This window comes from Bowmanella yangjiangensis (genome assembly GCF_018531185.1).
Classification (GTDB): domain Bacteria; phylum Pseudomonadota; class Gammaproteobacteria; order Enterobacterales; family Alteromonadaceae; genus Bowmanella; species Bowmanella yangjiangensis.
The window spans coordinates 574,387-632,057 of record NZ_JAHDJU010000001.1 but is presented as its reverse complement, the minus strand read 5'-3'; the positions used below and the strand labels follow the sequence as shown (position 1 = coordinate 632,057).

Here is a 57,671-nt window from a genome sequence, read left to right as displayed (position 1 = left end):
CGAATAATCTGGCCTCCCCACTGGAAAAGGGTAACAGGCCGGTCAGCATCTTCATGGTGGTGGTTTTACCGCAGCCATTGGAGCCGAGAAAACCAAAGATCTCTCCTCGCTCGATACGAAATGACACCTTATCCACTGCCACGAAATCGCCGAAGCGACGCGTGAGCTCCTTAGCTTCAATAGCTGGCGGACCATCAAAATTCCCGGGCGGGGTAACCTCAACGGCCTGGTGATGCTGGCGTTTACTGTCCGGCAACAGGGCAATAAAGGCTTGCTCAAGATCCTGACTGGCGGTTTTCGCCAGCAACTGCGCCGGACTGCCGGTGGCAATCACCTGGCCATCATCCATGGCCATCAGCCAGTCAAAGCGCTGCGCTTCTTCCATATAGGCGGTGGCGACCAGCACACTCATAGTTGGTCTGGCCGCACGAATTTCATCGATAAGTTGCCAGAACTGACGTCGGGAAAGCGGGTCCACGCCGGTGGTGGGCTCATCCAGCACCAACAAGTCCGGATCGTGGATAAGCGCACAGCACAGCCCGAGTTTTTGTTTCATACCGCCAGACAGTTTACCGGCAGGACGATCCAGAAACGGGGCCAAGCCGGTCGCCTCGGTCAGTCGGTTAATGCGCTGTTCGCTGGCCTTGTGGCTTAAACCGAAAAGCTGGGCAAAAAAACGCAGATTTTCCTGCACGCTCAGGGTGGGATAAAGATTTTTACCCAATCCCTGCGGCATATAGGCAATACGAGGTAAAAGCTGACGGCGGGCGCGTGAAGTGGCCATATCTTCGCCAAGCACCTGCAACCTTCCCTGTTGCAAGCGTTTCACGCCACAAATCAGCGCCAGCAGGGTGGATTTACCCACCCCATCAGGGCCGATGATTCCCACCATACAGCCTGCTGGAATGGACAGACTGAGAGGTGTCAGTGCAGGCTGCTCGCCATAGCGATGCGCGACGTTCTCCAGGTAAACCACGTCACTCGAAGAGGTTAGCTGGCTCATGGCAAGTTAACGTTGAGGCTGTCTGGCCATTGGATATCCGCCGACTCACGCACATAGGCCATACCGCGCACACCGGTTTTGACCTTCTCCTGATATTTCTTCAACAGCGCCGGATCAATAGCCAGTTTAACCCTGAACATTAAGCTGTCACGGGCATCGCGGGTTTCCACTGACTTAGGAGTAAACTGCGCATCGGCAGCAATAAAGCTGACCTTGGCCGGCACCACGTAATGGGGAATGGGATCCAGGATCAGGCGCGCTTCATCATTGATACCCAGCTTACCTACCACATCTGCTGGCAGAAACACCGTCATATACACATCAGAGAGATCAAGCAAGGTCACTACCCGGCCACCGGCCGCCAGTACTTCTCCGGCCTGCGCCAGTTTATACTGAACCCGGCCACTGCCCGGCGCGTGAATTTGCGTGTCATCCAGCAGACTCTGCAGCTCCTGTTGGGCGGCTTTCGCCTCATTGACACTGGCCTGCAACCGCTCAGTACTGGCATTGGCCAGCCTCAATGCCGCGGAGGCTGAGTCAAACTGGGCGCGGGCCTGATCCAGCTTATCTTGTGACAATAACTTTTTTGCCACCAGGGCCTGAATGCGTGCCAGCTCCGATTCAGTCAGGGTCAGTTGGCTCTGGCGCTGCTCGGCACCCGCTTTTGCCTCTTCCACGGCCAACAACGCCTGCTCGACCTTAGACTGCACTTCGGCCTGCTTGGCGACAAGCTGCTGGTTATCAATGCGAGCCAACAGATCACCGCTTTGTACCATTTGGCCCTCTTGTACCAACACTTCCTCTACCCGTCCAGCCACCTTGCTGGCCACATCTATCTGAGTGGCTTCCAGGCGGCCGTTGGTCGTCACTATACCTTGTGGCAAATCTGGCTGATTCCACCACCACAGTCCGGCGGCAACGGAGACGATTGCGATAGCAAACAGAGCGATGTGTTTTTTACTTGCCATGGATAACCCTATCCTTGTGTTTCTTCAGGTACAAAGGAGCAATTGAAGTGTCACTCTATCAGGTTTTTGCTGACAGGTTGTTGACATCAAACAAGGTTTTTAAAAGCGGCAAAAATGCGATACAGCAGCCGGAAGAATACCGGCTGCTAAATATGAGTAGATGCGAAGTTATCTGAGGCCCAGTTCAATATCACGGACAATATTATTACCGGTGAAGATGGGATGATCCTCAACCTCGGGCTCCAGAGCAAAAAATTTACGGTCTTCTTCTGCCAGGCCCTGATATCCGCCAATAACCTGATAAATCCAGACTTCGGGATCAAAATCCAGCCCTTGCTTGGTCAGGTATTGCAGGGCTGTCAACCGCTGGCCTGTATCAATAACCTCACAGAAGTAGGCTTCCACCGCCTGGTGAATGGCTTTGTCGTCCAGTTCCACCTGGCCCTGATTTTCAACCTCAATACTCTGTGCAGCACGCTGTTCATCGATGGGTTTGTCTGCACGGTGCAGGGCTTTAATGCGACCCACCAACAGCAGCAAGTCCTGTTCGTGATCAACCCGATTTACATCCACTGCCGCCGGTTGTAACAAGGGCTTGGCCAGATTAAATAAGGCTGGCACCTGACTGTGGTTAGCATAATTCGCCGGAGCAAAGTCAGGCTGCTGCTCCATATGCAGTAAAAAGCCCTTAAGCAGCCGGGTTTTGCCACGAAATTCACGGAAACGCCCCAGTAACTCCAACAAACGAGACTGCGCGATACTCAGTTCCTGGGTACAGCGCGCAAAGCTTTGCTGCAAAGCCACCACCAACAAATGGCGCAGTTCACGTATGCTGCCAGCCACTTCAGACAGTTCGTCGAAGCGAAACATCTCCAGTTGGCTGAGTAATTCGGACACCTGACTTTGCGCCAGCTCGTTTTCCCGTATCTTGGCATCAATGGAGGCCACATAGCCAAACTCGTTATTGATCCGGCTGAACAGGGCTCGCACGCTATTGCCCAGAGATTCGGTCAGGGCATAAACATGCTCGGACAAGTCGTTCATATGTGCCTGAGCTTCGGCATAACGATGGTGAGCCAGGGCTTCCTTATAGTGCTGCGCCAAGGTTTTCAGGCTGGCCAGAGTCGACCCTATGTTGGTGTCTATCTGCCGATTGCGCTCATCCTGTAAGCTACCTTCCAGTAACGTACGGACAGCTTTCTTTAACCTAAGCGGGCCACCAGCCTCCGGGCGCCATAAAATCCCCAGCTTTTTGAGGTTATCCACCGCGCCGGGGCTGGCATCGCCTTCATGTAGGGTGCCACTTAAGTACACCTGCATGATCAGATCAGCATTGCGCGACAAGGCGTTAAGCAGTTTTACCCCGGCCTGATGCAGGTTCTGGTTCACAGCAGGCTCCCCTGAGCAATGGCAGACTCAGCCTGCTCTGCCAGTGACAACGCTTCGGTTTCATCGATAAAGCGCAGCACTTCGTACAGATAATCTATTTTGCCGGTAGCAATATAAATCTGCTTGTCAGGGTTAGGTCTGAGCAGGTAACCCAATTCCGTTAAACGCTTGAACACCAGGTTAAGCTGACCAACCACCTCGGTACTGTTGGAATTAAACAACCGGTAACGCGCAATTTTAGCCAGTTGCTCTTTATAGGCTGGCGTGTCTTCGATAGTGGTTTGCAGTTCATTAGAACGAATGGTGCTGCCCTGCGTTACAGGAACGTCCGAGCCACTGCTTTGCTGCACTAACAACAACCATTCCACCAAGGGCAGTAAGCCTGCGGCAATTTCCTGGAACTGACTGGATAAGACTTTTCGCTCACCATCACCCAAAGTGCGGTAAGCAGCAAAATAGACCTGCCCATCGGCAGCCGATGACAAGCTGCGATTCAGCGTGCCTAGGTACTGGTCCACCGCCTCAAAATTGGCACTTTGCTTCAGATAACGCCAGCCGTCTTCATCACTGATTTCGCAGATAAAATCGCCAGACAGCAAACGTTCTAAAATACGACCTTGTTCACTGATCATGCGCTTTTCTCCTGCTCTTGATTACGTTGACGCAAGCGCTCACTAATGGCGCTGACCTTGGGCTGTACCACTTGCAGTTTGCGGCTTGCTTTATCGATAAGGTAGCGGTTATCAAACAAGGTCAAGACTTCGGACTCCGGATTCGGGAACGCGCCAACAACAGAGATATTGTTGTTCTGACAGGCATCGAAAATCTTCTTCACGTTGCTTTGGTGCAAGGTACCCAACTCGTCAATCGGCCAGTGGATCACCGCATCCGCCTTACCACGCAACAAGCGGGTAAAGGCTAGTAGAAACTTACACAAAATCAGGTAAGCCATACCATGGCTGGACGACTCGTTAAGCTGACGGTCGGTACGAATCACCAGGTCGCTCTTGCCTTCCCTCAGCTGCAATTCAATATCCAGCAGCTTACCAATGCCACCGGCCAGTGCCGCGCGACCAAGAATGTCCATCACCCGGCGCATACTCATGGCATAGTCATCGGGCGGTAGATCAGCGGCACCATCTTCCAACCATTCCTGATACAAACGATTAAACTGAGTTAGCTCAGGCCAGAACTCCAGCTCGCTGATGCGGGAACGAATACGCACGGCCGAGTCTGAAACGCCATCCAGGAACAGCTCTTCTTCCACTTCCTGACTAATACGACGGCTTTGGGTGACGATACGCTTGTCGATATCTTCCAGTACCTTGTAGTACTGACTGAGGTCGGCACCAAAGGTACGGCCCAAATCCCGCAACCCTTGCAGTTTTTGCGGGATCAATACATTAAGTAACTGATCCAAATGACTGACCAGACGGCGATGCTCCACAGTGCGTACGCCCTGGGCATTGACTACCGCACATTCTTCTCTGGAGCGCTCCCAGGTTTCGGCCAAGCCGGTACCGGCCTGACTGGCGATCAGAGAATCAAAATGCTCTACATAGGCCTTGATGTCGCTGAGCAGTTTGTCACGGCCTTGTAGCAATTGCTGACCTTCACCCAAACGCTGGCCGATACTAGCTTTATCCGCCGCCACCTCGGCTTTAGGCAGGCTTAGGCGGTTTAACTGCGCATGCAGATTCTTAACATCCAGCTCCTGCTCACGGGCATTTTTCAGTAACTGCTCCATCTGGGTTTGCAGTTCTTTTAACTGAATACGCTGCTCTTTGTAGGCCCCTTCCTGCTTGGCCAGTTCACGTTCCGATTCCGCCAGCACCTTACGGGCGCGAGCCAGGCCTTGCTGCCAGGTGACCTTGTGCTGCAGATACACAGTGGCATGCCAGTGCTCGTAATCTTTCACTAGCCCACGGCTTTTCTCGGTTTTCAGAATGTCGGCTTTGAGGGTCTCAATCTGCTTACGCAACGCGGCGATTTCGTCCACATCCACGCCACGTTTGGCCAATTCATTTTGCAGCCACAGCTGTGCCTGCTTCTTGTCATTGGAGGCTTGCTGACGGCTGTGTTGAATATGCTGCTCAACCTGCGTGATCTGACTACGTAAATCGTCTGTCACCTGCTGCCAATGGAACTGCAGCTCGGTTTCGGCGTCACGCTGCTGGTCACGGATTTCAGCCAGAGCTTGCTGTTGCTGGCCTTCGACCTGCTGCTGACGCTTTTCATTGTCCTTCAGACGGTCTTTGTTCTGCTGCTTACGTTCCGCCAGGGCCGCACGATACTCCTGCAGTAGCTGCTCTTTATCCTGTTGCAAACGCTTACGGTTGGCTTCCAGGGTACGCTGTTCGCTGTCAGCCTGGGCTTGTTTCAGTTCCTGATTACGCACCGCTTCAGATGCCTGTGCCAGCTTCTGCTCGGCCAGGTTCTGTTGTTCCACTGCTTCAGCCAGTAAACGCTGTGCCTCATCGAGCTGCGCCTGCAATTGCTGTTCACTGTGGGCATACTCAGGGGTATCCAGCAGGGATAAGTCCAGCTTCAGCCCAAACAGGCTGTCTTGGGCGTCACTGAATTGCGGTTTTAAATCCTGGCGGGATAACAGCTCGGCATTGATGACTTTACCCAGTGATTGCGGCCAATCCGGTAATTCGCGACGCACAAATTCCAGCAAACTGCCCTGGCCCGGATAAAGCAGCGCTTCAATCTTGTCAACCTGCTGCTGGGCCTTGGCAAACTGCTTGCGGGCCTGTTCCAGCTCATTGGCTGCCTGACCGCGTGACTTATTGGCCTGGCTCAGCTCCTGATTTAGGCGACGCTGTTTGTCACGCCCGCTGTCTTCCAGTTCGGCAGCTTCCTGAATGCTCTCTTCCAGCAGCACCACCTGGCTTTGCTCAAACTCGTTAAAACCGGCATTGCGCAGGGCCGCAGACAACTCTGCATGCTGTACTTTCAGCTCCTGCAAGCGCAGTTGATAGTCCTGCTGGGCAGTGCTCAGCTGCTGCTGGTAGTCCTGGCGCAGCTCAGCCAATTTGCGCTGTTCGTCGGTACGGGCATCGGCCAGTTTCTCTTTCAGTTCCTGCTGCTTCTCACCATAAAGCTCCTGCTCCTGGCTAAGCTTTTCGCTGATGCCAGCTAACTGTTTGTTATAGCTGGACTCCACATCCTGATGCTGATCGGTCAACAAGCTGTAGCGAGCCTGTGCACCATCTAACTGGCTTTGCCACTGCGTTAGTTGGTTGAGGTTCTTCTGCAGGCTTTCAATGTCTTTATCCTGCCAATCCAGGTACTCCTTTTCGACCCTTTCCAGATCGCTTTCATAGGTACGGACTTCGGCTTTGGCTTCGGAGAGTTGCTGATTCAGACCGTCACGGGTGATAGCCCAGTCGCTTTCCTGCTTACGCAGAGTCAATATGGTTTCTTCCAGCTTGCCATCATGCTGCACTATGCTGGCCGCCAATTGGGTCAGGTCCACTGAGAATTGTTGGCGCAGCTGTGCCAGGCGCAACTCACTTTGGCTTAACTCATGATTAGCCTGTTCCAAGCGGCTAAACTGCGGACGAATGGCGTCAAATTCCTTGATCAGGTGACACTCGCGGATCCAATCTTCCACCTTGTTGCGGCTCAGACCCGAGCTTGGCGGCTGTACGCCGTCCTCTTCCAAAATGGCGGCGATCATGGCCTTGATGGTTTCCATCTTGCCTTCACGGGAATGCACAGCTTTGGCCAATTTTTCAATATGACGCAGGCTCTGTTGCGCTTCACACAGCGCGAAAATGCGTGCATAACCCAGCAGTTCACGGCCATTGCTGGACGAGTTCATCACGCCACGATCATTCTGCAACACGGCACGAAAATCTTTAGTATTAAGCTGTTTGCTGACGGTAAAGCCGTTTCGCGCCAATGCCCTTGCTTGCTCAACAGCCGGCAGACTGGTGTGCTTACCGCTTTTGTTCTGGTACAGGTAGTCATCCAGATCAAAGCCCTTGGCAATGAAGCGATAATTGACACCATTACCTGTGGAAGTCAGTACTAACTGGCAAAGCTCTTCTTCACCACTGCGATATTCATAAATAATAAAGCTCGACTCGCGGGGTAAATACCAACGTTCGAAGCTATCACGAGTGGCTGGTACCACGCGGCTGGGATATTCGCCGTAAAAAACCGGAATCAAGCGCTGTAAGGTGGTTTTACCCGAGGCATTGGTGCCGCATATGTTGGTGTGACCATCTAGTTTTAATTCAACCACCCCTGGCAGGTGGGTATCAATCAGTATCAGGCGGACTAATCCAGGCATAAAGTTCCTTGTACACGGATGGCGTATCCATCCGGAGGCAGGCCGCATGGCCCATGGACTACAAACACAAACGGCTATTCTATACCAAGGCCGCGGGGGAATTCACTATAGTGTGTCACCTTGATAGATGAGCAGAATGAATGATACTGACATAGACGCTTTGTTGTTTCGCAAGGGATTACAGGCCATATGCATATCAGTCTTCTGTCTACACCAGCCCTGTTTGCCGCCTCTATCGCCATGATTCTTATGGTATCTTTACTGGTTCTGGCTTCCGGCTTGTATGAGCGCAGTCACCAGGCGTATGCCACCTTCTTTTTTCTATGCTTGGTGGTGTCGCTTTATCAATGGGCCACCTTTGAATATCACCAGCTTCAAGATCAGATTTCTTCCATCTACTGGCTGAAGCTGCAAACCGCTTGCTATATCGCCATACTGCCAGCGGCATATTTCTGCTTTGCGGTCTGGACCCGCCAGCAAAATAAAAAAATATGGCTACAACTGCTGCTGGGATGGTCGCTGGTTTTAGCCATATTGAACGTTATTCTGCCTTATGGCCTCAAGTTCAGTCGAATTGAACAGGTTGTCACCTGGCCTGGAGATGCTGGTTATACGCTGCAAAACTTTGTTGGCCCGCTACATTGGGCAGGAATACTTTTGCATTTGACCGGGCTGATCCTGATCTTGTGGCTGCTGTGGCGCTGCTGGGTATTACTGAACCAGGGCAAAAGGTTAATGGCCATAGGCATTAGCATCTTTGTGATACTGCTTTTTATCACCTGGCTGATTGCCGCTGGTATTCAAACCGGTCGCATCAATTCAGTACAAGTGGTCGGCTTTACCTTTAACTACTTTTTGATTCTGGTGTGCATTGATGTCGCTAAGCAATTACATCGCCAGCGAGAGAAACTTCAGTTGGCACTAACCACTAGCGAACGAGTTGCCGGAGCCCTGCAAGGGCTGATGCGCGGCATGGTGTATCAGGATGGCAGTAGCTTTTACGCCAATCAGGTTGAGCAATTACAACGGCTCTACCAGGCTGATATTTGCTTTATCGGGCAATTTGAAACAAATACAGAGAGGGCTACACAAGTACGAGTGTTAGCCATGCAAAAAGACGGTAAGCCTGTCGAGGGATTTGTATATCCGCTTAGCGGCTCACCTTGTCAGGGACTTGAAAAAAAAGAGAGCTGCACTTACTACCGCAATGTACAGCACACGTTTCCTGAGGATTCAATGTTGGCCCAGGAACATATTCAGGCTTACCTGGGGATGTCGGTTAAAGATGTCAACGGTAATCCTATTGGTGTAATAGTGCTGCTGTTTCGCCACGATGTAGAGGCCATTAGTGAATTTGAACAGACTCTGATGCTGTTTGCCGAACGCACCGCCGCAGAAATACAACGCGAACATGCAGAGCAGCGGCTAAAACGTGCGGCCTACACTGATAGTCTGACCAATTTGCCGAACCGTAAGGCACTGTGGGATTGGCTGACCAACCAACCCGCAGATACCTGGCAACGCTACCCAACTTTCCAATTACTGCTGATCGATATCGACGGCTTTAAAGAGATCAATAAACTTCACGGCCAGGCAATTGGCGATCGGGTATTACAGGAGGTAGCCAAACGCCTTAACGCCTATGCTAATGAAGGGGACATGCTAGCTCGTTATGGCAGTAACAGCTTTGCCTTTATCAAACAAGGCATTCCAACCGCCGACAACCCTATGATTAAGCTGCATGGCGAGACCATCGCGAGCCTGATCCGAACCCCCATTGAGCTTGCTGGCAGACAGCTTAAACTGGTTGCAAGCATAGGATCAGCGCAAGCGTGCCAGGCCAATAATCAGGAGGAATTGTTACACTTTGTCGAATCCGCCCTAAAACAAGCCAAAGAAGAAGGTAACGGCGGCATAAGGCGCTTTGACCCGGCCTTGCAGAGTCTGCTTGATGAACGCTTGTTATTAGAAAAAGAGCTGGCCGATTCAATTAAAAAAGGCGAGTTTTTCCTGTTATTTCAACCACAAACCACCTCCACTGGTGCACTGCTGGGCGCAGAGGTACTGATCCGCTGGGCGCACCCAGTAAAAGGCATGATTCGCCCCGACTTGTTTATCAGCGTGGCCGAAGAAACTGGCTTAATCCGCCTTTTGGGTCAGTGGCTATTTGATGCTGTGTTTCGGCAGATCCAGACCTGGCGAAGACTAGGTATTAGCTATCCCAAACATCTGGCCATCAATGTATCGCCATTGCAATTCCTTGATCCTGACTTTGTGGAAAACCTGCAAAAACAGATGCTGTACTACGATATCAACCCAGCAGAAATCGTGATTGAACTGGTGGAAACCGGTTTACTCAACGATAAAACCGGCACACTGCAGAAACTCCACAAGCTTCGTGAACTGGGTTTCAAACTTGCACTGGATGACTTTGGTACAGGTTACTCATCACTGTCCTATCTTAAAGATTTGCCACTGGATATTTTAAAAATCGATAAGTCTTTTGTGGATGATCTCCAAACAGACAGTACTCATAAGCTGGTCAGCGCTATTGTTGATATCAGCCATCATCTCGGCTTGGAAATCGTCTGTGAGGGTGTCGAGCAGCAATGGCAGGTTGAACATCTGCGTGACATGGGATGCAGACGCTTTCAAGGCTACCATTTTGCCCGTCCATTGGCCGCAGATAAACTTATACAGTGGCAATTTGCCGACGAATCATCCAACGCCTGACACCAGCTTTGCTTTAAAAGCGCCAGGCATAGGAAAGATTGATAAAATCCATACCTGGATTCTTGTCATTCAGCCCCCCATTAGAATAATGCATGTAGCGCAGGGACAGCGATTCTTTGTCTTCCAGTTGAAGCACCAATCCCAGACGATCTTCAAATTGGTAGTGGGAACCTATGTCTTTGTTGGCAAAACGGGTGTCATCCACCAAAGAAAAACCTATGCCAAATTCCCATTTCAATGGGTAGCCATACAAGGTGGTAAATTGTTTGCTGATCACTGGTGAAAGCGCCAACACCAAATTGTTTTCGTCGAAACTGTCGGCGCTAAACTCCCAAATGTTCAAACTCAGCTCAAAGTAAATATCTACTTCTCCGAGCCAGTCGATGCTGGTCAACTGTCCATAGTAAGGACGATAAGCCAGTCTGACGCCAGTCAGGTCCCCTTCGCCGCGCAACAAATCGATGGCAATGCCCTGGTCTGCCATCAGTCTGGGTGTAAACAGAAAAGCCGCCCCTATTAACAAATTAAATATATATTTCACAGCAAAATACATTCACAAAAAAGATATGTCAGTATTATGGGGATGAGTATTTTCAATTCAAATTAAAAATACATAATCAACACATACATCATATTTATGAATGATTTTAACGAGATCATTGTCCCGGTTTACGAGGGTTAACAAGTCCAGACGAGCGAAAACATTCCCCGTAAACGCGAATTAATATGACAAGATGGTTAGCAAAAGAAATGCGCTGCTTAGTGACCCATCAAGCCAGTTGATCACTAAGCATTTATCAAAAAAGAAGAAAGGGAAAAAAGATATTAGCTGTCTACCCAGCGCGCTTTGACTTCCAGAATGCTGTCTATTTCCTGTTCAAGCAGAGGAACCAGTGCAGGATCAAAATGCTTCCCTTGTTGTTCACGAATATGCGCTAAGGCATCATCAATGGACCAAGCCGCCTTGTAAGGCCTTGCACTGGTAAGAGCATCAAACACATCAGCCAGTGCAACAATTCTGGCTTCGATGGGAATAGCTTCGCCTTTCAAGCCTTTTGGATATCCGCTGCCGTCCCACTTCTCGTGGTGACAGAGTGCCACTGTCCTGGCCATCTGCATTAAGCGGGAGTCACATTCTCCGAGGATTTCCGCACCAATTTCGGGATGGTCCTGCATCACCCGATATTCTTCGGCGGTTAGCTTGCCGGGCTTAAGTAGAATATGGTCTGCAATACCAATCTTGCCGATATCATGCATAGGTGCCGCATGCAGTAACTCTTCGGCGTACTGCTCAGAAAATCCATACGCCAGCGCAATGATCTTGGCGTAGTGACTCATTCTCAGCACATGGTTGCCGGTTTCATTGTCTTTATACTCAGCGGCCCGTCCAAGGCATTGAATTATCCTAAGACGACTCAGCTTAATCTCATCCGCTTTGACCAATGACAGGTGAGTTCTTACTCTGGCTCTCACTACTGCGGGGGTAACAGGTTTTGTAATGTAGTCGACGGCGCCCAAATCAAAACCACGGGTTTCATCCACCTCATCTTTCAACGCCGTAACAAATATCACGGGGATGCTTGCCAGCGCCGTATCAGCTTTTAGTTGCAAGCAGACATCAAACCCCGTCATACCAGGCATCATCACATCCAGTAAGATCAAGTCGGGCTTGTCACGCTTCGCAATGTTTAGGGCTTCCTCGCCTGAACGAGCAAAAATTAAACGGTATTGTTCCTGCAAAACCAGTTTCAATACCTTCAAATTAGCCGGTTCGTCATCCACTATCAGAATGCTGGGTTGGTCTGCCACACTCATTGCTTGTTCCCCTCATTTAAGATGGTCAACGCCTGCTCAAGCAATTGGCTTGCAGCGACAAAATCAAATTCATTAAAGGCCTCTACAATGGCCTCCATTAAAGGACCGGAAGCGCCCCCACAACGCGCAGTTAAGTCATTAAGAGCTTGATCATCAAACTCATTGGCAGCGGCCGCTTTCTGTAGCCGTAGCAGTATGTCCAGACATTCACCACGGTCTGCGACCAGTTGCTGTTCTGCATCAGTGATCTGCATCTCACTCTGCTCACTTAGCCAGTTTTCTAGTGCGTTCATTTGTATCTGCAGGGCTTGAATAACGCTCTCACTCTGCATTAGCTGGCCCTGCCTGGCTTGACGTTCCAACTGCATGGATAAATCTGCCAGGGTCTCAAGCGCCAAATTACCACAGAGTCCTTTTAGCGCATGGACGCGCTCCAGCAGAGCAGCCGTATCAGCGTTCTCGAGCATCTGTTGGAGTTGTTCTGGCAAGCTCGAATAGCGCCCAACGAAACTAAGCAGCTCTTTAATATAAGTGGCTTCCTGCCCCCACAGTTGCAAAGCCTTACTCATGTTAACTAACTTGGCTTCAGCACTGGGTTGCTTATGCTCAATCACGGGCTTTAAATCAAGCTCAAGAACCTTAGCTATCTCAAGGATCAAAGCCGGCATATCCACAGGCTTACTGGCAAAGCCTTGCATGCCAGCGTCCTTGGCAGCCTGCTTGTCCTCATCCAGTACACTGGCCGTTAAGGCAATGATAGGTAATGCTTCGCGGCCAACCTCTGCTTCCCAGGCACGAATTGCCCGACTGGCAGCCAAACCATCCATCTCCGGCATTTGAATATCCATCAATACCAGATCAAAGTTCTGCTGCTTAACCTGCTCCAGAGCCTCAAGTCCATTGCTGACTACCACAACCTGATGTCCGGCATTACCAAGCAACAGCTTCAGCAAATCCTGGTTCTGTTGAATATCGTCGGCCACCAATATGCGCTGACCAGGTAATCTGGCCGCCGTACGTTTATCAACGGCGACAACAGGTTGGCCTTCATTTAGGGGCAGGCTGAAACTAAACGTGCTTCCCACACCTGGAGTACTGTTTGCCCAAATCTGCCCGCCCATCAGTTCCACTAATTGCTTGCTGATGGTTGTACCCAACCCCGTTCCGCCAAAACGCCGACTCATGGAAGCATCCGCCTGGGTGAAGGGTTCAAAGATATGTTTTAAGCGCTCGGCTTCGATTCCCATGCCGGTATCGGTGATACAAAAGCGCACTATCCCTTCCTGCTCAACACCAACATCCAGCCGGACCTGGCCTTGCTCAGTAAACTTAATGGCATTGCCGACCAAATTCGTCAAAACTTGGCGAATTCTGTCAGGCGCCCCTCGATAGAATTCATGTAATTCAGGGGCAAGATGCAGAGTCAGCTCCAAACCCTTTTTGCGCGCTTGTAACCACAAGGTAGACACTACTTGGTCGGTTAACTCCATCATAGAGAAATCCCGCCACTCTAGTTCCAGCTTGCCCTTTTCTAACTTGGCACTGTCAAGAATGTCGTTGAGTAGATGCAACAGTGATCGGGCTGACTGATTGATGGTTTTCAGATGCCGTTGCTGCTCTTGATCAAGCTGACTATTCACCAACACATCGCTAAAGCCAATGATGGCATTCATTGGTGTACGTATCTCATGACTCATGTTCGCCAGAAACGCCGAACGAGCCGCAGCAGCCTGCTCAGCACGCTCCTTGGCCACCAGTAATTCCTGCTCCATCTGTTTTCTGCTGGTAATGTCCATAATGAAACCATCCAGCCAAACCACTTCCCCTTGTTCATTGCGCACCGGGCCGCCATTGTCCAGCATCCAACGCACATTGCCGAAGCGGTCAATAATCCGGTACTCCACGCAAAAATGCTCTTCATAGCTGGACATTTCCAAGAGTCTGTCTCTGTCTTCAGGATGAAATAAATCAGAGAAGTTTCGCTTGGGATTGGGCAGGATGAAGTCCTCGGCAGCAAAGCCCGTCAGTTGCTCTACCGCCTCGCTGATAAATATCATGGCAAAACCAATATCTGCCTGGCAGCGATAAGCAGCACCTGGAATGTTACTGATTAAAGAACGGTATTTGGCTTCATTGTCTTTTAGCGCCTTTTCCATGCGCAGCCGCTGACTGATATCAGTAATAAAGGCGACAAATAAGTTTTCACCCGGCAGCCTGGCATGGCCAATAGCCAATCTCACCGGCAAGGTGACGCCGGATTTGTGCAGCGCCAGCACCTCACGTCCAGTGCCAATAATTTTGGCCTCGCCGGTACGCAAATAGCGCCCCAGATAATCATCGTGCTCATCAGAAAACGGCTGAGGCATTAACATGCTGACATTTTTGCCCTGAATATCGTCAGCCCGCCAACCGAAGATTTTCTCCGCAGCCTGGTTTATACCCAGCACTAAGCCTTTTTCACTTATTGTAACGACACCATCAACCGCTGTATCCATCATGGCTTTTAGACGTGTTTCATTGCGTCTTGCCACCTGACTGATTTGTCTATATTTGAACAGCAAGTTAACGATGACCACCATAGTCGTCATCAAAATAGTGGTAATCGCGATACCGAGCGCCATCACTTCAGAATGGTTAATCTGCTCGCTAAGTTGCATCCCCTCCGGTGGCACAAAACGTGCCGCCGCCATACCGGTATAGTGCATACCGCTGATAGCCAGCCCCATCACGGTACCACTGAACAGATTCAATGCGGTGGGTGAAAGCTGAGCCGCCGTAAAACGTCTGATACCAAAGCGTACCCACAACGATAACCAAGCCAGGGCCACCGCCACAAAGATAGATATCCCGAACAACCAGGGGTCATACTTCAGTGCTGGTGCCATTTGCATGGCTGCCATGCCAACATAATGCATCGTACCTATGCCAGCACCCATTAGTACCGCACCTAATGTGAGCTGCAGCAAGCTGACCTGCTTACGGCTGATGAGTGACAAGGCTACCCAGGATGCTCCCATACTTGGCAGCATGGATAGCAAAGTCAGATTAGTGGCGTAATTTACTTCTGTACATAACTCAAAGGCTAACATGCCGATGAAATGCATAGACCACACCCCAGACCCCAACGCTATGCTGCCAGCAAATAAGAATAGAGCGCTTCGTTGTGTTGTTTGTCTTGCTTGGCCAGCCAGTTGCATAGCCATGGAGGAGGAAAAAATAGAAACCAGAATGGACAGTAGTACTAGCCAGGAATCGTAATTGCCAAACATCAGCAAATTGTCCTGAGGGTAGGTAAAGTAGTGACGTAGCAAGTCCAACAACATGACTTCCCTTAAGTAAGGATATGTCAAATCATACCGTGGCATGAACATCTGGCAAGCAAGATATGTTGCAAAATGAGATAATTAGCCAGGGAAATACTGTTGTTAGGTGGTTAAAGTTTCGACCTTTCGACTATCCTGAGATCAGAAGACTAAAAAGGACCAATTAACTTATGCAAGCCACTGATTACGCTATGGCCGTCACAGACTCATTTGCTTTGCCGGACGCCTGTACGCGTATTAAGGAATTGCTGGAAGATCCCAGTTCAACTGCAACCGATATCGCCAATGTCGTTTCTTTGGACCCTTCATTAAGCAGCAAATTGCTCAAGTTGGCGAACAGCGCGCTGTACAACTTTAATACTGAAATCAGTACCATCAGCCGCGCGGTTAGCGCCATAGGTGCCAAAGCTCTGTATAGCCTGGTCATGACTGAAACAGCACGTAGCGCCTTCAAGCATTTTGAAAACAACGCTATTGACCTGGAACGCTTTTGGCAGCAAAGCGTGTACGCGGGGTTAATCGCAAAACACCTGGCACTTGAAACCGGGCAAAAAGATACCGAGCGTTTCTTTTTACTTGGCTTATTGCATAACTTTGGTGAACTGGCAGTGGCCAATCGTTCCCCCGAGCTGGCGTCTCAATGTGAGCAGTTTGAACAAAAGATACGACCTTGGGATAAGCAAAAGCAATTGTTGGGCTTTACCTATGCAGAATGCAGCGCTCAGATCCTAATGCTGTGGAATCTGCCATCGAACCTCTTTACCCCTATCGCTAATCAGCACAATGAAGCATTGGCGCTCAAGCAAACCGATATTGCCATTGTTTATCTTGCTGTGCGGCTGGCCTTACAATGTGCTCTGCCTAATCAAAAACGTACCGATCACTTGATCAATGCAGAGATTATCGACAGCCTCAGGCTCGGTGAAACAGAGCTGGAAAGTGTCATCCTCAGCAGTAAAGTCGAGTCTTACAAAATATTGATTATTATGAATCCTGAATTGTTTGCCAGCCCTTAAGCTGAGAGGAAATTAGCTTCAATCTCTGCATAGCTTACTGGTTTGGCAAACAAGTAGCCCTGCCCTAAATCGCACCCCATCTTCAACAAGATATCACGCTGACGCTCTGTCTCTATGCCTTCAGCCAATACTCGCATACCTACCGCGTCGGCCATAGCGATCATGGCATTCACCAGACCATAGTTCTTTGGATGTTCAATATCTTTGATAAACACTCTGTCTATCTTTAACAACTGTACCGGCAGGTCTTTCAGATACCCCAATGAAGAATAGCCTGTACCAAAGTCATCGATGGCGATGTTGACACCGTGTCGTTTGAACAGTTGCAAGTTGTCCATGATGACCTGAGAATTGCCCATCGCCACCCCTTCGGTAATCTCAAGCTCAATACAATTCATGGGCAAATCCAACTCGGCTGTCATTCGTTCGACCTGACTGAACAATCCCGGCAAGGAGAAATGCGCAGCGGTAATATTCACCGCAATAGGCTTGACCTCAAAACCGGCGTTCCGCCAAGCGCAAATCTGTCTTAGCACGTTTGACAACACCCAAATGTCTAGTTCGATACCCAGATTTACCTTTTCGGCAATCGCCACAAACACCTGTGGACTGACGGTACCCAGCTCCGGATCATGCCAGCGAATCAGGGCTTCATAACCGTCCAGATTCATGTCCGCCAGATTATATTTAGCCTGCAGCACCACTTCGAACAGATTTAAGTCCAAGGCTCTTCGTATACCTTGCTCAATCTCTAAACGCATGGTGAGTTGCTGATGGATATCCTGATGATAAACCCGCACGGGATGATGGCTGGCTTTGGCCTCAAACATGGCTGACTCGGCCTGGCGAACCAACACGGGCAGATCTGTTGCCCCATCTCCGTAAAAGCTGATGCCTACCACAGCTGACAACACCAGTTTTTCTCCCGCCAGGAAGTAAGGTTCGATAATGCTCTGCAACAGGGTTTCAGCCAGCTGCAAGGCTTGGGCTTTATCCTCCAGAGGCACAACCAGAAGAAAATCGTCGGCGCCAGGGCGGCATATCAAACTGTCAGCAGGCATGCATGATTTAATACGCTGCGCCGCCTCAATCAGCATCAGGTCGCCAACATCCTGGCCATACTTTTCATTAATTAGACGAAAGCGATAGCAGTCGGTGAAAAACACTGCGTAATGCTCAGCGTTACCTAAAGTGCGTGCAAAAGCCCGGTTAAGGCCATCCTTGTTGAAAAAGCCGGTCAAACTATCGTATTCGGCCAGAAACTTGGCGTGCTGCTTGGCCTTCACCTGCTCGGTAATATTGTTACCAATTGCTTGAATCTCGTAGTGAAACTCGGAGCTGGCTGGCAGGGTTCTAAAGGTCCAGTCGATAAAATGGGTACTGCCTTGCTGGTCCAGCACGGCACATGACAGGCTCAAGCTGGCTTCATCCTGTTCCGCCCGCAACCGGTTGAGAATCGACTCCACCTTTTGACGGTCATCCTCATGGATGAACTCCATCAGAGAGATACCCATCACTTCGGATTCTTGGTAACCAAGTTGCTCACAAAAAGCATTGTTGACGAAGCTAAGGCGCAAGCTGCTGCTCAAGCGACAAATAAATTCCCGCTGATATTGGATGATATCTTTGTAGCGTCTTTCGGCGGAACTCAGCTGTTCCAACAGGCCTTTGAATTCGCTGAGGTCATGGCAGATGCCAACAAATAAGCGTCCTTCCGCCGTCTTTGCCTCTCCAACGCTCAAATGCATAGGGAAGATACTTCCATCTTTGCGACGACCAAGCACATCGCGGCCAATGCCGATAACCTTAGCTCGACCGCTTCGGGCGTAATTCTGCAGATATCCGTCATGGGCATGTGCATCTTTGGCAGGCATCAGAACTTTGACGTTCTGCCCCAATACCTCAACCCTGTCATAACCAAACAAGCGCTCGGCAGACGACGAAAAATAGCTGATCAAGCCCTTCTCATTGATGATGATAATGGCATCTACCGCAGCATCCATTATGGCCTGCTGAATAGCGTCAAACTGTGGTTCCGGGTTGGACAAGTGCCCTCCAATTGCTATTTCCGTCAATTCCCGACCTGATCTATCAGGAAAGCCAATAATTATACCCTTACAAAATCCACGGTTTAGAGAGACTTGCGACGGGCTAGGCCATTAGCGCGTCGAGATGTTAGTGGCGGTGCGAATATTGTTCAACCCACCTTTGGTCGCATGCAAGTGCGCCTTTCCCACCACAGACTATACTTTCAATAACCAGCTTAACTGCATAACTAGCGCGGATTGGCCGAGCTGCATTGCAATAAGAGTTGGTTCCAACAGAAAAGGAGTGGGAGATGTTAAGACACTACTATTTAAGTGACGACTTGCGTGACTTGTCAGTGGTAGAGCATGAGATGCTTGCTCTTGGCGTCAGTAAACCTCATTTTCATGTACTTAGTGATAAAGATGCAGAGGTAGAACAGCACCACCTCAATGCCATCGAATCGGTATTTAAACAAGATGTGGTGCATGCCACAGAAACGGGCGCCTTAATAGGTACGCTAGGCGCAGCACTCATATTAGGACTGGCGTACTGGCTGGGTTGGACGAGCACCGCCGCGGGCTGGTTGCCCTTTGTGTTTTTGGCCGTTGTGGTTTTAGGGTTTTGCACTTGGGAAGGTGGACTTATCGGTATTCAGGTACCGAATCGTCGCTTTCGCCGATTCAGACGATTGCTCAAAGCGGGTAAGCATCTGCTGTTTGTCGATCTTGATCCCGAACAGGAACCATTGGTGGGCGCCGTTGTGGCTCAGCATCCCAAGTTAAAATTAGTAGGAATAGGCCATACTGCCCCCAGATGGCTAGTTAAAGGCCAGGAAAAATTCCACCGCTTTATGAAAAGCATGCCTTAGCAACGAAGTGGGAGCCTAAGCTCCCACTTTTAGAGATATTTAGAAGTGCCACTTCAGCAGCAAATTGGCATTGCGTTCATCAACCCCTTGAATGCCGTATTTGTTGTTCCAAAAAACATACTCCATCCCAATATACAGTGGTGATTTCAGCCCCACATATGGCGCCAAATTCCACTTGAGCTGAGATGTCCAATTCATGCTGGCCGCTGTGCCCTGCTCACCAATCGCGGAGCTCCAATCCAGAAAACCATCAAACAACCATTCACTTGAGGCCACTTCAAAGGGCACCGCCCAGGTAATGGTGGTTTGCCAGTTATCCTTCCCGCTGTCGTTATTGCGACGATATAGATCGACATTCAGATAATTGAATCCCGCAGCTTTAAAACCCGCCCCAACCCCGTATAAATAATGGGTAAAATCTTCACCAATCTCGATGGTGGCCGCTGCCGATATGCTCTTAACCCAGCTTGACTGGTCAAACTCAAGCAAGGTGAACTTGGGTGAAAACTCGCCGTAAGTTTCTTTATCGCCATTATCAGAGTGAAGGCGGTCAATAAACATAAACATACCGCCCCAGCTTGTGCCAGTCACATATTCAAAGGTAGCGACCTCGCGGTCTGTATCACCTACTTCGTAATGACTGCCATTTAGGTAGGAGAGACTAAAATCCGACCATAACACATCAGCTTGCGCAGGCAGGGCTAATAAGCCTAGATACATAAGTTTTTTCATTGTCATTACACCTTAAACTGACTAACGATTTGGCGCATATGCTGAGCACGTGCTGTCAACCTGTCAATCTCCTGCAATTGGCTTTCTGCGCTCGAGTGAATATTGTTAGCCATGGTAGCAATAGTTTGTGCCGACTCATTGATATGGTCCACTACCGACGTTTGCTCCTCTGTCGCGGCAGCAACCTGATGGTTGCCGTCACTGATACTGTCAAAGCGATGGCGAATAGCGGTCAACGCTGAAGAAGCCGACTGTGCACTATCGGCCAGCTCCAAACTACTTTGCGCGCCACTTTTTATGGTAGTCAAACTGGCTGAAGCCGCGCTTTGCAGTTGTTCAATCTGGGCACGGATTTCTTTAGTGGAATCCTGTGTACGGCTGGCCAGAGTTCGTACCTCATCTGCAACTACAGCAAAGCCACGCCCTTGTTCACCAGCTCGGGCGGCCTCAATAGCGGCATTCAGGGCTAATAAATTGGTTTGCTCAGAAATACTGCTAATCACATCCACCACCGAGTTGATGGCTTCAGCCTGGCCCGCTAATTCCGTTATTGAGGCTTCACTTTGTTTCATTGCCCCGGCCAGCTCATTCATGGTCGCAGCAAGGCTCAGCATAACTTCGTTGGTATCGTGCGTATCCTTAACCGCCGTGCTGGTATCCGCCGCGGTCTTGTGTGCAACAGAAGATACTTCGCCAATGGTCTGTCCCATCTCGGTAATGGCAGTAGCGACCATTTCTGTTTGTCGGCGCTGATCCTCGGAATACTCCACCGATTGCAGCGAGGTGTTTTTCAGATTGCCAACGCCGCTATTGATTGCAGATTCGGCATCTTTAATCTCTCTGACAAGATCGGAAAACTTTGCCAATATGGCGTTAAAACCCTTGGCAAGGTAGCCCAGTTCATTGTCAGTACTGGCATCCAAACGTTGGGTTAGGTCCCCGCCTGATGCAGACATACTCAGCAGCTTGTCTCCAACCTGACTGATAGCCCCGCTGACCCGGTTGGCGATATACAAAGACAACAGGATAAAAATCACCGCCAGCACCACTGCGGTAATAACAGACAGCTGCACCACCGCATTTACCTTGTCACTGATTTCAGCCTTAGGCAGAACGGTAACCAACTTCCAGCCTACGTCTTTAAGATCAGAGGTGGCAATATATACAGATTCATCAGCGACTTGGCCGTCAAATAAGGTAAAGTCGCCTGAACTTGCTGTAATTTTTCCTGCTACATCAGTGTAGGAAGACAATTGTGCCAGGGATTTGTTGAGCATGGCTTTTTCACGATGCGCCGCCACATTGCCGTCGCCATCCAGTAAAAACATATAGCCATTTTCACCAACCTTATGTTCCTGCACCATGCGGATAATGGCAGACACATCGTAACCCAACCCCGCCACACCCAAAACTTGCCCATCCTTACTCTTGGCAAGCACATTCACGAACACCGTCAGGCTATTGGTGACTTCATCAATATCCATGCTCAATGCGATATCCTGGCTGCCTCTGACAAAGTCAAAAAACCATGAATCGCGGGCGACTTGCTCCGACACCTGTTTGAACAGACCATCCTGGTTGTAGTAGTTGTTACTGGGTTTAGAAACCCAAAAGACCGAGGCGGCGCCATAGTCGCGAATAAAACGCTGCGCATAATTAAGCAAATCCGGGATCTTCGCAGGATCCTCACCATTTAAGATCCATTGCTGTATGTAGTCGTTTTGCGCAATGCTTTGAGAAAATGCGATGGGCGCTTGCAGCTCTGCTTTTATCTGGGCCCGGGCGCGTTCAGTGACATTAGGCAAATGCTCATTTTCAGTGACTTCATAAAACATCCCCGAGAACTGCCGAATATTGATAAATGAGCTAATCAATATGGTTAGAAACAATGCCAATACCATGGCGCCGGCCAGTAGGGTTTTCAGCCTTAAATTATCTAGGTTTATCATTCTGTTACTGCCTAAAACTGATGGTTGCTCCAGCTTAGACGAGAAATTAGGACAAGTCATAGGTTGCCAGGTTAATTGCCTAAACTTCCCCCATAGATATTTTATCCGCCAGTCAAACCGGCGGCACATCCAACTTTAATTTCCCCCTGTCTGCTGCTGAGGCTATGCTTCAAGGGCCAATGGCAATATGCAGATAATCCCTTTACTGCCAATGAATTCAGGCAAACTGACGTTAAGATGGTGACGATAAGGCTGCGCCGTCGACAGACGTTTTATCTATATTATCAAAGGCGGGGTGCACAGATGCTGTTTTCCCTTGCACAAGCCCCAGAAAAACAGGTGTTCATCAAAGGCTGATGATGAGACGTCGTGGGCTTTGTACTACCAAGTTAATGCCCGCGGTCCTTAGGTGCTCCCCTGAATTCCGCGGGCTGAAGGTAAATGCGGCTAGATAACACAATGTATCTGCTGTAACGCAGCAAGCACCCCTAGTTATCAGGCGTACAAGGTATTTTTCTGTAACCCGGTTTTCATCATCATGCGGCGAAACCAACCGACAGATTTGGCAGCAGCACCATCGGTTTTATCAATTCCGCCTTTATTAATGATGGTCAAACAGCTACTAACCAGTTCGTCATCGGATGAGAATTTAATAGGATAACGTTTTGCATACTCCCTTCCCGCAGCTTTCAACTTACCAAAGCTAACATAGCCTTTTTGTAAGGCATTCGTGTCAACATCATTGCCGTCCGGCCCTAGCGCAGTCAGGAAACCGAAATAACTGCCAGTCACGGAACTGCTGATGCAGTGCGAAGCCACAATAGGCAACGTGTCAAGACGGGGAGTAAACCAGGCTAAAAAGGCCTGCTGGCTAAAAATAACATTATCGTTGCTATTAAATTTATTTTTACAGTCAGCAAAAAACGCTGTTAATGCGAAGCGGTCCCGGTAATTTCTGTACTGATCCAGAATATAAGCGATAAAGTTTGCCACGGCTTCTGTCACACTAGTGAATATATTCGAGACGCCACTTGTTACAGTACCCAAAATAGCGCTGGTTAAGCTGTATGCAGATGCAGCAAAGGCTTTCGCAGCATCTTGGGTAAGCTGGCCATGTATTGATTCAATAATAAGTGTAGGAGAGCCGCTGCGTAACACTGTATTTATGTTCTTGGTACTGGTTACTAACCAGGCCTTTTGCACTCCGCTAGCAAAGTTGGTGGCAAACTTTTTTACGTCTCCCAATACAGGCACACCCAGATCACCTAAAGTAGATAGCAAGCCTTTGGCAAAACCGTCCAGATTAATTTCATTGACCGCCTGAAGCCCTGCTTCTTTAAGCCAACTGGGTGCCTTGGCATCAACGTTTTTTAAGGTTTCTTTTAAGGCGCTGTGAACAGTTACCACGGCATCAGGGTTACGTCCCCAATCCTGCCTCTGTGCTTCTTGAATCGACTTGACCACTTTTGCGGCTTCATTGACCCCCTGCAGGCCACTTTGGGCAGCTCCTTGCAGATCTGCCGCGATTTGCAATCGACCAAAATAGAAAAGGATCCCTTTCCTGAAATTGGCCGCGGGGGAAATATCCGCTCCTTTGCTGCGACTGGCTGACGCCATACCGGGTAACTGAATTCTCCCGTATGAGGCATAACCCCCTTGGCCGAAGTTGTACCCGTTTTTTCCGATATTGGCGGTAGGTAAACCCATGCGCGTTCTCCTTGCTAATGACTTCCGTGAGTAAATAAGCCGCTGGAAAACTGCACTGACCTAACGACGGTATGGCTGTGCGTACAACATGCGTAATGGGAACGCGCGCAGAAAGGTAACTATTTGTTTAACACAGAAAGGCAGAGAGTCAAGAAATCCGTATAAATGAGACTATCGCGGGCGCCGGGCCAGTGAGGGGTTATTGCCAAAGTACCCTTTGAAACAGCGCAACCGCTTGCTGATACATCGTCATAGCCAGGGCAGGATCATAACGTTCCCCCTCATCACGCATAAAAGCATGCTGAGCATTCACTTCCGTCCATTGATAATTGATGCCACTAGTCAGTAGCGCCTGATAGATTTTCAAGCGCCCATCAGCCGGCACATGCGGATCCTGACGGCCCCAGATAAAGTGAATTTCACCCTGAATATCCGCCATACGCTCAAACGACTGATTGCCTGGCTTCGCGGGCAAGGTGTTGCTGTGAATATCAGTCGCATACAGGCAAAATGCCGCCTTGATAGCAGGGTTGAGTGCCGCCCGGTAAGCAAGATGCCCACCAATACAAACGCCCATGGCACCGACACTGCCATTGCAGTAAGCTTGCTGACGGACAAAATCTACTAACACTTGAGTGTCGCTATCGTGCGCTTCTAGTGGCTTTGTCCACTTATCCTGATTCCCTTTGTCTTTTCCAGCATCATCGTAAGCCAGCACAGTGCCTATGGGATTCAGCTCATGAAACACTTCAGGCACCAGCACCACAAAGCCATGACCGGCTAACAGGGCAGCTGTGCGGGCAATAGGTGCGGTTTGCTGGAAAATCTCAGAATAAAAGATCACGGCGGGGAAACGACCGGCTTGCTGGGGTCGGTATAGGGTAGTACGCATCAGCCCGGTTGGTGTGGGCAGGTCCTGAGTTTGCTGTTGGATAATCATGGCGTTCCCTTAACTGAAAACGCTCATGGTAGCGATAGCCGTGCGGCCTTTCCAGTACCAAATATCACGCCACAAAGCGAGATTGGCACGGCTAAACAATATGACGAAATTCCAGACCGGTACGCATCACAAAATTGTCGTATAGGCGTTGCTTATGAGAGCCGTCCGGCACCAGTAAATGCGCCAACCTGACCAATCCGTCATTACCCAACTCCGTACGCAAGGGCTCCAGTGCCTGCATCCCAGACTGCGAGTACAATTCTCCCCAACTATTGCTGTATATCACCCTGACCGTATCCACTTCGGGCTTTAACCGGCGACTTTCAAAATTCAGCACCACCAGACAGCTGATTACTTTAGCCGGTGACAACAATGCCTGACGAGGCAATTCGGAGACCCGCAGCGGAGGAAATAGCGCTTCAGCCTTACTAACCAGCTTATACAAATCCTCTTCTGTAACCGGTTCGGTATGGTAGTCCAGTTGAATGCGGGTCTGACTATCCATAATTCTGTTCCAAACCGCCCAGACGACCAGATCAATAGGATTATCGCTGGACTTGAGGTGTTCATTACGAAGTGTGCTGGCCTTAGCCGAAATCTGATCCCCGGCATACATAGACCAATTGCGCTTAAGCATAGTATCGGGATCGGCTTTGATGCTCACAGTACGACAATACAGCTCGTCGTCGAACACGCTGCGTAGATATTCGACTTTATCCGTTTTCTTGGAGTAGAAAGTATCCAGTTTTCGCCCGATAACCGTCATATCTTCCTGACTAACGGTTTGTTTTTGTCCGGCAATACGGCTGGACATACGACGATAACAGTTGATTAAAAAGGCATGCACCTGGCGACTAAGCAGGGACTTCTCACTAAAATTCCAACTGGCAATATTATCAATCTTACGCAGCTTATCTGCACTCCACCCCCACTCCCAAACATATCGACTAATCATCTCGCGCTTAAAACTATGGTGTTTATCGCCGGTTTCCTGGCTGAGCGTACAACCGCACTTTAAATACAGACTTAACTGTAAAAGTTGCACAACCTGCTGGTTATCCTGCTGCTGGTAATGGGCAATGAGTTCGTCAAACATCAGCGCATAAGGATCAACATATTCCTGATGTGCCAAAGGGTTAGCACCGGTATGTACGTACTTTTTAAGTAAGTTACACAATGGCTGCTTGTGCTGAATGTTCTCCAAAAACACTTCTAGCTTGGCCATCTTCAGCACCGACTTAAACGGCGAATCCATGCCTTTGACTATCTGCCAGATAGCAGCACCGAACAACTCTCGAGAGTCCATCTCCTGTAAATTGCCAAAGTCCATAAAGAGTTTGGGATCAGGTGGTTCGCCAGGCTTTAGACTGTTCATCAACTCCTGATACTGCTTGTCATTAACCTTATCGGGCATCAACCACCAAAAAGGTAGCTTACCGGCCACCACCAAGTTGGTGGTATAAAACTCAGCTTTTAAGAACACCGCTTGTGCCGAGCCAGAGCTTTCGCCATCCGCCTCTCCGAAGTCGTTGCGTCTTATTTTGTCGATATCCGATAAAAAGAAATGCACTTCCATGTCATGCTGAGCAGCCCATTGTTCAACAAGTTGCAGTTTTTGTTGCAACAGCTTACGCGCGTTAGGTTTTACCACTTGTGGATCAATACACACCCAGTAATCAAAGTCCGAGTCATCCGACTGCGCAATAGTGCCAACGCTGCCCATCAATACTAAGGAGTCAATCAGTCGCTGTTTTGGCCAAAGCTGGCGAAAATCATCAAATAACGATAGCTGCTGTGGGAACACGCTCTTAAGTGAATTGACCACGGACTCACGCAGGGAATAGTTAGTCAGACCAAAAGCAACATCATCATCGGCAACAAAACCAGGCAAAGCAGGATGATTAACATGCAAAAGAAAGGGCAACACATGGAATATCGGACGCTTGTTTTCGGGCAATAATGCCAGAGCGCGCTCATGTCGGGCTTTGTTGTAGCGTAGAACCCGTAACAGCCGAATGGCTAAGTTTTGTTGTATATTCATCGAAACAGTGAAACAGCTTATGACTCAGAGGCAAAAGACTTTCGGCTACGGCTGACTTCACGAAAGGCTGCAAGTACACCACTCAGACTAGCAGGGTTTTACCCTGCAGCCTACTGAATAATACGCCAGGCAGGATTTTTAGCTCCGGATAAAGGCCTGATGGCAGATTGTCCCCTTCTTTCAAAATCCGCTGACCTATGATCAGCGGATTAAACTGGTTTGCGTCGCTACCAAAGTCACAACAATGCGACCTTACGCCGCGTCCGACTCAGGTATCCCAGCCTCGGCTTGTCGGGCACTTTTATTGCACAGCACACCAAGTAATAGCAGGCCAAGTAACCAAAGCGGCAAGGACCCACCGCCAGAGGTCTCCGGGGCCGGCTCTACAAGGTCAACCACTACCGGTGCCGGGCTTACAGTAACTCTCACTTCACCCAGTGCCTCGCCACCAAAGCCATCGGCTATCTGGTAGCTAATGGTTGCCACACCACTAAAGCCTGCCGTTGGTGTGTAACGCAGTGTGTTATCGCTTAGCAGTTCAACCACGCCGTTGTTGGCTGAGGCCGCCGTGATGCTCAGGCTGTCACCATCAGCATCGCTGTCATTGGCCAGTACATCGATAATAATCGCCTGCGTATCCAGTGTTTCTGCGCTGTCGGCCACGGCCAGTGGTAACGCATTCTGGCTTAGCACCGCAATCACACCAGGGTCTTCTATCACGCCATTGGCGCTACCATCGGCGTCATTCGGGCCACCATCTTCCAGCAGCAGCTGTACGCAGTGATAACCTTCAACTAAGCCCGGCTCGAAGCTGGCGTCTTCCACTTGCGGACACTCACCTGCAGCGTTTAATGGCGCTGAGCTGATGTTGTTACGGCTATCTTCCACGAAGCTAAACCAGCCCTGCTCTGGGGTGTATTTGCGGTACACCGCATCTGCGGGTAATTCCGTGCCTGTCGGTACCGGGATAACCACGCCAACCGATTGACCCGGTTGAATTTGCCCGCTTAGCGTAAAGTCCAGCACCGCTGTCACCTGGCTATAGCGCGTATCGCTGCTATCCGCTGCACTGCTATCATCAGCAACAGCCTCTGCCAGCTCGCTCATTGTGATACCCGCACCGCTTTTGATCATCGCGCTGGCCATGCTGCCCAATGTCAGCTGTACGCCGGTAGTGGTTTGCATCGGCGCGCTGCTGTTATTGACCGGTAAACGGCTGCTATCGACATCGTTATCCAGATAATCGGCTATACCATCACCGTCGCTGTCGCCATAGCCATCTAAGCTATCAACAATGCCATCGCCATCGCTATCGGCTGTGGTGCTTAACGCCGGCAAAGCGTCGACTTTAAAACGGATACGCTGTTTAGTACTGAACTGCTCAGCGGTATTGCTTTCTGTAACGGTCACTTCCACCGCATAGCGACCAGCGCTTAGCTCAGCCGGGTTAAAGCCCATGCTCAGGCTATCAGCAGCGACAATGCCGCTAAAGGCCTGGCCTACAATCTGCCAGCTCACCTGATGTGTATCGTTCATATTCACATCACTGATACTCAGCACTATCTGCGCCTCACCCGATAATGGGTCCAGCAAGCGGGTTGCCATACCTTGCTGTTGCACTTGCGCGCTAAAGGTCGGCGCCATGTTCTGCTCGGTCAGTACCAGCGTTGTGGTGTTGTTATCTGCAACAAAGGCATGGCTTACGCTATCCACCTGCACCTGCAGTGCCGTAGTTACCGACAAGCCCGCCGGAATACTGATGGCCAGCTCACCATTGGTGCCAGCAGCAATATCTGCGCTCAGGCTCGCTGCTAATTGCCCATCGGCCAGCAGTGAGTATGCCACCATCACCGGATACACCGGCGCCTCACCCGTTAGCAGCACCGGCAAGGCATAGCTGCTACCCGCTTCTACCGTCATGCGTTTGACCAGTTTCAGCTGCGGCAGAATATGCACGCTAAGTGTTGTGCTAGCGCTATTGCCAGAGCTGTCGGTCGCAACCAGTTCAAGCTCGTGCGCGCCGCTTGTCAGTTCGCTACTGCCCGTAAGCTCTGCTGCTACCTCACCATCCACCAGATCAAGCGCGCTGTAAGCAATTAGGTCACTGATATCGGTTAGGCGGCCTATTGCGTTAACCTCTAAGGTATCTAACGCATCAAACTCCGGTGCGGTGGTATCCACGATATTCACCAACTGCTCAGCCGTGGCCGTGTTACCCGCTGCATCGGTCGCTGTCCAGGTAATAATATGCTCACCCAGTGCCAGCTCGGGCGCGATATCTGAGCTTAACGATGCTACAACGCCGCTGTTATCACTAACCTGTGGCAGCGGCAGCGTGACAGAGGTCATCTCGCCTTGCGCTTCAAAGCTCAGCGCTGCCAGCTCAGCAAACTCCGGCTTCTGTGTATCACCTGCATTCGGATCCAGCGGCGATGCATCATCTTTATCCTCAATACCGTCGTTGTCATCATCAGGATCAGCGTTATTACCTATGCCATCACCGTCGGTATCCAGCCATTCTGTAATATCGAGCGGGAAAGCATCGTTGGAATCCAGTACACCATCGCCGTCATCATCGGTATCAGCATTGTTACCAATACCGTCGTTGTCGGTATCCAGCGTTTCGGTTGGATCTAATGGCAGCGCATCGGCTGCATCCGGCACATTGTCGTTATCATCATCGGTATCCGCATTATTGCCAATGCCATCTAAATCCGTGTCCAGCCACTCGCTAGCATCCAGAGGGAAGGCATCGTCCGTGTCGGCGACGTTATCGCCGTCATCATCTAAATCGGCGTTATTGCCCACACCATCCAGGTCGGTATCTAACTGCTCGTTTGGATCATTGGGGAAGGCATCACTGTTATCGCCCGTGCCATCGTTGTCGCTATCAGTGGTTTCCGTCGCATCGTTCGGGAAGGCATCTGCGCTATCCACCACACCGTCACCGTCGAAGTCGCCAGCAAACACATATTCGATAGCGCCGATATCCATTTGGGGATAAATCGGCCCGCCCAACTCTTCCGGGTTATCTGGGTTGTATTCCCCCATGACACGCAGATTACCCAGCAAGTCGACGGCGTCTGGCGGCAGTTCCCCGGCCTCAGCCGCATCAATATTGGCACTGCCCGGTACCGGCCGGTAATCGCCATTATCTGGATCAGCCAGCACCACATAGCCAGAAGATATAACGCCACATTCGCTGTCCTCTACCCAACTGCTAGCGCGCTGCTCCCAGGTCGTTACGTTACATACGGTAGAACCATTAGCACCTTTTAACAGCAAGCTGTTAAGCAATTGCGCTTTACCGGTGTCAACCACAGAAATAGCGCCACCTTCACTGTTGTAAACAGTGCTGGAAAACAAGGAAACATCGCCATCCGTAACATGCAGCGCAGCACTTATCCCGCTAACATTAGCGATCAAGCTGTTCTCTACAAACAGATCTACACTTTTACCTGCGATTGCCGGTGCTGACATATTCTCAATCAGCACGTGCTCCAAGATCAGGTACGGACTTGAGTGCACATGTACTGCACTGGCAAAAACCTTGTCCGCTTCAAATTGATCTTCATCGATATAGTCGGCAGCCCCATTACGCAGTGTCAGCCCAGCTAAATGTGGAAATTGCGTACTGGCAAGACCATTGGTCATGGCAACATAGAACACCTCATGTTGGCCTTGCGCGTCCAGAATAACTTGCTGATTGCCGTTAATTTTAACGCCTTTTTTAATGACTAACGGGCTTTGCAGCGTAATCGTCATCGCCTGGCTAAAATCAATCACGTTTAAATCGGAATAAATCTCACCAGCACAGAGATCATTCAGGGCCTGACGTAAGGTACCAGGGCCACTGTCAGCATTGCTGGTAACGGTTATCTGGTTTGATAAACATGCGCTGTAGGGGTCATCGTCCACCCGACGGAAAACGGATTGACCATTGTGGGTAACTTCAACAAAATCAACAACACCATCGCCATCGATATCATCATCAACGGTGTCGTCTAAACCGTCGTTATCAAAATCCGGAAAGTTACCATAGCTGGTTGGGAAAGGATCTTCAGCATCATTGGTACCATCGCCGTCGGTGTCGTACTTCAAGGGGTCAGTTAAGCCAGCCAACTCTACTTCATCGCTCAGGCCGTCGTTATCATCGTCCAAATCGGCGTTGTTACCAATACCATCGCGATCGGTATCCTGCCATTCGTTCCGATCAAACGGGAAAGCGTCATACCAATCAAAGATGCCATCGTTGTCGTCATCACTGTCCCAGTGATCGGCAATACCATCTGCGTCATTATCGCCTTGCACAACAATCCCGGCCGAACACACTTCAGGGCCGGTTATACCCGCAAGCGAACGGGGAATAACACAAAAACGCACTTGCCAGCCCAGTGAGCCGCGTGCAACATAAGTCTGCTCTGTTGCGCCGCTGATATCCTGCCAAACGCCGTTAGTTAGCTTCTGCCATTGATGCGGGCTGCGAGACTCGACATCATAATTGCCACTACCTGGCGCAATGTAACTATAGTCACCCACTAAATCGACGCCGCTTGGGGCAATGGTGCGAACCCCGATGTCTGTAGCGTATGGAATATTGCCCACTTTGATCCAGTCACCACAACGCTCTGAATTGTCATAATTCATGCACAGAGTGACATAATTATTGCCATCAGCCGCCGTGGCCTGATAACCCAATTCGCCAGACGCAATTTGTTCCGCATCACTGCGGGTTCCGGTCGCCGAACGCAGCCAATAAAAATCCTGAACGTTAATTCCTATCGGAATATTGGCAAACAAGTAGTCTCCAACCCGCAAACTTTTCCCGACTTTGTCAACTCTGGGCCTTATCCAGCTACCATTGACATGACCTTCGCCGTAGTAATACGCATTGGAATGCACTGCCACGCTATACACTTTAAATTCACTACTTTTCCATTCACCTGTTTGAAAGGTCGGAATACCTTCGCAGGTAGAACACCAACTTTCGGAAGCGCTGGCTGCGGTGCGGATAAAGGCAAACTGCCAGGGCTCTGCAGCCGTTTCAATTAACTGCCGACTGGCGGCCTTAATGTTGTCAAGGTTAATAAACTTGCTGGTGTTGGGCACTTTGAATTTTAAATAGTCTAACGTGTCGCTGGCTTCCCAACTCTTCGGGGTTAGCCGTTCATAGTAGGTGCCACGGTCATTGCGCCCGGTGTCGGTGGAAATAAATAGCTCCTGAGCACGAGTGGCGCTCGGATGTGAACCGATATATTTGTCATCGTCGAAATCATAACGAACGGTACTGGCATCCCACAGGATGTTGCTGTTCTGAACTATGGTTTCGCCCGGTGTGTAGTCGACACAGGCGGTATTCATACTGTCAAACACACAGGTGTTGTAATGGTAGGTGGCAAACCAGTGCCAATAGCTGTTACTGCCAAAAACCACGTGGTCCCAACCTCTGGCAGCGACAAAATTCGGGTACATTCTGGCCAGGGTACCCACAATCGCTTTGCCATCGCCATCAGTAACAGGTGCTGCTAATTCGGCTTCAGCCGTGCCTTCCCAGCTGCCTTCAATTTCAGAGTACAGCGTGCGCTGCATTTGCAGCGGCTCAAAATCACTGTTCATGTAGGGCATACGCGGCGTATCAAAGGTGCCGCGGCTCATAGCATCAACCGGCAAAGATAAGTAAGTACAGAAGTTCTGCACATCATCATCTTCAGCGCAGGCGGCTTTACTCAGCAGCGGCGTCGCAGCCGCACTGTGCGGATAATACTGAAAGTTTGTTTGTGGCACGGTTAAATAACTGCCACCGCGAATATTAGTATTGGTATCCCTGACGGTTTTAAATTTATTGGCAATATTGCTGATATTGCCAAGCACCATAAAACCAATGCGGCCAGCATAAACAGTGCTGCTAGTAGTGGCTTCCACGCCATTTTGCTGCATTAAACGCAGGCCAATGCTGTCAAAGTCGCCGACACCACTGGTAACCGTCGCGCCCTGATACACTTCCATATCGATAAGCTGACGAAAACCCAGGCTGTTTTTAAACAGCATGGGGCGTTGCAGTTGCGCCACCGTTACCGCATCGGTAAAGCTGGCACCCAGCTCAATAGTTTTACCAGTAAAACCGGTATGCTTTACTTCAGCACTGGAAATCAGCAGCATGCGGCCATCGGCCAGGCGGTGCCAGCCCTCTTCGGCCACCAGATAGTGCACTTTGGCGCCGGTTAAATCGGCACCGAAACCATCGGCCTGGCGCACATCAAATAAAAACTGGTTACCGTGGGTAATAGGTGCTGTTGGCACTATGCTGACACCGTCTTTCAGATTAGGGTCTTCCAGACTTACAAACACCACAGGGCGAGCATAAATACGGTTAGTCCAAAGGTCAGCAATCTCGTTATTAGCCCCAATGGTTAAAGTGCCGGATTCAGCCGGTATGCCCATCAATGCCGGTGCACCGTTAAACTGAATGGCAACCGCATTAATGGCAACAGGGTTTGAACCATCGTTGAGAGCAAATGCCCATTCACCGTTGCCTTGGGTAACAAAACCCGGCTTAGACGGATTTATCGCCTGCACAAATACCAGATTGTCGGCGTCATTAACTACACCGATATCTTTGGCTACACCCCAAAAATCGACTGATTGCTTTGTCAGGCTGGCTGCAAACAGGCTATGTGAAGTACACAAGCCAACAACCAAAGCCCAGGCTAACAAACGCATCATGCTGAATTTCCTTGCATAGTTTGATCTACCCTGCAGTAAAACAGGCAAATGTGCAGCAAATATGCAGATGTCGCGTTTTATTAAAAAAGTTTGATTTTACAAAATGTTACGCCGGTTCAAATTTATAACCGGCACCATAAATGGAGCGGATAAGCTCAGCCTCAAGACGAAATTTTGCCAGTTTACTTCTGACATTACGGATATGGCTGTCGACCGTGCGCTCGCTGACATCACGGTAGTCCTGATAAACCAGGTCCATAATCTGTCCACGGGAATAAATGCGGTTGGGGTGGCTGTATAAGAGGTAGAACAGCTTAAATTCTATGGCGGTAAGTTCGACATGCAGCCCCTGATAACTCAGTGTAAAAGCTTGCGGGTCAACTTTTAGCGCCTCCTCATGTGCCGCATCACGGTTTAACCGTCGCAGTTGCACTTTCACCCGCGCCACCAGCTCTTTTACCGAATACGGCTTACATACATAATCATCTGCGCCAATTTCCAGGCCTATTAAACGGTCAACTTCCTCCACCTTAGCGGTGGTCATAATAATGGGTAGATCCGAGAACTGCCGGATCTCACGGCAGACATCCAACCCATGCCGGGTTGGCAAGTCTAAATCCAACAGCACAACGGCCGGGTGGTGTTGCCGAACCCAGTCAGCAACCCCCACCCCATCGGCAAAATGCTGGGTCGCCAATCCGGCCGCGTGCAGATATTGCATCAGGATACCGGCTATCCCCAAATCGTCTTCAACCACAAGGATACAGTCTTTCATGGTGTCACTCTTCGCATTCCAACCGCATGTCCACTAACGGCAGAACAATGTTTATCAGCAATCCTCCCTGCACGCTCAGGCCGGCAGAGATCTCTCCCTGATGCGCCTCGACAATAGACCGGCAGATCCACAAACCCAGGCCAGAACCCGTCTGACTCTGACCACGGGTGGACTGTGCCCGGTACAGTCGTTCAAACAGCCGGTTTAGTTCCACTTCACTGACAGCCGGTGCACTGTCGGCGATGTTCAGCACGGCGTTGGCCCCCACCACCGTCAAACTGACTTCTACCCTGCCTGAGTCATAGGTGTAACGGTAGCTGTTTTTCAGCAAGTTGGTCAGCACTTGGTTGATACGTCCTTCATCAGCCAGAACCCAGGCTTTGCCATCAGAGTTGTCCTGAAAATACAGCTGCAGTTGCTTTTGCTGCATTAGCGTGGCAAAAGAGTCCACCGCAGTCTGCGTTAATACAGCCACGTCCAGCGCCTGACGGTTTAATCTCAGCGCCCCACCTTCCGCTAGTGATAGCTGGTAAATATCGCCGACCATATTGTTCAGGGTGGTGATACGTTGCTGCAAGGTGTCATAGGATTTTTCATCAGACTGTAACACCCCGTCTTGCATGGCTTCCAGTTGCATTTTTACCATCGCCAAGGGCGTACGCAGATCATGAGTCACTTCCGCCAGCATCTTGTTCTTTTGTTCCATCAGCTCGGTCATCATCTGCGCTTTTTGCAGCGCCTCGCGCTTTTCATAGCGTTCACGTTGCTGGTGCTGAGCAATTGCCAACCGCCAGCGAAACACCCCATAAAACACCAGACTGCCTAACAGCAGCGCCAGCAGCTGGAACCACAAGGTTTGATAGTACTTGGGTTCAACCCTGACGCTCACGCGCACGGCATCGGTCTGCCACTGCCCGTCGCTGTCAGAGGCTTGCACCTCCAGTTGATACTGCCCCGGCGACAGCGCAGTATAAGTTGCCTGACGAATGTCCGCCGGTGAGCTGTGCCAGTCGTCGTCGTAGCCACGCAACAGATAACGATATTGCAGGTCGGGTTGTGCATAGTTAAGCGCGGCGAAACGTAGCGAAAATTGCTGGTCGGTATTAGCCACGCGGATGGTCGGCGCTCGGTAATCGAGCATCAGGCTGTTATTACCAACGGTGGCGTCCGTAATTACCAGTGAGCCTGGGCTCTGTCGGTGTTTCTGAATATGTTGGGCAAAGCGCACCAGGCCACCATTGTAAAAATGCAGAATATGGCCACTGTCCAGCAACAAACTGGCACGGCTGCGCCCCTTCGCCAGCGCCCCTTGCGACTCATCGAACTTGGCCAACAGGTCGCCGGCTTCGTTAACCAGATAGCGGGTGCCAATCCAATAGTCGCCGTTTTGCAGTTGAATAATATGCTCTTCGGTATCCAACTGACGGGTCACTTCGGCGGCAAAAGGGGCAAACTCTTTGATCTCGGTGCTGTCATCAATCAGTCTGTCGATACCGGCACGAGTCACCAGCATAATCTGCTGTTGCTGGTTCTGATATATCTGCACAATACTATCGTGACTGAGGGTGCCCTTTGTACCTTGTTGTGATGAATAAAACCGAACACTATGCGTATCTGGCGTGATCACTCCAAAGCCACTGTTCGAGCCAATCCACAAACGATCACGGGCATCCACCAGCAAGGTACGTACATAGTTGATATAGGGGCTGCCGTCGAGGTTCTGCACTTGACTGAACGCCAAGGTAGCGGGGTTCAGTTTTACCAGCCCACGATCAGAGCCAATCCATAAGTCGCCACTGTGGCTTTGGGCAAGGTGGCGAACAAAAACACCTTCGTTTTTAGGCAGTGGCAAACGCAATTCCTGTACGCTTTGCTGTTGCTCGTCGACCCGAAAAATGTTGCCGTTGCCCCCTCCCAACCAATAGATTCCGTCTGCATCCCGCAAACCACTAACCACTTCCCGGCCGCGCAATGCCGGATAAGGTAAAAACGGCCGGACCGCACCACTGGACAGATCGACCCGCACCATCGCCTGCTGACTGAACAGGACAATATCAGACGTATCAAGGCGGATAACCTGGTGCAGCACGCTGGCGAAAGTACTTTCCAACTGAGGGGAAAACTTATCGAAGTATTGATACTGGCTGGTTAAGGGGTTGTAAAACTGCAAACCGACGTTGTTAACCCCCATAAATAGCATGCCTGAGGACAAGGTCAGCAACGGATACACATTATCGCCCTGTAAGCCATAGGGATCGGACAAATTGCCCTTCAGTACCTTCAGCAATTGGCCGGAATCCGCATCGCGCATTTCCACCCCTTCATAACCGGCCACCCAAATATGACGCTGCCCACTGATAGGATCCTGGGTTTCCGCCAGGGTGGTGTTTAACGTATTTTCCCGTCCCGGTGCGTCGCTAAGCCGGGTTACCCCAAAGTCAGCCGGATCAACAATGTAGATCCCCTGCTTCTGAGTGGCCAGCCATAGTCTGCCATCACTGGCACGGAAGATTTTGCGGGTAACCACAGTATTTAATAAAGACTGTGGCTCGTGAGGTTGAAAAAGTGAAAAGTCATTAGTGGCAAGATTAAAGGTTGCCAGGCCTTTGGCCGTCGACAGCCATAGCCTTTGGTTGGCATCAAACTCCATGTCCAGCAGATAATTAAAATAGCGGTCAGCGGGGTTGTCTGCAGAAAAATAGTGCTTAAATTCATTACGTTGTGGGTCAAAGCTGTCTAGACCAAAACTGTGCGCAATCCACAATTCGCCCTTATCACCCTGCTCAATAGCATTGACCTGATTGCCCCCCAGCGAATTATTGTTGTCGCTTTGGTGCAAATACTGGCGAATATCCCCGCTGACAAGATCAAGCCGGTACAGACCGCTGGACATGGTGCCGATCCAAAGCGTATCTCCCTGTGTCAGCAAGGACCGTACGTAAATATTGCCGATCTCATTGCCATGGCGATCACCCATGATCTTCTTGTATTCATAGCCATCGAAACGGAACAGGCCTCTGGCGGTACCCAGCCAGACAAAACCGCGTTCATCCTGCGCCAGTTTGAGAATTTCTTTATTGGCCAATCTGTTGTTGGCATGCACAGAAAACAGCGGCACAGTAAACAGGTTGGCAGCAGGCTCGGCGGCCTGACTGGTCCAGGTCGGGTGCAAGTACATCACGACGAACATCAGAAGCCAGGTCAATCGTCTCACAGAGATTTTCAGATAGGTTTGCAACTATGCAAGTGTGCCGTATTCGCAATGGAGTTTAAAGAGACACGGGCTGCTGAAAAGCAACATTTGCTAGGTAGCAAGCCGCACTGAACGGAAATAAAAGGAGGCAGTTCAAAAGCCGCCCCTTGAGTTACTCGCCAAAAGCGCCGGCTACACCGGGAAATACCACCGGGCTTTCCAGGCCATTTTGCCCCACGCTGGCCACGCCGAAGAAATAATTGTCAATCACCACATTCTCCAGGGTAAAGCTGTTGACCTTGCCCACATAACGGCTGAACTGCCACTGCGGCTGGTCGGTATAACGCCAGTAAATCTTATAGCCTTGAATAAGGTTCTGCTCAGCCTTGGAGGCCGGCGCCCAACTTAGGGTAGTCGAAGGCTGCACCGCCCCTTTTATTTCTACCTTAGCCGGCGGACTGGGTGCCCAGGCCATACTGGCTAAGCTTACCGCATTTAGAGCCGTTAGCTTGGCAGCATAAGGAAAATTCACGCCATCCAGGGTATCGCCATACACAGTGCCGTTTTCGCTGCGTAAATCCTGATGCTGACGGTCGTAATGCTCGTTGGTTTCCATTATGCGTATGGCAGGAAAACCGGCGTCATTAAAAGGGCGATGATGGCCACCGCGGCCAAATCGGTCCAGACGATAGACCATCATGGTATCCAGATTGGGAATATAGGTATCGGCAATCTTGTCGATATACCGGGCCAGATTACGAGAGGGTGAATCCACTTCACCACCGGTAAAACGGCGTTTGTTCGCCTCTTGCGGGGTTTCCACTACCCGGGTGCCTTCAGAAAACAAACGGGCACTGGTGTTGTTTATTACCCCATTAATACCGGCAATGTTGCCTATCATATCGTTGTTGAGCACGGCCTTAACCCGCCAGCCGTCTTTAAGCGCCTGTTCGGCCATAATCTTACCGCCAAACAGCCCCTGCTCTTCCCCCGCCAGTGCTGCATAAACAACAGAGCCATGGAATTGGTATTGACTGAGCACGCGGGCTGCTTCGAGCACCCCGGCTAGGCCAGAAGCATTGTCATTGGCCCCCGGTGCGTCCGATACAGCATCCATGACATCGGAAACTCGCGAGTCGATATCGCCGGACATCACCACATAACGGCTTGGGTCAGTCTGACCTTTTTGTACGGCGATGACACTCACCACTTCAACTGGCTCAGGAATCCGCTTTTCGCCCTGAATGGTTTTGGACTGAAAATACACCTCAAGACAGCCCCCACACTGGGCAGAAATCTTTTCAAATTCAGCCTTAATCCAGCGCCTGGCGGCGCCGATGCCTCGACTGTCTGACTGAGTGTCAGATAAGGTATGGCGGGTACCAAAACTCACCAACTTGCGAACATCCTGTTCAATACGGGCGGCCGATACCTGGCCGGCAATGTCATACAGCGCCTGCTCATCACCGAGCTTGTCGGCGGCCAGAGCTGGCATGCCGAGCAGGCATGCCAGGGTCACTATGGATTTTTGCATGTTCACCTCGTTGTTGCGTGTTGTTGTTTTATTTTAAGTCACAGGTGTTGCCAACTTACCAATAGGCGACTCCAGTGACCCTGCAGGTTCAGTAAACCAACGCGGGCCGTTTTCGGTCATATAAATACAGTCTTCCAGACGCACACCGAACTCACCCGGCAGATAAATGCCCGGTTCGTTAGAAAAACACATACCGGGTTTTAGCAGCGCGGTTTCGCCACGAACAAAATTGACCGGCTCATGGCCCTGCATGCCGATTCCATGCCCGGTGCGGTGCGACAAGCCAGGCAGTTTATAGTCAGGCCCCAGGCCCTGCTTGGCGTAATAGGCCCTTACCGCATCGTCCACCGTACCCGCAGCTTTACCAAGCTGAGCAGCAGCAAATGCCACATTCTGCCCTTCACGCACGGTATTCCAGATCTTACGCACTTTGGCCGATGGCTCACCAAACACAAAGGTACGACTGATATCCGATTGATACCCTTCAACCGCACAACCGCAATCCATCAGCACCACCGAACCTTCTTTCAGGACATGCTGCTGTTTAGTGCCATGGGGATAAGCGCTGGCCTGATCAAACAAGGCCATATTCCAAATACCACTACCGCCCAATTTAGCCTGCGCACCTTGCATTAGCGCCTTAACATCATGTTGCGTCATGCCCAGTTGCAGGTTTTTCCACACATGGGCGTACGCGGTCAGGGTGATTTCATTGGCCTTGTGCATCAATGCCAGCTCATGAGGCGTTTTGTACATGCGACAACCACGGGTAACCGGGTCGGCACTGGTATGGGTAAAATTGCCAAGCTGGCTCATTACACCATCCAATACAAAGTAGCGCACCGACTCTTCAAAGCCGATTTGGCCTTTGCTAATACCTCTGTCTTTAAGCACCTGCGCCACTAACGCAAAGGGACTTTCATGCTCCTGCCAGACTCTGACATCATCACCGACTTCCAAGGACTCGCGAATGCTGGGTTCTTCAAAGAATGGGCAAATAACTGCAATGTCGCCGTCAGCTGGGATCACCACGGCTGTGAGTCGCTCACTGCGCCACCATTGAATACCGGTGAAGTAATCCATGGCCGGACCTGGCTCCAATACCATAGCGGCCATATGATTGGCTCGCATTAAGCTTCTGGCTTTATCTATGCGAACCAAACGCTCTTGGGCGCTGATAGGCTGCACGCCTTTGGTAAGATCGGTTAGGGCGCTATCCCTACCAGCAGAGACATTCGCTAAGGCTAAAGAGGCAAAAGGTAAGCTACCCAGTACACCGGCACTGAGCTGTAAGAAATGTCGTTTAGAGAGTTGCACGCATTGACCTGTTTTTATTGTTCCACAACCAAACTCCTATCCTAAATCCATTTTTGTTAAATAACACGGCCACTTATCCTCAACACCCTGTTGATGGTCTTTAAGTGATGGAATGAATATGGGCAGAAAAGCAGATCAGAGCTGAGTCAGTTAAAAAAGGGCGCTATAGCGCCCCTTGGAATCTGGGTTATCAAACAAAGGCCTGAGGCTTGCCCCTATTCATGGCGCAGGGCTTTGATAGGGTTGGCTTTGGCAACCTTGGCGGCATTTCCCCCCACCGTCAGCCACGCAATACAGACTGACACCAGGGTAGCCATCAGGCAAATTGGCAATAACCACCAGGTGTCGATACGATTCACAAAAGCCTGCAACCAATTGAACATCAACCAAATAGACAACGGCCAGGCTACCAGATTGGCAAGCATAATCGGCCGTGAAAATTGCCAAATAAGTAACAACATGATCTGCTTAACGCTGGCCCCCATTACCTTACGTATACCTATTTCACGGGTTTTACGCTCGGCCGTAAAGGCGGCCAATCCGTATAGGCCCAGGCAGGCCACCAACACAGCTAACAGCGAAAATACGCTAAACAACTGCATCTGCACATTTTCACTTTGATACTGTGCAGCCAACATGTCAGACAGATACTGCATATCAATAGGCTGCATCGGTACCGCCTGCTTCCACACTCGCTCAATCTCGGCGGTCACTTGGCTTGCCTGTCCCTGGTTATAGGTAATAGTTGCCACGTTGAAGCGCTGTGGGTTTAACATATATAAGCTGGGACGGATGGCGAATTTAACCGAACGAAAATAGATATCAGGAATGACGCCCACTACCGTCAGATGATTCAGGCCGTCACCACTTGCACTGATCTGCAGGGTCCTGCCTATGGCTTCCTGTGGGCTATTGAAGCCCAGTCTACGCAATGCGCCTTCGTTAAGAATGGCGGCAGCCTGAGAAATCTGATTTTGCTCGGCTGGTGTTAGGGTGTCAGAGCCATAAGCCTTATCAAACAAACGGCCAGCCAGAGGCTGAACCTGATAAGCTTGAAAAAAGTCATAGTCCATATTGTGATAATTGAGCAGCTCTTCAACAGGTTTGTCTCCCTGATTACTGCCCAGCAAGGTCACAAAGTTGTTGTTTTCGTTATCCTGAGTCGGGGCCTCAGAGGAATACACTACAGATTGCACGCCGGGTATGGCCTGCCACTGTTGTTTAAGACTTTCCAGGTTATCTCGGGCGGCACGGATACCCACAACCAGTTTACGCTCCGTGCTATAGCCCAAATCCAGGTTATTGGCATGTTGAGTTTGCAGGTACACCACCGCAGTACATACAAGCAGCGTTACCGACACAGCAAATTGAAACACCACCAGCACATGGCGTAATTTCACCGATGCGCTACTCTCGTTACTTTTGCTGGCTTTGAGGATCTGTCCTGGCAAATAGCCAGACAACACCAGCGCCGGATAACTGCCAGCAATTAGCCCCACCAGCAAACCCAATCCGAGTAAAGTAAACAGGAGGCTTGGTTCGCTGAAGAGGCGAAATTCGAATACCTTGCCAAGCAATTGGTTGTACCAGGGCAATACCAATTCTACCGCGACCAGCGCGAACAGCAGTGAAATCATCACAAGGCCAATAGCTTCCAGTAAAAACTGTACAGCTACCTGCGCCCTACTGGCTCCCAACACTTTGCGCATGGCAACTTCTTTAGCTCGCTGTCCAGCCCTGGCGGTGGCCAGATTCATAAAATTAATACAGGCGATGACCAGAATGAGCACGGCGACCAAGCTGAATGTGGCAACCAGATTACGGTTACCCATGGGGGTTAAGTCGCCCATATTACCTGCATCATTGTGGGCATCCAGATGCAGATCCGCCAGTTTCATCAGCTTGTGTTTCAGGGTGTCTGACACCTGAGTCCCAGCCTGCATCATGCCAGTATTTTGTTTGGCGAATTCCAGAAACGGACTTTCATTGTTCACCCACCAGGTTAATCGCTGCTGAGCCTGTTCAAGGGAAACGCCTGGGCGCAGTTTGAAGTAGGTATAGACGTTGACGCTGGTCCAGGTATCCAATACCCCAGGAAACTGACCAAACACCTCGGTGTCCATATACACCAACATATCCAGCGCCAAATGTGTGTTATCCGGCAGATCTTCGAGTACACCGCTTACGGTCAGCTCAACCGTCTGCCCCCGTAAACAACACAGGGTCAGGGTTTTACCAATAGCATCGGTACTACCGAAGTACTTCTGAGCCATTTCCCGACTAATGAGTAAATCATTAGGTTTATTAAAACTGCTTTGTGCACTGCCATTGGCAAAGGGTAAATTCAGCACATTGAAGAAGCTACTGTCAGCAAAAGCCACCTGCTCGGAAAAGGCTTCGCCATTTTGTTGGACAGTGGTATCCCAAACCACCAAACGCATGCCGTCTTCAATTTCCGCACTAAGGTAATCCCGCACGGCTGGCATCATCCGGCCAGCGCTGCGCACGGTCAGAAAGGGGGCCCGGCCAGGAGACTCATAGGCGGTGTGCAAACGCACTACCCGTTCATTGTCTGGTATCCATTGGTCGTAGCCGCTTTCCGACTTAACGTACAGCATGATCAGGATACAACTGGCCAGGCCTACGGCCAGCCCTATGATATTAATTGCCGAGAACGCCCTGTTTTTTAACAGATTGCGCCAAGCGGTCAGAAAGTAATTAGCAAACATTGGCTTCTCCTGTGCCTCAGGCCGCTTTGACGTCTTCGGTCACCACATGACCATCAAACAAGTTAATAGTGCGGCGCGCATAATCTGCATGTGCCGGGCTGTGGGTTACCATAACAATAGTGGTGCCTTCTTCATTTAAGCCCTGCAGCATGGCCATGACTTCCTGACCGTGGGCACTGTCCAAATTCCCGGTAGGTTCATCCGCCAGAATCATGGACTGTCCCCCCACCACCGCCCTGGCGACAGCGACCCGTTGTTGTTGGCCACCGGATAACTGGCTGGGTAAATGATTGGCGCGATGTGCAATCCCCACCTTATCCATCACCTCTGCGACTCTGCGGCGGCGATCAGACGCTGGCACATCATGGTAGAGCAGGGCCAGCTCAATATTGTCCCGAACACTAAGCTCATCAATCAGATTAAAATTCTGGAAAATAAAGCCTATATGGTGCTTACGTATGGCTGCCAACTGCGCTTCTTTATAGCCCGCCACATTCTCGCCGTTGAACCAGTATTCACCGCTGCTAGGGTTATCCAGCATGCCAATGATATTCAGTAAGGTAGACTTACCGCAGCCACTAGGCCCCATAATGGCGACAAACTCACCGGCGGCGATATCAATGTTGACCTTGTTCAGCGCCAGGGTTTCAACGTCATCGGATAGGTAATGACGGCTAAGATTATTTAGTTTCAACATGTTGATTCCTTAGTTATTAATATTCAGTTGCTGGATATCCTGGTATTGGCTGTAAGAACTGGTTACCACCCGCTCTCCTTCGTTCAGCCCGTCCAGCACTTCGATAACGTTGTTATTGCGTCGCCCCATACGTACGTCGCGTCGTTCGGCCTTGGCCCCATCAGCGCTCAGCACAAAAATCCAATTGCCCCCGGTATCCTGATAAAACGCGCCGTTGGGAATCAGCAGCGCCTGACTGGCATCCCCCAGAGTCAATTTCAGCTGCATGGTCTGCCCGCGGCGAATCGTCGCTGGCTGCTCACCGATAAAGGTTAAATCCACTTCAAACTGACCATTGCTGACCTGTGGATAGATTTTGCTGATCTGCAGCTGATAGCCATCCACCTGAGCGGTTTGGCCCATGGCAATCCGGCTAAGATAAAACTCGTCAATCTGGGCGGTCAGTTTGTAGTCGTCAGGGGTATCAATTTGCCCCAGGCGCTCACCGCGGCCAATGCTCTGCCCCACTTCCACATCAAAGCCAGAGAGTTTTCCGGCCACCGGCGCGCGCACATTCATGTTGGCCAGGTTTTGCCTTGACAGCTCAAGGTTGTGCTCCAAACGGGCACCCGATGCTTTCAAGAAGGCCAATTGCTCTTCCTGCATACTGGCGTCTGACTGCTGACTTTCCCTGGTTAGTAGCAAACGTTGTTCATACCAATGCAGGGTGTCCCTGGTGTCATCATGCTGGGACTGGCTAATGGCCTGGGTATTAAGCAGCTGCGCCTCTCGCTGCAGCTTGCGTTTCAGCAATCTGATTTGGTATTCAATATCGACAATATCGCGCTTATGTTGCAGACGGTTCTGTTCCAAACTCAGTTCGATGGAGCGAATGTTATTGAGCTGTTCGGCCACCCTGGCTTCGTTACCCAATACGCTTAACTGCAAGCTGGCATTAGACAATTCAACAATCAGTTGCCCGGCTTCCAACATCGCCCCATCTTCCACCAGTATGCGCTCAACCCGTCCGCCCTCGATCGCATCCAGATACAGGGTTTTGGCCGGCGTTACACGGGCACGAACCGGAATAAAGTCCTCAAAGGTGCCACGGGACACGGAAGAAACCAGAATACGTTCCCCATTTACACTCAGGGCTTTGCCCGAAAAGCCAGGGATTAGATAGGCCACAGCGGCAACCGCAATGATGGCCACACCAACCACCAGCCGACCTCTCCACGGATTGCGTGCTTTGTTGATCTTGCGATCCATGGCAGCCCCTGAGACCGAGTCAGCTCCAGATGCTTTGGCGGCATGTTGTATTGCACTGAGTTTTTGCATTTTCGTCTGCTTGTATTGACATTGTGATAGTGACTGGCTGGATATAAACAAATCCCGTTCCAACTCTGCAAACTGTTAATTTTCAACTAGTTAGAATAAACATATCGAATTCAAACACACAAAACTGTACGAATATGAACACTCACTGTACGCTATTGAACAGTTTGGGTATTGGGAAACGAACATGCTGCAGGACGGACGCATACTGATTGTGGATGACGATCAGGACATTCTGGTGGCAGGCAAAATGCTGTTAAAACGTCATTTCAGCCAGATCGACATTTGCAACAGACCAGAACAGATCCCCGTATTACTGGCTGAAAGTCGTTACGACGCTATTTTGCTGGATATGAATTTCGGCCCCGGTGAAAGTAGCGGCGAACAAGGCTATCGCTGGCTGGAAAAAATTCTGGCCATCGACCCTCAGGCCGTGGTGATCATGATCACCGCACATGGGGATATGGAAGTGGCCGTTGAGGCGATGAAACGCGGTGCCACGGATTTTGTCGCTAAGCCCTGGCACAACAATAAAGTGCTGGCCACGGTGTCCTCTGCAGTCAAGCTGTCTCACTCGCGTACAGAAGCCAGCGAGTTACGCACCGCCAACAACCTGCTTGCTGAAGTAACCAGTCAATCAAGCCAGCCTATTATCGCCGGATCAGACGCAATGCGTCAGGCCCTGAATCTGCTTGAACGCAGTGCGCCAACTGACGCTAACGTATTGATTTTGGGTGAAAATGGCACAGGAAAAGAACTCATAGCCCGGGCCATTCATGGGCAGAGCCCCAGACACCATAAAGTGTTTATGTCGGTCGACCTGGGCGCCGTGGCAGAGAGCTTGTTTGAAAGCGAGCTGTTCGGGCATCGTAAAGGCGCTTTTACCGGTGCCAATGAGGACAGGACAGGGCGTTTACTAGCAGCTGATGGCGGCACCTTATTTTTGGATGAGATAGGCAATCTACCGCTGCATTTACAAGCCAAGTTGCTAACCGTTCTGGCCCAACGTCAAGTCACCCCGCTTGGCAGTAACCAGGCCAAATCCTTTGATGTCAGAGTCATTGCCGCCACCAACCTGCCCCTCGAGCAACTGCATGATGAACAACGTTTCCGCCAGGATCTGTTGTTTCGCTTAAATACCGTCGAAATTCATTTGCCGGCTTTGCGTGAACGCCAGGAAGACATCGCGGCAATAGCCGAATACTATCTGAAACATTATTGCCGTAAGTACCAAAAGCCCGCAAAACAGCTCAGCCTGGAAGCAATGGTACAATTACAGGCCTACCATTGGCCCGGCAACATCCGTGAACTTCGCCATGCGCTGGAGCGAGCCGTGATCTTGTCGGAACATCAAACACTCGACGCCACGGATTTTCAGCTAAGCAATAGAGCCATGGTGCCAACAGTGCAACCTGAAGTTCAAACCTTCAATCTTGAGGAGCTTGAGCGCCAGGCAGTTGAAGGGGCATTAAAGACCCATCGCTACAATATCAGCCATGCCGCTAAGGCACTGGGTCTGACGCGCGCTGCGCTGTATAGGAGAATGGAAAAACATGGTCTTTAACCGCTTTTCTCTGCTTCTAAGCGCTCGTATCACGTTGATTGTGCTGCTGGCATTAAGCAACGCCTGGCTGCTCGCAGCATCCGGTTATCACGCCACCCAAATATTATTGCTGTTACTCCTCATATTTGGCGTTTGGGAAACCGTCAAATTCGTGGGTAAAACCAATGCCGAGTTAAAACGCTTTTTAGACGCAGTGCGTTACAGTGAATTTACCCAGCGCTTCGATTATCAGCGATTTGGCAGCGGCTTTGAACAGCTTGGCGAGGCTTTTACCGTGTTGATGCAACGATTTTTGCAAGAGCGCGAGCATCAAGAACAACAATTACGGCATTTTAAGGCTATGGTGGAACATACCCCCATACCTCTGCTCAGCCTGCACAGCGATGGGCGTTTAAGCCAATGGAACAACAGCGCCCGACGCCTGTTTGGTTCAGCTCAGGTATGTAAACTTGACGACTTAACCCCCTTTGGTTTGGAACTGGCAGAACAGTGGCGAAAGCTGCAACCTGGGCAACGCCAGCTGTGTAGCTTCGATGCTGACGGGATGCCACAGCAATTATTGGTGTTTGCCACAGAAATTATCTTGGCCGGTCAGCGGGAAAAACTGCTGAGTGTATTGGATATCGGCAGCGAGTTGGATGCGGCACAACTGCAGGCATGGCAGGATCTGGTTCGAGTGCTAACTCATGAAATTATGAACAGCATCACGCCCGTGGCCTCGCTGGCTGCCACAGCAGCAGAGTTGAGTGAGGACTTGTCCAATAAAGTATCTGCCCCATCGATTAAGCAGGAGCTGGGTGATATCCGCGACTCCATTGCCACAGTCGCCAGACGTAGTGATAGCCTGATGCAATTTGTCAGCAGTTACCGACGATTAACCCGCCTGCCCTCACCTAATCGTCAACCTCTGGAGATTGCCGCGCTATTCGCACAGTTAACACAGATGGCTTGTCAGGCCTGGCCGGAAAAAGGATTGACCCTGCATGTGCACGTTGAACCTGAAGACCTAAAAGTCAATGCCGACCCACATATGCTGGAGCAGGTGCTGCTCAATCTGTTGAAGAATGCCGAACAGGCCCTGCAAGAGCAAAACAATGGTCAGGTTTGGTTGAACGCGGCGGCCAATCGGCGTGGTCATGTGGTACTGGATGTTACAGACAATGGTCCCGGTATTAGCGAGGCACAGCTGGACAAAATTTTTGTACCGTTTTTTACCACCAAGCGTGATGGCTCAGGCGTGGGTCTGGCCTTAACTCGTCAGGTCATGATTGCCCACGGAGGTCAGGTAAAAGCAACGAATATACCAGGTGGTGGCGCCTGCTTTACACTGACTTTTTAGGTAGCAGATACGCTCGGGCTCACCTTGAGCACAAGCAAAACGGGCAGCATAGTGCTGAGAAAAACGGAATGGGTTATCAGAAAGCGCTCAACAATCTGTCGTATTTTTTTACACTTCGACACATCTATGTTTCAGATTTAAATTTAACCATTTGATATATAGATAAAAAAGTTTTGGCGCAATTTATGCTGGATAATTCGTCGGCACCCCAGTGAGTAGTTGAAGTACTTAAAAGCACCAAGGGCCCAGGTTTCACTAAACACCATATAAGGGCAAACAATGTTTAATACCAAGATTCACTCACTCAAGTCGCTAACGCGGCAAGGTTTATGCCTGTTGTTGGTTTGCATAAGTGGATTTGCAAACGCGGCATACATCACTATTGATGAGGCTGGTATGGACGCTATCTTCTCTCAAGCCAGTTTTGGCAACACACCTGTTGATATTCGTATTGGACCATCGGTTCAGCATGTCGATGCAAACTTGTTGAACATGGACTCTGCTGGCAAATGGGCCACACTGACCAACGCCCATTATGGTGCCGCTAATGTCGTAAACTTTTGGTTTTTGGATGACCTGACCTGGTGTGGCAATATTAATCCCGGTTATGTTGGCTGTGGTGAAACCCCAGGAAACGATTTCGTTGTTGAATCAGTCTTTGCAGACAGCGGTTTTAATGCGGAGTTGTTGGCTCATGAACTAGGCCACAATCTGGGTTTGGGCCATAATGTTGGCGCGACCAATTTGATGGATCCCTTTATTAATGGTGGCACTGATTTGAGCGCGGCTGAAGTGGCTACCATTCTGGCGAGCGGACTGGTCCAAACAGATACCGCGGGCAGACTCTTTATTGAGATTATCCCAGTACTGATTGTGGCTGCCGCAGAAGTGCCAGTTGTCCCACCACTATTGCTGATACTGATTGGGCTTATGATGCTCCCAACTTTACGTCGCCGTGCCTAAGATCACTAATCATCTAATGCGAAGCCTGCTTATCGCAGGCTTCATTATTACTCAAACCACTATGGCTGATACTTGGCTACAGACCTGTCCTACACAGCATTTTTGCTTTTCCCACCCAGCTGACTGGCAGCTCAAACAGCCCCGTATGGTAGATTCCACGGCCGGTATTATGCAGGGTGAAAATGTCCAGTTGTCTTACGATTACGGCATGTATTCAGATAATTTTTCTGCGTTGCCTGATGCCAAACGACAAGCTGTGGTAATTGACGGCTTTGACGCTGAGCTGATCACCAGCCCTGGGCTGCTCGCCCTATATATAGGTAAGGTAGAACATATTAAGGTGATGAATGCCGACATGGCGTTATCCATGATGCTGACATTTAGCGGCAAGGTTGACCGCAACCTGGCCGAACAAGTATTCAAATCGGTTCGCTTTACTCGCCCACACGATTAATCCCGTCGTTATTCACTCCTAAAGAGCGGGCTGATTCCCCGTGATTAATGCCTGTTTGGATTTAAGTGCATCCATTAAAAACCGCATAAGCACTTTCACTCTTGGCACATCTCGCAAATCCGGATGGGTCAAGATCCAGAGATCCTGAAATGGCTTGGGCGATGCTCCCTGAATTCGCCGCAAACCAGGCAATTGGTCGGCAATATAGCATGCCCCGCGAATCAAACCCTGCCCATGCATACCGGCATAGTGACGCAATAGCAGATCATCCAGTTTCATGGCTATGCTTGCATCGGGATAAGGGGACGAGGCTAACCAAGGCGGCCGCTCATCCCCCACATCAGTGATCCATTGGTAATCGCTGTCGGCCTTGGAATTTAAGTAGTCCTGGCTGGCGTAGTAACTGATATAGACAGGAAACAGCCGATGGCCGACCAGATGTTCATTGGGGGCATTGGCTACCCTAAGCACAACATCTGCTTCACAACGTTGCAAATCGGCCAGGCTGTACGACGTTCTTATATTAAATTGGATATGTGGGTGGCGTTGCTGAAATCCATGCAACTCATCCAACAACAAAAACTGGGCGATCGCCGGTGGCAGCGAGAGGGTTAGACTGCCGCTTAAATCACAAGCAAGATGGCTGCGTTTATCGGCTAATGTACACGCCTCAATGGTTCGGGCCGATTCATACAATGATTGGCCAAAGCTGGTTAACACATAACCTTGCGGCGTGGCATCAAACACCCTTATCCCATGTCGTTGATTCAATATTGCCAGACGACGGGCCACTGTGGAATGATTCATGCCCAGCGTTTTTGCTGCATTACGCAGGGTTTTACCCCGTTGCAGGGCTAAAATAACGCGATAATCATCCCAATTTTCCATCTACCAACCTTTTGCTCACCGGGTGGGACCCCGGCCAGCACATCACTGCGGATCTCTCTCCCTGGCAGCTATATAGCCAGAAAACCCCTTGCGAGGCAAAAATTGGTTATCAATTTGGTTATAGGCGAGGACCTTGTCGGCATCATGCACGGAAAAAGCCGAGATACGCCAGCCTTGCTCGGTTTTAAATAAGTAGTAGGTTGCGCCGACACGATTATACACCTCGCCTTTTTCGGTATAGCGCACTGCTACATTGCTGGCCAGTGCCAGGGTGTCGCCCAATAGACTGACATGCACTTTCTCCCAACGCACACTGGCTACACCTTTTTCCTTTAATGCACTCAGAAAACGCTCAACCTGCTTGTTCAACACCTCGGTTTCAAGAACTGATGGCCCTCTGCTGGCTGAAATCAGCATCACCTGATCAGCATACAATATGGGCTCCGCACTTAACTGCTGATTAACCAGATAGTGATTGTATTTTTGCATGTAATTGGCAAAAAGTGTCTGAATCGCAGCAACGTCCTCAGACTCTGTTGCAGAATTAGCCAGACACCAAGGGGCAAGCAGCATAGCAACCAAAACACTAAGTAACTGTAAGACACATCTATTCATGCATGTATTCCAGAAAAGTGGAGTTAACCTAACGCCATGCTAACAATGCCATTCCCAACTGTCGTGGATTGAATCGCTTAAGGGCTGTTGCATTTATGCAACATCTCAAGGTAGACAATGAAAATAGTGCGCAAGCCAATCCCAAAGAAAAGTTAACTCGAACTTCACAAGTATAATAAGCACCAGTCAGGCTCAGGCCTAGGTGAAAAGGAGGATGTCAGTTTTTTTTACACAAACAAAAAAAGACAACCTAAAAATCTTTATAACTTATTGTATTTCTTTAAATTAACCACCTTGGCTCATACATTGCTTAGTCCGCCGCGCATATGATTAACCGTTTAAGGAAGTAACGATGAAGAAAATCATGTTTTTGCTCTCTCTACTAACGCTTACCAGCCAGGCAAATGCGGCTCTACTGACTTTTGATGATATAGCCGGCGGTAGCGAACAAAATAATGTCGGCATTATGCCGGTATATAATGGTTTCGTATTCTCCTCGACCTTACAGTGGATTGATGTTGAGAGTTCTAACTGGAACCATGGCGCCTACAGCGATGATTTCGCGCTCCTAAATAACTTTCATGGTATCGGCATTATCACTGAAGAAAACGGTGCTTATTTCACCTTTGATGGTTTATGGGCCAAGAAATGGGCTACAGGTAAGGATTCTGGTGGTGCTGACTCACTGTTTGGCACATTACAGGGGTACAAAGACGGTGTTCTGGCCTGGTCAATCAACACAGGTTTAAACGGCAGCTATAAATATTTTGGCGCGCAAAGCGGCCTGATTGATGAATTGCGCTTGGGTTTTGGCAACAATTTCCTAGTCGATAACCTGGCGTTAAATCACAACACATCAACCCCTGTACCAGAGCCAGCACCTTTGGCGTTACTGGCTTTGGGTTTGGCCGGTATTGGCTTAATGCGCAGAAGAAAGTCAGCCTAACCAAGGCTAACCCTATGTTTATTAAAGCCCGGATCTAGCCCGGGCTTTTTTGTCATATCCAGCATAATCATTGCCCACGCCGTCTGGTTATATGAGACGGAATTAAAGGGCCAACTGGGTACTGAATTTACGGCAGGACCACACCACTCTAGAGTCATAACGGCGAATTTTAGGATTTTGCATAAACACCTCCTGACTCCAGCTTTCATACCAGCTCAATGAAGGGCCATGCACAATCAATATATAATCCTCACTACCGGCCACATGATAGCTTTGCATCACTTCGGGTAACGCAGCCATTTGTTGGTTGAATGCCTGATAAGTCTGTACGGTTTCATCGGCAAAAGACAAGGAAAGGATAATAGTCACGCCGGTGTGTACAGGATTAACAATGGCCACATCCTGACTGATCACCCCTTGCTTTCGTAGCAATTGCAAGCGGCGACGCACCGCTGAGGTAGACAGCCCCACTTGCTCACCAATAGCGGCATGCGCAATCAGGTTGTTAGCTTGCACGATACGCAGTATTGCCTTGTCTAACTCGTCCAGCGTAATCGCACGTTGCTGCACTTCAGTTGCCAATTTGGTCACAAACACCTCAAACAATGACGAATTTGGTACTTTTTCTAAGCGTATTTAAGCAAAACTTCAAGATCCTTGGTGCTACCATTTTTCCACCAAGATATTTATCAACCACCGGAACTCCATGCTTAGGTCTTTAAAACCACTGAACATAGCCTTGTTGGCGTTAAGTTTTCCCCTCGCCGCCAGCCAGGGCCTGAATGAGAAACTCGACGGCATATTGTTGCAGACTGAGGAGATCTCGCCTGGTGCCATTCTCTATGTAACAGCACCACACTTTTCCTACCAGAAGGCAACAGGGCTGGCAAACACCAAAACCAAGCTGGCTATGCAGGCTGACTTCACCTTAAGAACCGGCAGTATCACTAAAACCTACCTTGCGGCGCTGACACTGCTTGCCGTCAAACAGCAGGGACTGGAACTTGACCAGCCAGCCACCCGTTACCTGCCCGACTGGGCTAAGGAAAAACTACCGGCCGCCCATCACCCCAGCGTAAGGCAGTTGTTAAACCATACTTCCGGCCTGCCAGATTACTATTCGCTGTGGTTCTACTTATTTGACTGGGATAAGCAAGCCGAGATAACCCCCAGACTGGTGCTGGACAGTATTGCAGGTGAAGATGCCGAACAGGCACCAGGGCAGGCATACAGCTATTCCAATACCAATTATCAGGTACTGGCATTGGTACTGGAAACGGTCTGGCATCAACCTGTGAGCCAGATACTTCATGAGCAGTTATTCGTGCCATATACCTTGCAACATACCTATTACAGCGCCCGTTTCCCACCAGGGGATGTTATCCATGGTTATGGCGCCCCCATCACCCCCTGGGGCTCGGCGCTATTTCCCTGGGTGGATACCTATGAATGGCGTGAAAATTCCGGCCCGGATGGCGGTATGCTGGCCACCGCGGCAGACCTGGATAAATGGTTGCGCCTATTATTCAGCCCGGCAGGGGCGCTTGATGAGGTGGGAAAACAGATGCAAACAGACGCCATTGAAGTGTCGGCACGTATGTCTCAGGGCTATGGGTTAGAAATTTTTACGTCCAGAACAGGCGTAAAAGTACTAGGCCACACCGGTGCAGCAGATGGTTATTTAAGTGCCGCGTTTTATATACCAGCAACCGACACCAGTCTGGTCTTGCATATGAATTATTCGGACACTGATGGCTTTAAAACTGTCCTTTCAGCGCTACTCAAAACCCTGACCGACCTGAACCAGCAAGATTAACTGGCTTTAGGTCAAAAAGGCCACATGCACCGCAATTATGTCGGTGCAACGCAGCCTGAAAGCTAGTTGTCAGTTTAGTTGCCCGGCCTGCTGCAGCGCATAAACCGCAAAACTGCCCAGCCAATGGGTGCCTTCGTAATTGCCATCAACAATGGCCGGTAACGAATGGCGCACGTGGGCATCGGCAGTCGGGCGCAAATGCCCATACTTTTGCTGAAACTCGCCTACCAGTCCATACAAACACCAGGCACGGCTGAAGTTCAGACCGTCCAGATGCACCAACTTACCGTCGGCGCGATCGCTGACTTTGGCCGTTTCCAGCACAAAGTCTTTTTGCGCCAGCTGCGGCAGGAATTTATCCAGCCAGGCGCTGAATGCCGGTTTATCCAGTACCTTACGCATCACATCCAGTTCCTGAAAACAGGGCGAAAGGAAATCAAAACCATTAGGCTCCCAACTTAAGGGGCACTGGCTGTCATTGGCAAACCAATCTTTAGCCCGCTGGCTTATCAGCGCTTTTAGTGGCTGGTCGCCCACAGTATCTGCATAGTCATAGGCCAGGGATAAACCGAAGGCAGTGTTAGGGTGTTCACCGGTACGAATGGGATAAATCAGTTTAGGTAAAAACTCCAGGTATTTGGCCACCATCAGGTCGGTCAGCGGCTGCAGATTTTGCTCCAATTTACGTGCCAGGGGGTCGTCCCATTTGCGCAGCTCTTCCGCCAGCTTCAACAGCCAGGCCCAACCATAAGTGCGCTCAAAAGTGCTATTTTGCGGCATAAAGAAATACGCCACTTCGGCCTTGATATTCTCTGCCGAGATATTTTCCAACAGTTTCTGACGTATGTCCTGTTGATTGGCCAGATCAGGGAAATGGCGCAGCAGATTCACCAGCATCCAATGGCCATGCACACTGGAATGCCAGTCAAAGCAGCCGTAAAAAGCGGGATGCAGTGCTTTGGGCCCTTGCAGATAAGTGGCATCAGCCAGCACCTGATTAAGCTTGTTAGGGTATTCGGTTTGCATACAATGCAGCGGCATGGCCGCTAGCCGGTTGGCTTCTTCGAGGGTTAACTTTGGGGTGTCGGCACTGGCGGTTTGCCCTAAAAATCCGGCACCTAACCACAGTGCGCAAGCGAGTTTTCGTAACATGGAATAATCTGCGCAGGGAAATAAGCAGTTACTATGGCAAAAGGTAGGGATAGTAACAAGCACTGAGCCCGGCGGTGCATTTTAAATAAAATGCACCAGGCAAACAGACTGTTTACAAACTATCGAACCAAGCGACTCCCAGAGCACGGATAAATCGGTCCGCGGGAAGCCTGCTTTACTAATTAACCCGGGGTTGAACCTTCATACCATCGACTAATTCAGGCCCTGGGTAGAGTATCACCACATCATCCTGGTTTAAGCCACTAATCAACTGTGCACGGGTGCCGTTGTTATAACCTACAGTGACCGGCACTAAACGGGCTTTGTCTTTGACCACCTTAAATACCATCCATTGCTCGCCTTGGCGGAACAATGCACTGGATGGCAATGACAACGCATCCTGTTGTTGCCAGAGCACAATTTTTACCTCAACCCGATAACCATGACCGAGCTTTTGTCGTGGCTCTGATGGCCCGGTAAAACGAATCAGCGCCAATACCCGCTGCTCTTCAACACCTAAGGCCGAGTACTTGGTGTAGCCCCAAGGCTCAACCCGCACCACTTCGCCTTCAAGCTGCTGCGGCCCGCCCCAGCTATCGATAATCACCTGATTACCCGGCTCAACTTTTACCGCATCAGTGGACAGCAGCTCAACTATGACTTCCAAATCATTGCCTATATCACCGATTTCCATAATAGGTGTGCCTGCACTGACGATAGTCTCGCTTTTTTGCAGTAGTTGCAGCACTTGCCCATCAATAGGTGCCTTAATAGCAAAAGGTGAAGCGTGCTCCGCTAAGGGGAGCGAGGTACCAGACTGGCCACCATCAAACCCTACTAATCTGGCCCTGGCATTAGCCAACTCCGCCTCCCGAAGTGACACCGCGGCTTTGGCGGTATCCAGCGATGCGGAGGCCGCCCGCAACTGCCGCACGCCCACATCATAGGCTGATTGGCTCACCCCGCCGCTGGCCAACAACTCTTGCAAACGCAGCTGTTCGCTGCGCGCCAACTGCTCGTCGGCGAAGGCTTTATTTAAATCCGCTTTACTCATACGCAGCGCGGCATTGGCAGCATCCACCGCCGCTCGTGCTTGTTCCAGGGTGCGAATATCCAATAATGCCGGGTCCAATGGCAGAATATGGGCGATAACGGTTTTGTCAGCTTCCACCTTATCTCCCGGCTCAGCTTCAACCCGCAGCAAACGCCCCGTTACCGGCGCCGATACCGCATAAGCGTCGTGTACCCGGGTGCGCCCTTCTTCGTTTATGGTGATGCGCAGGGCTTCCCGGCTGACTTTGCCCATATCCACAGGCACGGCTTGCGGCCAGAAAGCCGTAGCCAGCAATAACGCCACCACAAGCAACGCCGCCCAACTCAACCAGTGGCGTGATCCTCTCTTCGTTGTCATCCTGTTACTCGCTGTTTATTCACGTGTTTTTAAAGCTCCAACCAAATCAAGTCGATCCAAATCGCGCTTGATCAAAAAACCGGATCCCAGCGCTGCCAGCAGCACGGCAATGGCAGCATTGCCATAAGCGGTAGGCACCACAGTAACAGGCACCTGATACAAATCATTACTGAAGCCTGCCGAGATCAGGGCGGATAAGCCATAGCCAAAAGCACAGCCCAATGGAATAGCCAGCAACGTAATAATGCCCAACTCGCCCAACAGTACAAAGGCCGCTTCACTTTTAGTCAGCCCCATTACCCGCAAACTGGCCAGATCACGGGCCCGTTCGGCAAAGGCGATTCTGGCGCTGTTATACACAATGCCAAAGGTAATAACGGCGGCAATAATCATCATCACATAGCGGGTTGCGCCAGCCCCTTCATCCATCATTTTTTCCATTGCCTGGCGGCTTTGATTTTTCAGGTTTACGCTGGCAATGGCCGGCATATCTTTGAGCTTGGCATACAAGTCTTGCGCATGGTGCATATCAATTCGTAAATGGGCGCCACTCACCCGGCCGGGCTCAAACATCAAGCGGTTAAGGGCGTTGAGATCCATATAGGCAGGCGCGCCGGTCATAGTTTCAGCTATAGCAGCCACTTGTATCGGTAATTTAGGCCGACGTCCCTGACGAATATCCACGAGCAGCGTATCCCCGGTTTGCACCTTTAACTGACCCGCCAGGGCTTTGGATAACACTATGCCCTGCTGTGGCAAAGCAATCGGCTGGCTATGTTTATCCAGCGCCCGGAACAATTGCGCTGCTGGCGCCAGTGCCGTAACGGCGCCCCGATAGCGCTCGCGGCCAAAATGAAAAATCGCTGGTACATCGCGCACACCTTCCACCGCCAGTACACCGGGTAAACGCGCCAGGTAATACAGACTGTCCGGGCCTAACGGCTCAACAAAACTAACATTGAGATCGCTGCGATCGACTTGCTCAAAGCTAAATGCCAAGGTGCGGTCAAAGGCACTCAACACGTTCAACATACCGGCCGACAGGGCCATCCCTAAGGCGATGCCACTTATCGACATCAAGGTTTTCAACGGATGGCGATTAAGAGTACGCAGCACCATACGGGTAGGCTGGTCAAATTTGGCCAGCAACCCTTGCCCAAAGCGCAGACTGGTGCTGAAATCCGTGGGCGTTGGTGGGCGCATAGCCTGTGCCGGAGTCAAAGCAAACACCCGCTGCACTACCCACGCAGCGCCGGTACAAGCCACCATGATCGACACCAGCAAAGAGCTGATAACCGTGGCCGGGTCCAGCCTAAACAGCAAAAAGGGAAATTTATAATAAAGCTGATAGACCCCACTTAAACCGCGTCCCCCCAACACCCCTAATACGCAGCCCAATAGTGCGCCCAAAATGGCAATCAGCAGC

General features: G+C 50.3%; 37 protein-coding genes (2 of these 37 only partly in view). 9 read left to right on the top strand and 28 right to left on the bottom strand.

The genetic code is table 11. The features are described 5' to 3' along the window. From rbbA to KJY73_RS02830, 5 genes are all read right to left on the bottom strand, one after another. Nucleotides 1–1,003, bottom strand: partial view of a ribosome-associated ATPase/putative transporter RbbA gene (gene rbbA, locus KJY73_RS02850; protein WP_214340133.1) — the beginning only. 1,742 nt of this gene lie to the left of the window's left edge; 1,003 of the gene's 2,745 nt are visible here — the first part of the coding sequence; its start codon is at nucleotides 1,001–1,003; its stop codon lies off the left edge, out of view. Then, nucleotides 1,000–1,971, bottom strand: a complete 972-nt coding sequence (locus tag KJY73_RS02845) for an HlyD family secretion protein (protein WP_214340131.1) — start codon at nucleotides 1,969–1,971, stop codon at nucleotides 1,000–1,002. The genes rbbA and KJY73_RS02845 overlap by 4 nt, the downstream gene beginning before the upstream one ends. Before the next feature lie 168 nt (nucleotides 1,972–2,139). Next, the gene (locus tag KJY73_RS02840) at nucleotides 2,140–3,360 is read right to left on the bottom strand and encodes a phosphoenolpyruvate carboxylase (RefSeq protein WP_214340129.1); all 1,221 of its coding nucleotides are present in this window, start codon (nucleotides 3,358–3,360) and stop codon (nucleotides 2,140–2,142) included. Then, nucleotides 3,357–3,992, bottom strand: coding sequence for a condensin complex protein MksE (locus KJY73_RS02835; protein WP_214340128.1), 636 nt, complete (start codon nucleotides 3,990–3,992; stop codon nucleotides 3,357–3,359). The genes KJY73_RS02840 and KJY73_RS02835 overlap by 4 nt, the downstream gene beginning before the upstream one ends. Beyond that, the gene (locus tag KJY73_RS02830) at nucleotides 3,989–7,663 is read right to left on the bottom strand and encodes an ATP-binding protein (RefSeq protein WP_214340126.1); all 3,675 of its coding nucleotides are present in this window, start codon (nucleotides 7,661–7,663) and stop codon (nucleotides 3,989–3,991) included. Before KJY73_RS02830 ends, KJY73_RS02835 begins: the two co-directional genes overlap by 4 nt. 189 nt (nucleotides 7,664–7,852) lie before the next feature. On the opposite strand from KJY73_RS02830, the gene KJY73_RS02825 reads away from it, so the two are divergent. Further along, on the top strand, nucleotides 7,853–10,396 hold the full coding sequence (locus KJY73_RS02825) for a bifunctional diguanylate cyclase/phosphodiesterase (RefSeq protein WP_214340124.1): 2,544 nt from the start codon (nucleotides 7,853–7,855) through the stop codon (nucleotides 10,394–10,396). A gap of 13 nt (nucleotides 10,397–10,409) precedes the next feature. Here KJY73_RS02825 and KJY73_RS02820 read toward each other — a convergent pair whose 3' ends face one another. The 3 genes from KJY73_RS02820 to KJY73_RS02810 form a co-directional block, all read right to left on the bottom strand. Next, nucleotides 10,410–10,880, bottom strand: coding sequence for an acyloxyacyl hydrolase (locus tag KJY73_RS02820; RefSeq protein WP_232848477.1), 471 nt, complete (start codon nucleotides 10,878–10,880; stop codon nucleotides 10,410–10,412). Nucleotides 10,881–11,221: 341 nt separating this feature from the next. After that, on the bottom strand, nucleotides 11,222–12,211 hold the full coding sequence (locus KJY73_RS02815) for a response regulator (RefSeq protein ID WP_214340122.1): 990 nt from the start codon (nucleotides 12,209–12,211) through the stop codon (nucleotides 11,222–11,224). After that, nucleotides 12,208–15,534 carry an MHYT domain-containing protein gene (locus KJY73_RS02810; protein WP_214340120.1) on the bottom strand — a complete coding sequence of 1,109 codons (3,327 nt, stop codon included), beginning with the start codon at nucleotides 15,532–15,534 and terminating at the stop codon, nucleotides 12,208–12,210. Before KJY73_RS02810 ends, KJY73_RS02815 begins: the two co-directional genes overlap by 4 nt. A 170-nt stretch (nucleotides 15,535–15,704) precedes the next feature. On the opposite strand from KJY73_RS02810, the gene KJY73_RS02805 reads away from it, so the two are divergent. Then, the gene (locus tag KJY73_RS02805) at nucleotides 15,705–16,550 is read left to right on the top strand and encodes an HDOD domain-containing protein (protein WP_214340118.1); all 846 of its coding nucleotides are present in this window, start codon (nucleotides 15,705–15,707) and stop codon (nucleotides 16,548–16,550) included. On the opposite strand, the gene KJY73_RS02800 is transcribed toward KJY73_RS02805, so the two are convergent. Further along, on the bottom strand, nucleotides 16,547–18,598 hold the full coding sequence (locus KJY73_RS02800; protein ID WP_214340116.1) for a putative bifunctional diguanylate cyclase/phosphodiesterase: 2,052 nt from the start codon (nucleotides 18,596–18,598) through the stop codon (nucleotides 16,547–16,549). The two genes, KJY73_RS02805 and KJY73_RS02800, sit on opposite strands and share 4 nt — an antisense overlap. Before the next feature lie 290 nt (nucleotides 18,599–18,888). Here KJY73_RS02800 and KJY73_RS02795 point away from each other — a divergent pair, with 290 nt between their 5' ends. Then, entirely contained in the window at nucleotides 18,889–19,446 is a 558-nt protein-coding gene (locus KJY73_RS02795; protein WP_214340114.1) for an NAD/FAD-utilizing enzyme, read from the top strand. 39 nt (nucleotides 19,447–19,485) lie between these two features. Here KJY73_RS02795 and KJY73_RS02790 read toward each other — a convergent pair whose 3' ends face one another. From KJY73_RS02790 to KJY73_RS02730, 13 genes are all read right to left on the bottom strand, one after another. Then, a complete protein-coding gene (locus tag KJY73_RS02790; protein ID WP_214340113.1) occupies nucleotides 19,486–20,178 on the bottom strand; it encodes a nucleoside-binding protein in 693 nt (230 codons plus the stop codon). 5 nt (nucleotides 20,179–20,183) lie between these two features. Beyond that, the gene (locus tag KJY73_RS02785) at nucleotides 20,184–22,127 is read right to left on the bottom strand and encodes a methyl-accepting chemotaxis protein (RefSeq protein ID WP_214340111.1); all 1,944 of its coding nucleotides are present in this window, start codon (nucleotides 22,125–22,127) and stop codon (nucleotides 20,184–20,186) included. Between the two features lie 495 nt (nucleotides 22,128–22,622). Next, the gene (locus KJY73_RS02780) at nucleotides 22,623–23,834 is read right to left on the bottom strand and encodes a hypothetical protein (protein ID WP_214340109.1); all 1,212 of its coding nucleotides are present in this window, start codon (nucleotides 23,832–23,834) and stop codon (nucleotides 22,623–22,625) included. 199 nt (nucleotides 23,835–24,033) lie between these two features. Further along, a complete protein-coding gene (locus KJY73_RS02775) occupies nucleotides 24,034–24,774 on the bottom strand; it encodes a dienelactone hydrolase family protein (protein WP_214340107.1) in 741 nt (246 codons plus the stop codon). A gap of 91 nt (nucleotides 24,775–24,865) precedes the next feature. Then, nucleotides 24,866–26,815: a class I adenylate cyclase gene (locus tag KJY73_RS02770; protein ID WP_214340105.1), complete on the bottom strand. Its 1,950-nt coding sequence runs from the start codon at nucleotides 26,813–26,815 to the stop codon at nucleotides 24,866–24,868. A 252-nt stretch (nucleotides 26,816–27,067) separates the two neighbouring features. After that, on the bottom strand, nucleotides 27,068–33,538 hold the full coding sequence (locus KJY73_RS02765) for an Ig-like domain-containing protein (RefSeq protein WP_214340103.1): 6,471 nt from the start codon (nucleotides 33,536–33,538) through the stop codon (nucleotides 27,068–27,070). 106 nt (nucleotides 33,539–33,644) lie between these two features. Next, nucleotides 33,645–34,313: a response regulator gene (locus KJY73_RS02760; RefSeq protein ID WP_214340101.1), complete on the bottom strand. Its 669-nt coding sequence runs from the start codon at nucleotides 34,311–34,313 to the stop codon at nucleotides 33,645–33,647. A 4-nt stretch (nucleotides 34,314–34,317) separates the two neighbouring features. Beyond that, a complete protein-coding gene (locus KJY73_RS02755; RefSeq protein ID WP_214340099.1) occupies nucleotides 34,318–37,527 on the bottom strand; it encodes an ATP-binding protein in 3,210 nt (1,069 codons plus the stop codon). Between the two features lie 151 nt (nucleotides 37,528–37,678). After that, nucleotides 37,679–39,001 (bottom strand): M28 family metallopeptidase, encoded by a 1,323-nt coding sequence (locus KJY73_RS02750; RefSeq protein ID WP_232848475.1) that lies wholly within the window; start codon nucleotides 38,999–39,001, stop codon nucleotides 37,679–37,681. Between the two features lie 72 nt (nucleotides 39,002–39,073). Next, entirely contained in the window at nucleotides 39,074–40,357 is a 1,284-nt protein-coding gene (locus tag KJY73_RS02745; protein ID WP_214340095.1) for a M24 family metallopeptidase, read from the bottom strand. A 215-nt stretch (nucleotides 40,358–40,572) separates the two neighbouring features. Further along, the gene (locus tag KJY73_RS02740) at nucleotides 40,573–43,086 is read right to left on the bottom strand and encodes an ABC transporter permease (protein ID WP_214340093.1); all 2,514 of its coding nucleotides are present in this window, start codon (nucleotides 43,084–43,086) and stop codon (nucleotides 40,573–40,575) included. 16 nt (nucleotides 43,087–43,102) lie between these two features. After that, entirely contained in the window at nucleotides 43,103–43,783 is a 681-nt protein-coding gene (locus tag KJY73_RS02735) for an ABC transporter ATP-binding protein (RefSeq protein ID WP_214340091.1), read from the bottom strand. Between the two features lie 9 nt (nucleotides 43,784–43,792). Then, nucleotides 43,793–45,100: an efflux RND transporter periplasmic adaptor subunit gene (locus tag KJY73_RS02730; protein ID WP_214340089.1), complete on the bottom strand. Its 1,308-nt coding sequence runs from the start codon at nucleotides 45,098–45,100 to the stop codon at nucleotides 43,793–43,795. Nucleotides 45,101–45,284: 184 nt separating this feature from the next. On the opposite strand from KJY73_RS02730, the gene KJY73_RS02725 reads away from it, so the two are divergent. From KJY73_RS02725 to KJY73_RS02710, 4 genes are all read left to right on the top strand, one after another. After that, complete coding sequence (locus tag KJY73_RS02725) at nucleotides 45,285–46,661, top strand: sigma-54-dependent transcriptional regulator (protein ID WP_214340087.1); 1,377 nt, start codon at nucleotides 45,285–45,287, stop codon at nucleotides 46,659–46,661. After that, nucleotides 46,651–48,000, top strand: a complete 1,350-nt coding sequence (locus KJY73_RS02720; RefSeq protein WP_214340085.1) for a sensor histidine kinase — start codon at nucleotides 46,651–46,653, stop codon at nucleotides 47,998–48,000. Before KJY73_RS02725 ends, KJY73_RS02720 begins: the two co-directional genes overlap by 11 nt. A 279-nt stretch (nucleotides 48,001–48,279) precedes the next feature. Further along, on the top strand, nucleotides 48,280–48,963 hold the full coding sequence (locus KJY73_RS02715) for a matrixin family metalloprotease (RefSeq protein ID WP_214340084.1): 684 nt from the start codon (nucleotides 48,280–48,282) through the stop codon (nucleotides 48,961–48,963). A 145-nt stretch (nucleotides 48,964–49,108) separates the two neighbouring features. Continuing rightward, the gene (locus KJY73_RS02710; protein ID WP_214340082.1) at nucleotides 49,109–49,417 is read left to right on the top strand and encodes a hypothetical protein; all 309 of its coding nucleotides are present in this window, start codon (nucleotides 49,109–49,111) and stop codon (nucleotides 49,415–49,417) included. A gap of 18 nt (nucleotides 49,418–49,435) precedes the next feature. Here the strand turns inward: KJY73_RS02710 and KJY73_RS02705 are convergent, their stop codons facing one another. Beyond that, nucleotides 49,436–50,305, bottom strand: coding sequence for a LysR family transcriptional regulator (locus tag KJY73_RS02705; protein WP_214340080.1), 870 nt, complete (start codon nucleotides 50,303–50,305; stop codon nucleotides 49,436–49,438). Nucleotides 50,306–50,347: 42 nt separating this feature from the next. Next, entirely contained in the window at nucleotides 50,348–50,920 is a 573-nt protein-coding gene (locus tag KJY73_RS02700) for a hypothetical protein (RefSeq protein ID WP_214340078.1), read from the bottom strand. A gap of 352 nt (nucleotides 50,921–51,272) precedes the next feature. Between KJY73_RS02700 and KJY73_RS02695 the strand changes: the two genes are divergently transcribed. Further along, nucleotides 51,273–51,866, top strand: coding sequence for a PEP-CTERM sorting domain-containing protein (locus tag KJY73_RS02695; RefSeq protein WP_214340076.1), 594 nt, complete (start codon nucleotides 51,273–51,275; stop codon nucleotides 51,864–51,866). A gap of 102 nt (nucleotides 51,867–51,968) precedes the next feature. Here the strand turns inward: KJY73_RS02695 and KJY73_RS02690 are convergent, their stop codons facing one another. Beyond that, complete coding sequence (locus KJY73_RS02690) at nucleotides 51,969–52,457, bottom strand: Lrp/AsnC family transcriptional regulator (protein ID WP_214340074.1); 489 nt, start codon at nucleotides 52,455–52,457, stop codon at nucleotides 51,969–51,971. Between the two features lie 115 nt (nucleotides 52,458–52,572). Between KJY73_RS02690 and KJY73_RS02685 the strand changes: the two genes are divergently transcribed. Next, nucleotides 52,573–53,682, top strand: a complete 1,110-nt coding sequence (locus tag KJY73_RS02685) for a serine hydrolase domain-containing protein (protein ID WP_214340072.1) — start codon at nucleotides 52,573–52,575, stop codon at nucleotides 53,680–53,682. A 69-nt stretch (nucleotides 53,683–53,751) separates the two neighbouring features. Here KJY73_RS02685 and KJY73_RS02680 read toward each other — a convergent pair whose 3' ends face one another. The 3 genes from KJY73_RS02680 to KJY73_RS02670 form a co-directional block, all read right to left on the bottom strand. Then, on the bottom strand, nucleotides 53,752–54,834 hold the full coding sequence (locus KJY73_RS02680; protein ID WP_214340070.1) for a DUF2891 domain-containing protein: 1,083 nt from the start codon (nucleotides 54,832–54,834) through the stop codon (nucleotides 53,752–53,754). A 178-nt stretch (nucleotides 54,835–55,012) separates the two neighbouring features. Continuing rightward, nucleotides 55,013–56,245, bottom strand: a complete 1,233-nt coding sequence (locus KJY73_RS02675; RefSeq protein WP_214340068.1) for an efflux RND transporter periplasmic adaptor subunit — start codon at nucleotides 56,243–56,245, stop codon at nucleotides 55,013–55,015. Between the two features lie 15 nt (nucleotides 56,246–56,260). Next, a protein-coding gene (locus tag KJY73_RS02670; RefSeq protein ID WP_214340066.1) for an ABC transporter permease crosses the window boundary here: on the bottom strand, nucleotides 56,261–57,671 show its 3' portion. 956 nt of this gene lie beyond the right edge of the window; the window shows 1,411 of its 2,367 coding nt (coding positions 957–2,367); its start codon lies beyond the right edge, outside the window; its stop codon occupies nucleotides 56,261–56,263.

Bases quoted from the DNA above. Each gene is read 5' to 3' on its own strand.
- KJY73_RS02845 (WP_214340131.1), bottom strand. From the start codon at position 1,971: ATGGCAAGTAAAAAACACATCGCTCTGTTTGCTATCGCAATCGTCTCC.
- KJY73_RS02835 (WP_214340128.1), bottom strand. From the start codon at position 3,992: ATGATCAGTGAACAAGGTCGTATTTTAGAACGTTTGCTGTCTGGCGAT.
- KJY73_RS02830 (WP_214340126.1), bottom strand. From the start codon at position 7,663: ATGCCTGGATTAGTCCGCCTGATACTGATTGATACCCACCTGCCAGGG.
- KJY73_RS02825 (WP_214340124.1), top strand. From the start codon at position 7,853: ATGCATATCAGTCTTCTGTCTACACCAGCCCTGTTTGCCGCCTCTATC.
- KJY73_RS02820 (WP_232848477.1), bottom strand. From the start codon at position 10,880: ATGGCAGACCAGGGCATTGCCATCGATTTGTTGCGCGGCGAAGGGGAC.
- KJY73_RS02815 (WP_214340122.1), bottom strand. From the start codon at position 12,211: ATGAGTGTGGCAGACCAACCCAGCATTCTGATAGTGGATGACGAACCG.
- KJY73_RS02810 (WP_214340120.1), bottom strand. From the start codon at position 15,534: ATGTTGTTGGACTTGCTACGTCACTACTTTACCTACCCTCAGGACAAT.
- KJY73_RS02805 (WP_214340118.1), top strand. From the start codon at position 15,705: ATGCAAGCCACTGATTACGCTATGGCCGTCACAGACTCATTTGCTTTG.
- KJY73_RS02795 (WP_214340114.1), top strand. From the start codon at position 18,889: ATGTTAAGACACTACTATTTAAGTGACGACTTGCGTGACTTGTCAGTG.
- KJY73_RS02790 (WP_214340113.1), bottom strand. From the start codon at position 20,178: ATGAAAAAACTTATGTATCTAGGCTTATTAGCCCTGCCTGCGCAAGCT.
- KJY73_RS02785 (WP_214340111.1), bottom strand. From the start codon at position 22,127: ATGATAAACCTAGATAATTTAAGGCTGAAAACCCTACTGGCCGGCGCC.
- KJY73_RS02780 (WP_214340109.1), bottom strand. From the start codon at position 23,834: ATGGGTTTACCTACCGCCAATATCGGAAAAAACGGGTACAACTTCGGC.
- KJY73_RS02775 (WP_214340107.1), bottom strand. From the start codon at position 24,774: ATGATTATCCAACAGCAAACTCAGGACCTGCCCACACCAACCGGGCTG.
- KJY73_RS02770 (WP_214340105.1), bottom strand. From the start codon at position 26,815: ATGAATATACAACAAAACTTAGCCATTCGGCTGTTACGGGTTCTACGC.
- KJY73_RS02765 (WP_214340103.1), bottom strand. From the start codon at position 33,538: ATGATGCGTTTGTTAGCCTGGGCTTTGGTTGTTGGCTTGTGTACTTCA.
- KJY73_RS02760 (WP_214340101.1), bottom strand. From the start codon at position 34,313: ATGAAAGACTGTATCCTTGTGGTTGAAGACGATTTGGGGATAGCCGGT.
- KJY73_RS02750 (WP_232848475.1), bottom strand. From the start codon at position 39,001: ATGCCAGCTCTGGCCGCCGACAAGCTCGGTGATGAGCAGGCGCTGTAT.
- KJY73_RS02740 (WP_214340093.1), bottom strand. From the start codon at position 43,086: ATGTTTGCTAATTACTTTCTGACCGCTTGGCGCAATCTGTTAAAAAAC.
- KJY73_RS02735 (WP_214340091.1), bottom strand. From the start codon at position 43,783: ATGTTGAAACTAAATAATCTTAGCCGTCATTACCTATCCGATGACGTT.
- KJY73_RS02730 (WP_214340089.1), bottom strand. From the start codon at position 45,100: ATGCAAAAACTCAGTGCAATACAACATGCCGCCAAAGCATCTGGAGCT.
- KJY73_RS02725 (WP_214340087.1), top strand. From the start codon at position 45,285: ATGCTGCAGGACGGACGCATACTGATTGTGGATGACGATCAGGACATT.
- KJY73_RS02720 (WP_214340085.1), top strand. From the start codon at position 46,651: ATGGTCTTTAACCGCTTTTCTCTGCTTCTAAGCGCTCGTATCACGTTG.
- KJY73_RS02715 (WP_214340084.1), top strand. From the start codon at position 48,280: ATGTTTAATACCAAGATTCACTCACTCAAGTCGCTAACGCGGCAAGGT.
- KJY73_RS02710 (WP_214340082.1), top strand. From the start codon at position 49,109: ATGGTAGATTCCACGGCCGGTATTATGCAGGGTGAAAATGTCCAGTTG.
- KJY73_RS02705 (WP_214340080.1), bottom strand. From the start codon at position 50,305: ATGGAAAATTGGGATGATTATCGCGTTATTTTAGCCCTGCAACGGGGT.
- KJY73_RS02700 (WP_214340078.1), bottom strand. From the start codon at position 50,920: ATGAATAGATGTGTCTTACAGTTACTTAGTGTTTTGGTTGCTATGCTG.
- KJY73_RS02695 (WP_214340076.1), top strand. From the start codon at position 51,273: ATGAAGAAAATCATGTTTTTGCTCTCTCTACTAACGCTTACCAGCCAG.
- KJY73_RS02685 (WP_214340072.1), top strand. From the start codon at position 52,573: ATGCTTAGGTCTTTAAAACCACTGAACATAGCCTTGTTGGCGTTAAGT.
- KJY73_RS02680 (WP_214340070.1), bottom strand. From the start codon at position 54,834: ATGTTACGAAAACTCGCTTGCGCACTGTGGTTAGGTGCCGGATTTTTA.
- KJY73_RS02675 (WP_214340068.1), bottom strand. From the start codon at position 56,245: ATGACAACGAAGAGAGGATCACGCCACTGGTTGAGTTGGGCGGCGTTG.